General features: G+C 46.9%; 61 protein-coding genes, 2 tRNA genes and 1 rRNA gene (1 of these 64 cut by a window edge). 25 read left to right on the plus strand and 39 right to left on the minus strand.

Annotation, left to right across the window (positions count from 1 at the left end; translation table 11 throughout):
- A protein-coding gene (locus ACI49J_RS02510; protein WP_275691944.1) for a hypothetical protein crosses the window boundary here: on the plus strand, positions 1-75 show its 3' portion. Its footprint begins 60 nt before the window's first position; 75 of the gene's 135 nt are visible here — the last part of the coding sequence; its start codon lies beyond the left edge, outside the window; its stop codon occupies positions 73-75.
- Between the two features lie 31 nt (positions 76-106).
- Here the strand turns inward: ACI49J_RS02510 and ACI49J_RS02515 are convergent.
- The 4 genes from ACI49J_RS02515 to ACI49J_RS02530 all read right to left on the minus strand — a co-directional run bounded on the left by ACI49J_RS02515 (position 107) and on the right by ACI49J_RS02530 (position 4,038).
- A 16S ribosomal RNA gene (locus ACI49J_RS02515) occupies positions 107-1,603 on the minus strand.
- A gap of 711 nt (positions 1,604-2,314) precedes the next feature.
- Entirely contained in the window at positions 2,315-2,533 is a 219-nt protein-coding gene (locus tag ACI49J_RS02520) for a hypothetical protein (protein ID WP_240254601.1), read from the minus strand.
- A gap of 357 nt (positions 2,534-2,890) precedes the next feature.
- The gene (locus ACI49J_RS02525) at positions 2,891-3,325 is read right to left on the minus strand and encodes a hypothetical protein (protein WP_318552112.1); all 435 of its coding nucleotides are present in this window, start codon (positions 3,323-3,325) and stop codon (positions 2,891-2,893) included.
- Positions 3,326-3,501: 176 nt separating this feature from the next.
- Positions 3,502-4,038, minus strand: a complete 537-nt coding sequence (locus ACI49J_RS02530) for a hypothetical protein (protein ID WP_240254597.1) — start codon at positions 4,036-4,038, stop codon at positions 3,502-3,504.
- Positions 4,039-4,137: 99 nt separating this feature from the next.
- Here ACI49J_RS02530 and ACI49J_RS02535 point away from each other — a divergent pair, with 99 nt between their 5' ends.
- The 4 genes from ACI49J_RS02535 (at position 4,138) to ACI49J_RS02550 (ending at position 5,493) form a co-directional block, all read left to right on the plus strand.
- Complete coding sequence (locus tag ACI49J_RS02535; protein WP_240254594.1) at positions 4,138-4,359, plus strand: hypothetical protein; 222 nt, start codon at positions 4,138-4,140, stop codon at positions 4,357-4,359.
- 172 nt (positions 4,360-4,531) lie between these two features.
- Positions 4,532-4,897 carry a PaREP1 family protein gene (locus ACI49J_RS02540; RefSeq protein ID WP_240254592.1) on the plus strand — a complete coding sequence of 122 codons (366 nt, stop codon included), beginning with the start codon at positions 4,532-4,534 and terminating at the stop codon, positions 4,895-4,897.
- Positions 4,854-5,216 (plus strand): PaREP1 family protein, encoded by a 363-nt coding sequence (locus ACI49J_RS02545; RefSeq protein ID WP_240254590.1) that lies wholly within the window; start codon positions 4,854-4,856, stop codon positions 5,214-5,216. The genes ACI49J_RS02540 and ACI49J_RS02545 overlap by 44 nt, the downstream gene beginning before the upstream one ends.
- Positions 5,217-5,397: 181 nt before the next feature.
- Positions 5,398-5,493, plus strand: a tRNA-Leu gene (locus tag ACI49J_RS02550).
- Between the two features lie 51 nt (positions 5,494-5,544).
- Here the strand turns inward: ACI49J_RS02550 and lysS are convergent.
- The 15 genes from lysS to ACI49J_RS02625 form a co-directional block, all read right to left on the minus strand.
- On the minus strand, positions 5,545-6,927 hold the full coding sequence (lysS, locus tag ACI49J_RS02555) for a homocitrate synthase (RefSeq protein WP_240254588.1): 1,383 nt from the start codon (positions 6,925-6,927) through the stop codon (positions 5,545-5,547).
- 74 nt (positions 6,928-7,001) lie between these two features.
- Positions 7,002-7,274 carry a hypothetical protein gene (locus ACI49J_RS02560; RefSeq protein ID WP_240254586.1) on the minus strand — a complete coding sequence of 91 codons (273 nt, stop codon included), beginning with the start codon at positions 7,272-7,274 and terminating at the stop codon, positions 7,002-7,004.
- Positions 7,275-7,276: 2 nt separating this feature from the next.
- Positions 7,277-7,951 (minus strand): UMP kinase, encoded by a 675-nt coding sequence (gene pyrH / locus ACI49J_RS02565; RefSeq protein WP_240254584.1) that lies wholly within the window; start codon positions 7,949-7,951, stop codon positions 7,277-7,279.
- A gap of 30 nt (positions 7,952-7,981) precedes the next feature.
- Positions 7,982-8,161: a chromatin protein Cren7 gene (locus ACI49J_RS02570; protein WP_012021704.1), complete on the minus strand. Its 180-nt coding sequence runs from the start codon at positions 8,159-8,161 to the stop codon at positions 7,982-7,984.
- 103 nt (positions 8,162-8,264) lie between these two features.
- The gene (locus ACI49J_RS02575; protein ID WP_240254654.1) at positions 8,265-9,065 is read right to left on the minus strand and encodes an SDR family oxidoreductase; all 801 of its coding nucleotides are present in this window, start codon (positions 9,063-9,065) and stop codon (positions 8,265-8,267) included.
- A 54-nt stretch (positions 9,066-9,119) separates the two neighbouring features.
- Positions 9,120-10,169 carry a glycosylation protein Agl16 gene (gene agl16 / locus ACI49J_RS02580; protein WP_240254582.1) on the minus strand — a complete coding sequence of 350 codons (1,050 nt, stop codon included), beginning with the start codon at positions 10,167-10,169 and terminating at the stop codon, positions 9,120-9,122.
- 8 nt (positions 10,170-10,177) lie between these two features.
- Positions 10,178-11,047 (minus strand): NAD(P)-dependent oxidoreductase, encoded by an 870-nt coding sequence (locus tag ACI49J_RS02585; protein ID WP_240254580.1) that lies wholly within the window; start codon positions 11,045-11,047, stop codon positions 10,178-10,180.
- Positions 11,048-11,054: 7 nt separating this feature from the next.
- Positions 11,055-12,134 carry a pseudouridylate synthase gene (locus ACI49J_RS02590; protein WP_240254578.1) on the minus strand — a complete coding sequence of 360 codons (1,080 nt, stop codon included), beginning with the start codon at positions 12,132-12,134 and terminating at the stop codon, positions 11,055-11,057.
- On the minus strand, positions 12,100-13,440 hold the full coding sequence (locus ACI49J_RS02595; protein WP_240254577.1) for a signal recognition particle protein Srp54: 1,341 nt from the start codon (positions 13,438-13,440) through the stop codon (positions 12,100-12,102). The genes ACI49J_RS02590 and ACI49J_RS02595 overlap by 35 nt, the downstream gene beginning before the upstream one ends.
- Before the next feature lie 18 nt (positions 13,441-13,458).
- On the minus strand, positions 13,459-13,854 hold the full coding sequence (locus ACI49J_RS02600; RefSeq protein WP_238026064.1) for a translation initiation factor IF-5A: 396 nt from the start codon (positions 13,852-13,854) through the stop codon (positions 13,459-13,461).
- Between the two features lie 363 nt (positions 13,855-14,217).
- Positions 14,218-15,378: a DNA topoisomerase IV subunit A gene (locus ACI49J_RS02605; protein ID WP_240254576.1), complete on the minus strand. Its 1,161-nt coding sequence runs from the start codon at positions 15,376-15,378 to the stop codon at positions 14,218-14,220.
- Positions 15,375-16,970, minus strand: coding sequence for a DNA topoisomerase VI subunit B (locus ACI49J_RS02610; RefSeq protein ID WP_240254575.1), 1,596 nt, complete (start codon positions 16,968-16,970; stop codon positions 15,375-15,377). Before ACI49J_RS02610 ends, ACI49J_RS02605 begins: the two co-directional genes overlap by 4 nt.
- Positions 16,971-17,004: 34 nt before the next feature.
- A complete protein-coding gene (locus ACI49J_RS02615; RefSeq protein WP_240254574.1) occupies positions 17,005-17,937 on the minus strand; it encodes a deoxyhypusine synthase in 933 nt (310 codons plus the stop codon).
- Positions 17,934-19,376: an RtcB family protein gene (locus tag ACI49J_RS02620; protein WP_048060137.1), complete on the minus strand. Its 1,443-nt coding sequence runs from the start codon at positions 19,374-19,376 to the stop codon at positions 17,934-17,936. The genes ACI49J_RS02615 and ACI49J_RS02620 overlap by 4 nt, the downstream gene beginning before the upstream one ends.
- A 102-nt stretch (positions 19,377-19,478) precedes the next feature.
- A complete protein-coding gene (locus ACI49J_RS02625) occupies positions 19,479-19,718 on the minus strand; it encodes a hypothetical protein (RefSeq protein WP_048060136.1) in 240 nt (79 codons plus the stop codon).
- Between the two features lie 78 nt (positions 19,719-19,796).
- Here ACI49J_RS02625 and ACI49J_RS02630 point away from each other — a divergent pair, with 78 nt between their 5' ends.
- On the plus strand, positions 19,797-22,592 hold the full coding sequence (locus ACI49J_RS02630; RefSeq protein ID WP_240254573.1) for a DEAD/DEAH box helicase: 2,796 nt from the start codon (positions 19,797-19,799) through the stop codon (positions 22,590-22,592).
- Positions 22,593-22,695: 103 nt separating this feature from the next.
- On the plus strand, positions 22,696-22,974 hold the full coding sequence (locus ACI49J_RS02635; RefSeq protein ID WP_342780745.1) for a DNA-binding protein: 279 nt from the start codon (positions 22,696-22,698) through the stop codon (positions 22,972-22,974).
- On the opposite strand, the gene rgy is transcribed toward ACI49J_RS02635, so the two are convergent.
- Positions 22,939-26,388 (minus strand): reverse gyrase, encoded by a 3,450-nt coding sequence (gene rgy, locus ACI49J_RS02640; protein ID WP_240254572.1) that lies wholly within the window; start codon positions 26,386-26,388, stop codon positions 22,939-22,941. The genes ACI49J_RS02635 and rgy overlap by 36 nt on opposite strands.
- A 273-nt stretch (positions 26,389-26,661) precedes the next feature.
- On the opposite strand from rgy, the gene albA reads away from it, so the two are divergent.
- Positions 26,662-26,958, plus strand: a complete 297-nt coding sequence (albA, locus tag ACI49J_RS02645; RefSeq protein ID WP_012021689.1) for a DNA-binding protein Alba — start codon at positions 26,662-26,664, stop codon at positions 26,956-26,958.
- A gap of 109 nt (positions 26,959-27,067) precedes the next feature.
- Complete coding sequence (locus ACI49J_RS02650) at positions 27,068-27,388, plus strand: hypothetical protein (RefSeq protein WP_012021688.1); 321 nt, start codon at positions 27,068-27,070, stop codon at positions 27,386-27,388.
- On the opposite strand, the gene ACI49J_RS02655 is transcribed toward ACI49J_RS02650, so the two are convergent.
- On the minus strand, positions 27,354-27,635 hold the full coding sequence (locus tag ACI49J_RS02655; RefSeq protein ID WP_240254571.1) for a hypothetical protein: 282 nt from the start codon (positions 27,633-27,635) through the stop codon (positions 27,354-27,356). The two genes, ACI49J_RS02650 and ACI49J_RS02655, sit on opposite strands and share 35 nt — an antisense overlap.
- A 191-nt stretch (positions 27,636-27,826) precedes the next feature.
- Between ACI49J_RS02655 and ACI49J_RS02660 the strand changes: the two genes are divergently transcribed.
- The gene (locus ACI49J_RS02660) at positions 27,827-28,291 is read left to right on the plus strand and encodes a hypothetical protein (RefSeq protein WP_240254570.1); all 465 of its coding nucleotides are present in this window, start codon (positions 27,827-27,829) and stop codon (positions 28,289-28,291) included.
- Here the strand turns inward: ACI49J_RS02660 and ACI49J_RS02665 are convergent.
- Positions 28,267-29,883 (minus strand): DEAD/DEAH box helicase, encoded by a 1,617-nt coding sequence (locus ACI49J_RS02665; RefSeq protein ID WP_240254568.1) that lies wholly within the window; start codon positions 29,881-29,883, stop codon positions 28,267-28,269. The genes ACI49J_RS02660 and ACI49J_RS02665 overlap by 25 nt on opposite strands.
- The gene (locus tag ACI49J_RS02670; RefSeq protein ID WP_240254567.1) at positions 29,843-30,205 is read right to left on the minus strand and encodes a hypothetical protein; all 363 of its coding nucleotides are present in this window, start codon (positions 30,203-30,205) and stop codon (positions 29,843-29,845) included. Before ACI49J_RS02670 ends, ACI49J_RS02665 begins: the two co-directional genes overlap by 41 nt.
- A 35-nt stretch (positions 30,206-30,240) precedes the next feature.
- Between ACI49J_RS02670 and cutA the strand changes: the two genes are divergently transcribed.
- The 5 genes from cutA to ACI49J_RS02695 all read left to right on the plus strand — a co-directional run bounded on the left by cutA (position 30,241) and on the right by ACI49J_RS02695 (position 34,076).
- Positions 30,241-30,564, plus strand: coding sequence for a divalent-cation tolerance protein CutA (gene cutA, locus ACI49J_RS02675; protein ID WP_012021683.1), 324 nt, complete (start codon positions 30,241-30,243; stop codon positions 30,562-30,564).
- Positions 30,561-30,854, plus strand: a complete 294-nt coding sequence (gatC, locus tag ACI49J_RS02680; RefSeq protein ID WP_240254566.1) for an Asp-tRNA(Asn) amidotransferase subunit GatC — start codon at positions 30,561-30,563, stop codon at positions 30,852-30,854. The genes cutA and gatC overlap by 4 nt, the downstream gene beginning before the upstream one ends.
- Position 30,855: 1 nt before the next feature.
- Positions 30,856-32,271, plus strand: coding sequence for an Asp-tRNA(Asn)/Glu-tRNA(Gln) amidotransferase subunit GatA (gene gatA, locus ACI49J_RS02685; RefSeq protein ID WP_240254565.1), 1,416 nt, complete (start codon positions 30,856-30,858; stop codon positions 32,269-32,271).
- A 60-nt stretch (positions 32,272-32,331) separates the two neighbouring features.
- On the plus strand, positions 32,332-33,426 hold the full coding sequence (gene twy1, locus ACI49J_RS02690) for a 4-demethylwyosine synthase TYW1 (RefSeq protein WP_240254564.1): 1,095 nt from the start codon (positions 32,332-32,334) through the stop codon (positions 33,424-33,426).
- A gap of 86 nt (positions 33,427-33,512) precedes the next feature.
- Positions 33,513-34,076, plus strand: a complete 564-nt coding sequence (locus ACI49J_RS02695) for a DUF120 domain-containing protein (protein WP_048060346.1) — start codon at positions 33,513-33,515, stop codon at positions 34,074-34,076.
- Here ACI49J_RS02695 and ACI49J_RS02700 read toward each other — a convergent pair.
- Positions 34,067-34,723, minus strand: coding sequence for a cytidylyltransferase family protein (locus ACI49J_RS02700; RefSeq protein ID WP_240254650.1), 657 nt, complete (start codon positions 34,721-34,723; stop codon positions 34,067-34,069). The two genes, ACI49J_RS02695 and ACI49J_RS02700, sit on opposite strands and share 10 nt — an antisense overlap.
- Complete coding sequence (gene dph5 / locus ACI49J_RS02705) at positions 34,705-35,469, minus strand: diphthine synthase (RefSeq protein WP_240254563.1); 765 nt, start codon at positions 35,467-35,469, stop codon at positions 34,705-34,707. Before dph5 ends, ACI49J_RS02700 begins: the two co-directional genes overlap by 19 nt.
- 42 nt (positions 35,470-35,511) lie before the next feature.
- On the opposite strand from dph5, the gene ACI49J_RS02710 reads away from it, so the two are divergent.
- Entirely contained in the window at positions 35,512-36,261 is a 750-nt protein-coding gene (locus ACI49J_RS02710; protein ID WP_012021676.1) for a metallophosphoesterase, read from the plus strand.
- Positions 36,262-36,287: 26 nt separating this feature from the next.
- Here the strand turns inward: ACI49J_RS02710 and ACI49J_RS02715 are convergent, their stop codons facing one another.
- A complete protein-coding gene (locus tag ACI49J_RS02715; RefSeq protein ID WP_240254562.1) occupies positions 36,288-37,172 on the minus strand; it encodes a transcription initiation factor IIB family protein in 885 nt (294 codons plus the stop codon).
- A 6-nt stretch (positions 37,173-37,178) separates the two neighbouring features.
- Positions 37,179-37,457, minus strand: coding sequence for a Gar1/Naf1 family protein (locus ACI49J_RS02720; protein WP_012021674.1), 279 nt, complete (start codon positions 37,455-37,457; stop codon positions 37,179-37,181).
- A 471-nt stretch (positions 37,458-37,928) separates the two neighbouring features.
- Between ACI49J_RS02720 and ACI49J_RS02725 the strand changes: the two genes are divergently transcribed.
- Positions 37,929-38,837: a coiled-coil protein gene (locus ACI49J_RS02725; RefSeq protein ID WP_240254561.1), complete on the plus strand. Its 909-nt coding sequence runs from the start codon at positions 37,929-37,931 to the stop codon at positions 38,835-38,837.
- A complete protein-coding gene (locus tag ACI49J_RS02730; RefSeq protein WP_240254559.1) occupies positions 38,812-39,858 on the plus strand; it encodes a DUF373 family protein in 1,047 nt (348 codons plus the stop codon). Before ACI49J_RS02725 ends, ACI49J_RS02730 begins: the two co-directional genes overlap by 26 nt.
- Here the strand turns inward: ACI49J_RS02730 and ACI49J_RS02735 are convergent, their stop codons facing one another.
- Positions 39,859-40,068, minus strand: coding sequence for a DUF5622 domain-containing protein (locus ACI49J_RS02735; protein WP_012021671.1), 210 nt, complete (start codon positions 40,066-40,068; stop codon positions 39,859-39,861).
- Positions 40,069-40,091: 23 nt separating this feature from the next.
- Positions 40,092-40,640: a TATA-box-binding protein gene (locus ACI49J_RS02740; RefSeq protein WP_230842426.1), complete on the minus strand. Its 549-nt coding sequence runs from the start codon at positions 40,638-40,640 to the stop codon at positions 40,092-40,094.
- Between the two features lie 342 nt (positions 40,641-40,982).
- On the opposite strand from ACI49J_RS02740, the gene ACI49J_RS02745 reads away from it, so the two are divergent.
- Complete coding sequence (locus tag ACI49J_RS02745; protein WP_012021669.1) at positions 40,983-41,357, plus strand: winged helix-turn-helix domain-containing protein; 375 nt, start codon at positions 40,983-40,985, stop codon at positions 41,355-41,357.
- 44 nt (positions 41,358-41,401) lie between these two features.
- Here the strand turns inward: ACI49J_RS02745 and ACI49J_RS02750 are convergent, their stop codons facing one another.
- Genes ACI49J_RS02750 through ACI49J_RS02770 form a run of 5 tightly spaced genes read right to left on the minus strand, consistent with a single transcriptional unit; the run spans position 41,402 to position 45,789 of the window.
- On the minus strand, positions 41,402-42,550 hold the full coding sequence (locus ACI49J_RS02750) for a tRNA (guanine(26)-N(2))-dimethyltransferase (RefSeq protein ID WP_240254557.1): 1,149 nt from the start codon (positions 42,548-42,550) through the stop codon (positions 41,402-41,404).
- Positions 42,528-43,427: a helix-turn-helix domain-containing protein gene (locus ACI49J_RS02755; protein ID WP_240254555.1), complete on the minus strand. Its 900-nt coding sequence runs from the start codon at positions 43,425-43,427 to the stop codon at positions 42,528-42,530. Before ACI49J_RS02755 ends, ACI49J_RS02750 begins: the two co-directional genes overlap by 23 nt.
- Position 43,428: 1 nt before the next feature.
- Entirely contained in the window at positions 43,429-43,842 is a 414-nt protein-coding gene (locus ACI49J_RS02760) for a DUF61 family protein (protein WP_240254553.1), read from the minus strand.
- A gap of 4 nt (positions 43,843-43,846) precedes the next feature.
- Positions 43,847-44,548: a fibrillarin-like rRNA/tRNA 2'-O-methyltransferase gene (locus ACI49J_RS02765; protein WP_240254551.1), complete on the minus strand. Its 702-nt coding sequence runs from the start codon at positions 44,546-44,548 to the stop codon at positions 43,847-43,849.
- 11 nt (positions 44,549-44,559) lie between these two features.
- Entirely contained in the window at positions 44,560-45,789 is a 1,230-nt protein-coding gene (locus ACI49J_RS02770; protein ID WP_012021664.1) for a hypothetical protein, read from the minus strand.
- A gap of 71 nt (positions 45,790-45,860) precedes the next feature.
- Here ACI49J_RS02770 and ACI49J_RS02775 point away from each other — a divergent pair, with 71 nt between their 5' ends.
- From ACI49J_RS02775 to ACI49J_RS02790, 4 genes are read left to right on the plus strand one after another with little or no spacing between them, the layout of a single operon-like run.
- Positions 45,861-46,034, plus strand: coding sequence for a 30S ribosomal protein S30e (locus ACI49J_RS02775; protein ID WP_012021663.1), 174 nt, complete (start codon positions 45,861-45,863; stop codon positions 46,032-46,034).
- 34 nt (positions 46,035-46,068) lie between these two features.
- Positions 46,069-47,388 (plus strand): Glu-tRNA(Gln) amidotransferase subunit GatD, encoded by a 1,320-nt coding sequence (gene gatD / locus ACI49J_RS02780; protein WP_240254549.1) that lies wholly within the window; start codon positions 46,069-46,071, stop codon positions 47,386-47,388.
- Positions 47,381-49,273 carry a Glu-tRNA(Gln) amidotransferase subunit GatE gene (gatE, locus tag ACI49J_RS02785; RefSeq protein ID WP_240254547.1) on the plus strand — a complete coding sequence of 631 codons (1,893 nt, stop codon included), beginning with the start codon at positions 47,381-47,383 and terminating at the stop codon, positions 49,271-49,273. Before gatD ends, gatE begins: the two co-directional genes overlap by 8 nt.
- Positions 49,274-49,318: 45 nt before the next feature.
- Entirely contained in the window at positions 49,319-50,338 is a 1,020-nt protein-coding gene (locus ACI49J_RS02790) for a hypothetical protein (RefSeq protein WP_240254544.1), read from the plus strand.
- Here the strand turns inward: ACI49J_RS02790 and ACI49J_RS02795 are convergent.
- The 4 genes from ACI49J_RS02795 to ACI49J_RS02810 form a co-directional block, all read right to left on the minus strand.
- Positions 50,325-50,699 (minus strand): transcriptional regulator, encoded by a 375-nt coding sequence (locus ACI49J_RS02795; RefSeq protein ID WP_048060343.1) that lies wholly within the window; start codon positions 50,697-50,699, stop codon positions 50,325-50,327. The genes ACI49J_RS02790 and ACI49J_RS02795 overlap by 14 nt on opposite strands.
- Before the next feature lie 138 nt (positions 50,700-50,837).
- On the minus strand, positions 50,838-53,309 hold the full coding sequence (locus ACI49J_RS02800) for an adenosylcobalamin-dependent ribonucleoside-diphosphate reductase (protein ID WP_240254542.1): 2,472 nt from the start codon (positions 53,307-53,309) through the stop codon (positions 50,838-50,840).
- Positions 53,310-53,602: 293 nt separating this feature from the next.
- A tRNA-Arg gene (locus ACI49J_RS02805) sits at positions 53,603-53,677 on the minus strand.
- Between the two features lie 10 nt (positions 53,678-53,687).
- Positions 53,688-55,547, minus strand: coding sequence for an arginine--tRNA ligase (locus ACI49J_RS02810; RefSeq protein ID WP_240254540.1), 1,860 nt, complete (start codon positions 55,545-55,547; stop codon positions 53,688-53,690).
- A 45-nt stretch (positions 55,548-55,592) separates the two neighbouring features.
- On the opposite strand from ACI49J_RS02810, the gene ACI49J_RS02815 reads away from it, so the two are divergent.
- Positions 55,593-55,790, plus strand: a complete 198-nt coding sequence (locus ACI49J_RS02815) for a hypothetical protein (RefSeq protein ID WP_012021656.1) — start codon at positions 55,593-55,595, stop codon at positions 55,788-55,790.
- A complete protein-coding gene (locus tag ACI49J_RS02820) occupies positions 55,777-56,148 on the plus strand; it encodes a hypothetical protein (RefSeq protein WP_240254539.1) in 372 nt (123 codons plus the stop codon). The genes ACI49J_RS02815 and ACI49J_RS02820 overlap by 14 nt, the downstream gene beginning before the upstream one ends.
- On the opposite strand, the gene ACI49J_RS02825 is transcribed toward ACI49J_RS02820, so the two are convergent.
- Positions 56,145-56,447 carry a hypothetical protein gene (locus ACI49J_RS02825; RefSeq protein WP_012021654.1) on the minus strand — a complete coding sequence of 101 codons (303 nt, stop codon included), beginning with the start codon at positions 56,445-56,447 and terminating at the stop codon, positions 56,145-56,147. The two genes, ACI49J_RS02820 and ACI49J_RS02825, sit on opposite strands and share 4 nt — an antisense overlap.
- Positions 56,448-56,515: the final 68 nt, after the last annotated feature.

A 56,515-nucleotide genomic window follows, 5' to 3' on the forward strand; every position in this document is an offset into this window, starting at 1 on the left:
CTGGATGATCCTAGGCAACTTCACTCCCCTCCCGGAAGAGGAGAGCTGCATGATCAGAGGAACCGAGAGTTTTAGTGAGGTAGCTGCCCTTGTGGGGAGCACAAATGTGAGGTGATCCAGCCGCAGGTTCCCCTACGGCTACCTTGTTACGACTTCTCCCCCCTCGCGGAGGAGAAGCTCGACCTCCCACCCCGAGGGGCAAGAGGCCTCACTTCCCCTCCACTCGGGTGGAGCGACGGGCGGTGTGTGCAAGGAGCAGGGACGTATTCACCGCGGGTTGTTGACCCGCGGTTACTAGGGATTCCTCGTTCACGAGGGCGAGTTTCAGCCCTCGATCCCAACTGAGGCAGGGTTTGTGGGATTGCCTTCCCCTCTCGGGGTCGGATCCCGCTGTCCCTGCCATTGTAACCCGCGTGCGGCCCGGAAGTTTCGGGGCATGCTGACCTGCCGTGGCCCCCTCCTTCCTCCGGTTTAACACCGGCAGTCCTTCTAGTGTGGACCGTCTCCGGAGAGACGGTTACCAACTAGAAGTGGGGGTCTCGCTCGTTGCCGGACTTAACCGGACATTTCACAACACGAGCTGGCGACGGCCATGCACCTCCTCTCCGCGAGTCTGGCAAGGTCGTTAGCCTGGCCGTCATCCTGCGGTCTCCCCCGGTGAGATTCCAGGCGTTGACTCCAATTGAGCCGCAGGTTCCACCCCTTGTGGTGCTCCCCCGCCAATTCCTTTAAGTTTCAGCCTTGCGGCCGTACTCCCCAGGCGGCGGGCTTACCAGTTTTCCTGCGGCACCGCGCAGGCACAAAGCCTACGCGACACCTAGCCTGCATCGTTTACAGCCGGGACTACTAGGGTATCTAATCCTATTTGCTACCCCGGCTTTCGCCCCTCACCGTCGGGCGCGTTCTAGCCGGACGCTTTCGCCACTGGTGGTCCTCCCGGGATCTGAGGATTTCGCCCCTACTCCGGGAGTACCTCCGACCTCTCCCGCCCCCTAGCCTGTAAGTATCACCGCCGTTCCCCGAGTTGAGCCCGGGTCTTTAAACGGTGACTTTACAGGCCGGCTACGGGCGCTTTAAGCCCAATAAACGTCCCGATCACTCGCGGGGCTGGTATTACCGCGGCGGCTGACACCAGTCTTGCCCCCCGCTTATTCCTCCACCTTTCTGGAGTGGAGAAAAGCCCTCTTGCGAGGGCACTAGGGGTAACGCCCTCACGGTTTCCCGCATTGGGGACGTTCCGCGCCTGGTGCGCCCCGTAGGGCCTGGGCCCTTGTCTCAGTGCCCAACTGGGGGCTCCCGCTCCCACGGCCCCTACCCGTTATCGGTTTGGGGGACCTTTACTCCCCCAACAGCCTGATGGGCCGCAGCCCCATCCTTGGGCGCCTCTCGACGGGATCAGCCGAGAGGCCTTTAGGCAAGAGATCATTCCAGATTCCCTTGCCTGCTCCGGATTAGCCCCAGTTTCCCGGGGTTATCCAGATCCCAAGGGCAGGTTAGCCACGTGTTACTCAGCCGTCCGCCACGCCCTCTTCCCGAGAGCGTACGACTCCCATGGCTTAGCCCTACCCCTATAGCGATCGGGTCCGGCAGGATCAACCGGAATTAGGGCAGCTAACCTTTCACCACCCTCGGTTCCCCTGTCGGAGATGAGAGACCCGGGGTTATTAGCCCCGGGGAACTCAACTCCCCATAAGCGTAACCCCGTGCGGGTGTTTTCCCCGCCGGGGGCATCGCGCAAGATAACTATTAACTTGAAACCTAATATAAAGCTTACGTCCTTATGTGAAGGTGGTTCTGCCTATTCCGGGAGGGAGTTAATAGTTGGTGACCAGGAAGAGAAATCTAAAAAATAGTTTTCAGTGAGAGGTCTTACTAAGTGGAAGATGACGTATAAATTCCCGGTAAGAGAGAAAAGGATTTAGATAAGAAGGGGGAGGAATGAGAAAGTTTATGGAAAATTTCTAGAATAATTCTAGAGCTAGGGGGTTTTTTGAAGTGAAATTGATGAACTAGAGTTAAGTAGAGAAGAGGGTAGAATGATAGGTTTTGGGGTGGAGTTGGCTGGGTCTAGATGTTGGTCTAGAGGGGTCTGTCCTGTGATGTAGCAGGATATGGTGGGTTGAGAGGATGCGATTGAGTAGAGGAGTAGAGATAGGTTTCGTGAAGATTGTTAAATGAAGTGTTGCCTGACTCGGATGAGAGATATTGAGCCTGGGCGGAGTTGTGGATTGTGGGATGCTGAATGGATAAGACATTCCGTAAGTGGGAGTTTGTGGGTTTTGGCATAGCTCACATCAAGCTGACTTGGGTGTGGTTACTTCCCGAGGGTGAGCAGGATCTTTGGGTGATGCAGTTTCGTCTCACGTGAAGTAACTCGTAAGTCAACACTTCCTAGAGCCTTCTCCGTCAATTTCTTGAGATGTGGGTTTTCCAAGCCCTGGGAGTGGGTTATTCCCATGACGAGAAGGATGATCGATCCCAACTCAAGAGAGCCATGGGTTGAGGTGGAAAGCGAATTAGATCCTGCGAACAACCCTTCCCCGTGACGTGGTAAACTATACGGAGTGTCTCGGTACTCGGAAAGGAGGCGGGAATGGTAAAAAGAGTGTAGTTTAGGGGATGTTAAATATGTTTTATGGGGGTGAAGAGATGACCCTGAGACATCAAATGTGGTTTAGACCTGGTGATTTTCCTGTTACCTTGTAGATGGGGGGAGACTCGGAGGTTCTAGGGATGGGGGAGATACCAAAATCCGTGAGTGTAAGGAGCGCGTTCCATAGGGTTGAATCTTAGAGAAAAGTGATACCTTGGGGGGATCCTGATCCAAGGTTTAGTGAAATCTAGACTTGCCTGTGAAGGTGGATCTCCTGTTGAGGTGTTGCGATGGGAGTTAGCAGTGTCCGAACCTGTAGCAGAGGTAGGCGTCGTGGAGCTCTTGGCCTAGCTCGTCCGTATGAGTGTGATCCTCGCGTTTTATCTCATCGTTAATCATCTTGGCCACGTCCTTAGCGTCATGCTGGAAGAGCGAGCCGAGCCATGAGACCGAGTTGATAAGCTTCGTGGCGATTTCCTGTTCAACTCCAAGAGAGGTTAGGATAACCTCGGCCTCAGCGGCTTTCAGGGTAGCATTGAATGAGGTCATGAACTGGTCGTATATGCCCAGCTGGCGGGCGTAGTCCTCAAGGTCCTGGGTTGCCCAGCTCCTCGGGGTTGGGTAGAGGACGGAGGCCGAGTACTGGGGGAGGTCTGAGTAGGTGGATGAGGGTGGGGTAATGAAGCCTGCTACGTTGAGACTAGAACACTCCCCCGTACATAGGCCTCCCATGAGGACTGGGGCTCCCTGAATCATGGGATTCTGGGTCTTGAGGTAGAGGTCTGGATCGGTGAAGATTTGCTTTATGAGATTTATGTCTGACCTTCCGCAGAGCCCGGAGATTGCGCCGAGGTTGGGGTATACCGCGACTGTGGGCAAGTCCATCAAGCTTATGTCGGGCATCCCGATCAGGTGGGAAGGAAGGTGGGTGACAAGTCGGATATCCGAATGAGGCTTAGTCTCACAGAATTTACTATGAAGTACCTGTTCCTGTTGAGGGCCTCCCTTTGGTAAACTTGAGTGGTGTAGTTTAATGTACGCGAATACGCATCATACAGTATCTCGGGCACGTAGGTGGGTATCATACCAGCGCCGGCCCACGACAGGTGGTTGATCGCCTGCTGAACCATCCCGATTCCCCTCAGGACTGGCCCGCTCAACCTGTTCACGAGCTTCTGCTCCGCCGAGACCTCGCAGGATGGGTTGTAAGGCTGGACGAAGTTCTTCGCGCTACCCTTCACGGGCAATATCATGAGGGGGTAGTCCTTCACCGTGAGGGATGAGGCGAAGCCCTTGCTACCTGTGGCCACGAACTCTGCCCCACCCTGGAAGACCGTGAGCCTGTCGGCCCCGCCAAGCCAAGAGCTGGACGTGCCCCCTATGAAGACGTAGACACAACTACCTCCAACGCAGGAGTCGGTCTTAACCAGGACCCCGTGTCTCACGAAGTCGAACACGTCCGGGGGAGGCTGGGTTGAGATCGTCCTGACCCCGCGCTGGACGTCGGTTGGTGCCCATCTAGTGGGGCCACGAGGGCTGGATTCATGGCGTACCTCTGGGGATTTAACGGATTACTACAACTTCCCTGGAGTTGTAGCGCCTCGCACTCTGTCTCCGTGGTCACCGACTCCACGGTCATGACTATCCCTAGTGCTGCAGCAATCTTCTGGAGGAGCTGTTCTCCCGTTATGGTAGCTACTTCACGGACTTCGTTCTGGATTAGGACTTCCCCCATTTCCTATTACCTCAAATATTCTCTGCTCTAGTACTACTCTCCCTAAATCGAAAATATTAACCTTCTCAGAATATTACGGAAACCAGGTGAAGTCGCGTCATACGTCGCTGAAGTTAGTGAAAGTTCCACAGTATCTTCTTGTCCTAAAGCACTTAGCCAGCAACAACGAAAGTTGTTAAATATCTAGAAGGAGAACATAACTTGTGATAGTTCAAACTGCTGCCGACGTGTACCTAGAGGAGGCTGATCAACTCCTGGAGAAGGGAGACGTAGTTCAGGCTAGCGAGAAGTACTATAAGGCTGCGGAGGAGGCAGTTAAGCTTCTGGCCGTGTCGAGGAACCTTGGGATAGTTAAGGAAGTGGAAAGAAAGGGGAAGTGGAGTCTCGACGATTTGCAGGAGGCTGTGAGAGAACTAGAGAAGGAGATGGAGGGAATTGAGGATCTCTGGAAATCTGCCATAATAGTTTTGAGTACAACACTTCAACCCCACATCCTTGAAAAGGAGGTTCGGAAAGTGAAAGAACTTGTCAGGATCTCAGATAAAGCGTCTAATACTTTCTTGGATTGAGGAGGCTGATCAACTCCTGGAGAAGGGAGACGTAGTTCAGGCTAGCGAGAAGTACTATAAGGCTGCGGAGGAGGCAGTTAAGCTTCTAGCAAAGAGTAGGGGTCTCAGGGTTGTGAGGGAGGTTGAGGCTAGGAGATTGTGGGATACTAGGTTACTGTTTGAGGCTGCAAACACGATCTCCGAGAGAGTGTATAGGGTGTGGAGGGATGCGTGGTATCTCCACGTAATGGGTTTCCACGAAATGAAGCTCAATTTAGACGAGGTTAGGCGAAGTTCCATCTCAATACACGAGCTTGTTGAGATCCTGGGCTCTGATTAGCTCCTTAATCCAGGTAGGCTAGGATGATGCTCTTCTGCTCTAGCCTGTAGTGCTGGCGAGCTGTAAAAGTTTCTTGTTGTCCATTAACAATAAGAGACTCTAATCTCCACTTTGGCTCAGTCAACTGTGCTCCCCGACTCGCGCAACATATTTTTAACCTTGAAGGAACTCGTATAATTGTGCGGGGATGCCCGAGCTGGTCCAAGGGGGCGGACTCAAGACCGCCAGGGTGATCCGCTGGCGCAGGCCATCCGGGGTTCAAATCCCCGTCCCCGCATAACATGAGAGAACCTGGAGAGGAAGGAGATTTCTAAAAATCGTGTTCCTGTTACATCTTCTTTAGAACCAGCGAGGTCAGGGTTGACTCGACTCCCTTCACTGACCTGATGCTCTCCACAATGTTGTTGAGCTCCGCTGAGTCCCTTGCCTCCACCTTCACGAGTATGTCGTAATCCCCTGAAATTTCCATGACCTCCTTTACCCCGGGGATCACGGCTAGCCTCCTGGTCACGGAGGTGGTATAAACGTTGGAGCCACACTTCACCGAGACCACGGCCTCAATCCTCTCTGGAGGTCTAGGCTTGAGCACCTTACCCGTGACCTCCTCCGCTATCTCCAGGAGGTCCACGTCCCTGAAGTATCTGGTTCCCTCGCTGGACTTGATCCTCGCCAACACCTGCTCCAGTTCCCTGTCGTCCAGCTTTACCCCAAGTCTTTCAAATCTATCCTTGACTGCGTGCTTACCGGTGTACTTGTCTATGACGTAATCCCTGGATCTACCAAAGACCTCGGGTGGCATGAATTCGTAGGTTCTTGGGTCGTTGAGTATCCCAGCAACGTGGACTCCAGCCTTATGCACGAAGGCGTAATCTCCCGTGATTGGGAAGTTGGGGGGCATGGTGATCCCGCTATACTTCTCCACGAGCGAGGCTACACTCGAGAGCCTGTCAAGCTTAACCACGTCAACGTTGAAGTGGTACTTGAGGGCTGCTGCCACAGCCTGCAGGGGAACAATTCCCACTCTCTCACCGAGGCCATTCACGGTCGCGTGAATTATGGTTGCTCCTCCCTCAACTGCTGCCAGGGCATTGGCCACTGCCATACCCAGGTCGTTGTGAGCGTGGATGTCGAACTCGACCCCGGGGACCTCCCTCACCAGGTAGGAGAAGAGTTCCCTAGTCTTCACGGGGTAGAGGATTCCCACGGTGTCAGCTATGCTTACCCTGTCAGCGCCGGCGTCCCTAGCCGTTCTGGCGACCTTAACCAGGTAGTCCAGGTCAGTCCTGGTTGCGTCCTCTGCCGTGAACCTGACCTTAACCCCGTGGGCCTTGGCGTACTGAACCACGTCCGCAATGATGTTGAGCGCCTCCTCCCTGGTGGTCTTTGTCTTGGCCTTAAGGTGAATGTCGCTTACCCCGTAGAAGATGGCTATCCTATCTACCTCGAGCTCGCTGGCAATTTCCACGTCCCTCTTTACAGCCCTGCTGTGACCCAGGATCTCGGAGGTAATCTCGCCCTCCCTCTTGAGCTTCACGATCCTCTTTATTCCCTCGTAAATGTCCGGTGAAACTGCCGGGTGACCGGCCTCAATCATGGAAACTCCCAGATCGGATAGGGCCTTGGCTATCTCGACTCTCTGCTCAGTGGTGAACACAACTCCAGGAGTCTGTTCGCCTTCCCTCAAAGTTGAATCTAGTATACCTACTTTCATCTATCGCACCTAGAAGTTCTAGATTGGTAAGAAACTTATTAATATCTACGTAAAAGACCAGTGAAAAGTTCGAACTAAGAAAGGGAGTTTAATATGAGTTCTTTAACGCCTTCAACCCCGATCTTGGGGGAGTATTTCTCGAGGATTGCCCCAATCAAGTTGTAGAATGCCCTGTTTCTGGTCACAGCTTCGACGTGATTTGCGTAAACGAAGATTAGGGCTGTCTTTATAGCGTTCTTCCTTGCCTCCATTTCCAGCTCGGAAAGAATTGCCTCAATCTCCTTGGGATCCACCTTGGATCTGTACTTCCTTAGCTCCACGAACTCCTCTTGATCTAGGACCGACATAATTACACCGGCTCAACTATACTAGCAGTTTCTTCTCCCTTAATAATTCTTGTAAGCTTACCTATCTTGTCCACGCTGGTTACTATTACCTTGATTCTGGACCTCTCCACGATTTTCATGGCCATGGGATCTAGAAGCTCGTAAGTTCCTGCCTTGACTGACTGCGTGTTTTCCAAGATTGATTTCAACTCGGTGGTAGTAACGCGTGGAAGGAACTTCGCGTTGGGGTTCTTCTTGGGATCGCTATCAAAGACTCCCTCGACCGTGGTCACCATTACAAGGTAGTCTGCCGAGATTGCCTCAGCGACTAGGGCTGAAACGGCTGCCGTGGATTGACCGGGTTGGAATCCCCCAACCACGACGACTTTGCCGTGACCCCAGTACTCTAGGAACTGCTCCAGGCTCTCTGGGATCCTGGAGTAGGCCAGGTCTGGCATCGACAAGGCCATGAGGAAGGCGTTGAGTCTAGCTACCCAGATCCCCAGTAGGTCAAGACTTGCTTCATTCAGGTTAAGTGACCTGCCTAGTGAGATGTACTTCCTGGCAGTAGTGCCTCCTCCCGTTACTAGGGCAACACGATGGCCCTCCTGGACCAGAGACCTAATAGCAGAAGAGAGGGTAGTCTTATCTCCTTGATCATCAAAAAACTTCCCTGTTACCTTGATTACTAACTTCATCAAGGTTGAATCGAGAAGTCGATAAAAAGTTTAAACTGGATAGTCGTCGGGTAGCTTGTGCCTGAAGTACTTTCCGGATTCGGGGTCCTTGAATAGACCTATCTTTACGCCCTTCCTTCCCTTGGGGGCCAGGGTCCATGCCTTTTCTGGAGCCAGCTCAGCTTCCTTTCCTCCAGGTGTCTTGATCTTAACTGCCTTCTTGTATGTCATGTTAATCAAGTTAATGTTGTAGGACTCATATTATAAACCTTTCCATGAGTATCGCAATTGATAATACCATGAGTTTATCAATGACTGACGTTGAAGGATTACCTTAACCCACGGATGACGTTGTTCCCCCGTCCACTAGGATGCTTGTGCCCGTGATGTAACTTCCCATATCTGTGGAGAGAAAGAGAAGGAGGGAGCCCAGGTCCCTCTTCACGTCGCCTAGCCTACCAACGGAGATGGGATCGAGGACCCTCTCCTTCCAAACTTGTTCGAAGGGGAGGCCCTTGGATTCGGCGTATCGCGATAGGGTTTTTTTCGCGCCTTCGGTGGGGAAGCTACCCATGAGGATCGTGTTGACGGTGATTCCGTGTTTGCCGTAGTCCCTTGAGAGGATCTTGGTCAACTGGAGGAGCGGGGAACGGGAAACGTCAGCGAGGACTAGGATGCTCTGGGGCTCCCTCACGGTCCAGGAGGAGAGGAAGAATATCCTGCCCCATCGCCTGGAAATCATGTCGGGGATAACCAGCTTAGAAAGGGAGACGGCGCTGAGCAGGTAGAGCTTGGTCGCGTATTCCCAGTCCTGAATGTCAGCCTCTGAGAAGGTGATGGGTTCCCTGGGTGGATTCCCGGAGTTCACTACTAGGATATCTATTCCTCCCATAACGTGAAGAGCGTATGAGACTAGGGAGTTCAACGAGTCTAGATCGGTCATGTCTGACTGGGTTCCGTAAACTGCTGGGCTAATCTTCCTTAGATCGTGAAGTGCCCGGTGCAGCTTCTCCCCAGATCTCGAGGTGATTGTGACCACGGCGCCGTGAGAGGCAAAGGTCTCTGCCACTCCCCTACCTATTCCCTCTGTGGATGAGGTGACCAGTACCCTTTTTCCCTGGATAGGAAACATCAGGTAAAGAGAGGGTTATACGTTAAAAATGTTGGGAAAGGATGTGGTCTTGACGCGTCATACAAGACTCTTGTAGAGTTCAAGGACCCTTAGGGATACTTCTCTCCATCTCCAGTTCTTGGAGATCTCCCTGTTTCTTTCCCATATCTCCTTCCTTAGGTTGGGGTCTCTCAGGGATTCCACAGCTTGTTTCAGTTGTTCACAGTTAGAGACCACAAACCCGTTGACGCGATCCTTCACCAACGTGGGAAGAACCTTAGCCCTATCCCCAACTATCACTGGAACTCCCCTGACCATGGCCTCCTTGATCACCAATGGATCTGCTTCAACTTCCGAGGTCAAGATGGTTGCCAGTGAACCGTCCATCAAGGCGTACTTTTCCTCGTCTGTCACCTGCCCCAGATACTTTACCCTGTTCTCAAGACCAAGTTCCTTCACGGTGCTCATGAGAAGTTGAAAATATTCTCGGTCCCTTACCTGACCTGCCAGTATTAGCTTGATGTCTATGTCCTTTATGCATCTTATGGCAAATAACTGGTTCTTTTCAGGGCTAATTCTTGCGAGGTAGAACAGATAGTCATGTGTTCCTTCTCTTGTTGGATACTCAAATACCCTGTCCTCTACGCCATTGGGTATGGTTACAATCTTGCTCCCCTGGAAACCTTTTCTTATCATCTCTTCTCTCTCCCATTCGCTTACTGCGATTATGCGATGAACTCTATTTCCCATGTACTTCTGCAACGCGTTTAGAATGGCTCCCCTGTTTACCACGAAAATGTCATGTGGGGTCATAACCATGGGAATGTCGTGAAACCTTGACTCAAGTAGGGTGAACCAAAAGGTGTAAAGGTTCCATGCACTGAATTTCCTCCCCAGATTGTGGAAGTGAAGCAGGTCAGGTTCCTTGTTGAACTTCCAAGTCCTTGGATACCTTATCACCCTTATTCCGTCTATAATCTCGAAGGGTTTGAGGACTCCCCTTTCCTCATAGGTATCCCTGGTTGTGTGTACCTCAACGTCAACTGAAAGCTTGAGGAGCTCCTTACTTAGGTTGTAAACATGGACTTCTGTTCCTCCCTTGACGGGTAGAAAAAGGGGTGTGAGCATCCATGTCCTTATGATCGGACACCCCTGCTCATGAACACCTCTAGGACAGCGATATAGTCGTCCTCGGAGAAGCCCCAGGATTCTGCCATCCTATACAGTTGAAGCGCAAGGGAGGACATGGGATTAATTACGCCTAACTTCTGGGCCTCCCTATCAATTATCTCGAGGTCCTTTCTCATGTGTTTTGTGGCAAACTGGGTCGAGTAGTCCCTTGTTGCCATCTTCCCTGCCTTGATCTCAGAGGTGGGAGATCTGGCACTGCTGTACTTGGCGAGGAACTCGGCAACTAGCTTGGGATCCAGACCGCTCTTGACCCCTAGGTTGTATGCCTCAGCCATGGAGGCCACGTAAGCTCCTATGAGCAGATTATTCACTAGTTTGGCGTACAGGCCCATCCCGTTCTTACCCATGTATAGCACGGTGGAGGCGGTATGTGAAAGAAGGTCCCTTATTTCCGGAAATCCCTCCTCTGGTCCTCCCACAAGGACTGTCAACTTCTTCTGCTCCACCATGATTGATGTCCCAACCACAGGAGCGTCGTACATCCTTCCTCCAGCATTGAAAACTTGAGTTGCCAACTCCATGCTCACCGAGGGCGAAATGGTGGACATGTCTACTATGGTCTTGCCCTTCACTACTGGTAGAATATCCGAGACCACTCCCTTCACTGCAGAGTCATCAGATAACATGAGGATGATTACGTCAGATTCCTGGGCAAGTTCCCTGACGCTTTTCGCTATTTTAACTTGGTATTTCCTTGAGAATTCCTCTGCCTTGGACGGGGTTCTGTTATACACCACGTCCAATTTTCCTGCGTTCCTTAGATTCACACCTATTCTCCATCCCATTACACCCAGACCAGCTAATCCCACGCGCATAACTAGATTACTCGACCCTGGTTAAAAGGGCTCTTATTCTCCTATGTTTTCCCTCGGTCCTGATCAAGTCTACGGAAATGATCTCCACGTTCATGGACTTTACCTTCTCTATGAGCTCGTCGTAGTTCCTAGCTTCAATCATGGTGTCCTGTATGCCGTCATATATCTCGTGCCCCTTCCTCTCCTTGGAGTAGAAGATCACGCGATAGGTCCTAGAGAAGGGCTTGTTTTCCATGAGTAGGTTGAACTCGCTCTTGCCCAATGTGGAGGTCCTAACCAGGGAGTAGCCCATGACCTCTTTCCTCTCCTCGTGGTAGTCCTCAATCACCAACGGATAGGGTTCCAGGATGCGGACGTCAGATGGCTCAGTGAAGGGGATGATGATCTTGTTTCCTATCTCCCTGTCTAGCGAGTCCCCTCCCTTAGAGTACCAAGAGGATATGGGGACTCCCCTCGAGAGCCTGGTGTATAGGTAGAGCGTCTTTTGACTCTTCCTTATCACCTCAACATTTCTAGAATCCATATCATATACGAGCTCTCCCTCAGGGTTATCGATTTCAGGCTCAAAACCCAGCTGTGATAACCTCTTCCCCACTTCCCTCCTTATCTCCGCCTTCATGCTCTCGTAGTACACGAGACCATTCGTAACTGCGAAGCTTGTCTCAAGTTCCTGCATTCTGGGGGATAGCCTAACACCCAGGACATACTTCATGGGCGAAGTTCTCAGGAGGGATAGGGCCTTCGTGGCAAAGTCCTCCTTTACCTGGGGGAGGACATCATTACACAGGTAGCACGATCTCCTCTGAAATCCTGTTCCGAAATAGTGGGAGAAAAGTGATTCCCCGACCTCTCCCATGTTAAATAGTATCTCCTTCATCTCCCCTAGATCTGGGAGCTCGTGTTCCTTGACTCTCCTATCAATTTCAAGGAGCAGGGAGAGCTTTATGGCCCTTCCCCTTTCACTGTTAAGGTGACCGTAACCGAGCTTGGCGAAGCATCTTCCTAAACAGGAATCGCAAAGGGGATATCTTTCAAGTAAAGCTAAGGCCTGTTCAGCCACCCATTTGGCCGAAGAGTTTTTCGACATCCTTTTTCCTTCTCTTGAGCATCTTAAGAGTTCTCTGTACCGTATTGAAATGCTCTATGAGTTCCCTTACCTCTTCAACCTCCGTCCCAGATCCCATGGCTATCCTCCTCATTCTCTGTTTATCAATAATTGAGGGATTGTCCAGTTCTTGATAGGTCATTGAGTTCATGATGGAAAGCCACCTCTGCATTTTCTGTTCTCCCACCTTAACCTGGTCCTCAGGGATATCCCCCATCATGTTCATTCCAGGTATCAACTGCAGGATCTTGGAGAGTGGACCCATTTTCCTCACGGCAACTATCTGCTTGTACATGTCCCTCAGGGTGAGCTTAGACTTCCCTGTCATGACCTCCTCCATTTTCTTCTGTATCCCCTCGTAATCCTCCATGGCCTTCATCTTCTCTATGATAGCCTCCAGGTCTCCCATTCCGAGGATCCTGGCCACAAACCTCCTGGGATTGAAGACCTCCAGTTCGTCTATCTTCTCGCCCACACCGATGAATTTTATTGGGGCACCTGTTGCCGCTACGGCAGAGAGAGCACCCCCTCCCTTCGCGGTACCGTCCATCTTGGTGATGATGATGGAACCAACGTTGCTGGCCTCGTGGAACCTCTTGGCCAGATCGTAGGCCTTCTGTCCCAGGGAGGCATCTATAACTAGGATAACCTCGTTGGGCTTGATCTTTTCGTAGATGTCCTTCATTTCCTCCAGGAGTTTAACCTCCTCGCCGTATCCGTGTCTTCCTGCTGTATCCACGATTACTAGTTCGTACCTCTCTGAAAGGAACTTCTCCACGCCTCTCTTGGCTATTCCAACTGCGTCCTGACTTCCCGGTTCCCCGTAAACGGGAACGTTTATCTGTTTCCCTATCTGCTGAAGTTGCTCCAGTGCAGCTGGCCTATATACGTCTGCCCCAACCAAGGCCACCTTATAACCTCTCTTCTTGTAGAAGTACGCTAGTTTGCCTGCGGTTGTGGTCTTTCCAGTGCCCTGGACTCCCACTAGCATGATAACCCATGGGATTGACTTGGGGTTAACCTCTGGTTCCTTATCCCCTCCAAATAGGGCTGAAAGCTCGTCATAAACTATCTTAATGAACCACTCTCTCCTCTCTAGGTTTGAGGGAGGAGTTTCCTTCTTGAGTCTCTCCTTAATCTTGTTGGTGAGGGAGAAAACAAGTTTAACCTGAACGTCTGACGAAATAAGGGCCTTCTGAATGTCCTTAATGAACTCCTCTACAGCTACCTCGTAGGAGGTGTTTCCTCCTAAAAATTTCCTTACTGCGTCCCTTATTCCGTCTAACAAGCTACTTTACCCTGAAAGTTACTTTACTCTAACTATCTTTTTCCTTCCCATTACTTCCCAATACTCCACCTCGGCGTCCTTCTTTATCTTGCTGGCCACATCTTCCTCAGTGGGCATGTCTATCTCAAAGGTTTCATACGTCTCAAGATCCATGATCTGAACCTTGTCTCCAACATTGGAGATGACCTGTCCCATGCGTTTCTCAATGATGGGCACTTCCACTGTTGAGTCCACTGGAGCCATGAGGGTCTTTTTAGCCCCAGTGAAGATACTGACTGCGACTATGTTAGCCTTGGCGCTTCCATGCTTTCCAGTCTTGGCCTTGGTGACCTCTACTACTCTGCAAGGCTCGCCATCTATAACTATGTAGCTACCTTCTTTCATTTCACCAACTGTGGAGTAATTTATCCCCATTATTATCCAGTTCACCACTTCTACACTAGGCTTAAAACTCTTGCTCTGAGCTTTGGCCCTTCATCATGGATCAGACCAGATTCCTCTTCACAGCAGATTTATTTTGAACCCGTACCCCTAAATAAGTATGCCTTGGAAAATCAGGTGTACTGAGTGCGGTACAGAGCTATCTCTGAACGTGAGCTTTGATATAAGTAAGCAGAAGTCAATTTACCACTACTGCAAGGTCTGTAAGAAGAACACTTTTAATGAGATATTAGGATATGTAGAGTTGGATGAAGAGCCCAATTCAGTTTGATCGATGAAATAACCTGTCTCGCCTGATCTTTGATTGATCCCGCGAGGTTCTCATGGGAAAAGTTTCTACCCTATGAAATCCTTGGTCTGAATTTTTTCAGGGATGTATTGGAAGGCGAGGAACTTGAGACCCTTGCTTGCCATGGCCTCTATCTCTAGCTTAGCCTTCTTCTGCAGGAACATGTTTATCTCCTCTTCCCAGCTCTTGGTCTTAAACCAGCTGTAGTTTTTGATCTCCAGTGCTCTCTTTATGTCGGTCTCCTTGGCCTTTATTATGAAACTTGACCTCTCCCTCTCGCTGAGGTAGGCCTTCTTCTTGGGAGTTCCGAAGATGTCGCCCATGGAGACGCCCAAGAACTTGGCATCTGGAGTGGCGAGCCTCTCGCTCTCGTAGGAGAGAGAGATAGAGCCTATCCTGAAAACGCTGTATATATACCATCCATATGGATCAGCGTCGGTCAAAATGTAAACGGGTAACTTCAATTCCTCGTTTAGCCTTCTCAGAAATCTCCTGGTTGCCCTATCAGGCTGTCCTGCACTGGTGATCAGAATGCACTTATACTTCCTCCAGAAGCCTGCCCTATGCAATTGCTGAAATACAGCGTCCTTCTCTACCACAAGGACGTAATCAGCGTTAACCTCAACGAAATCTATCAGGTCTGGGGTAGGCTCAATGGAGTAAGCTCCGTGTCCCATCTTGCTTAAGTCTATTATGTCGTTACCGCTCCTTAACCTCATATCCCCAACCACTTTCCCTTTCTCCTTGCTCAGGATCAGCATCTCCTCACGAAGGAGCGAGGTGAAGACCTCAATGTCTATTATGACGCTGTCAGATTCCTTTTGCTCGTCCCAGGTGTTCTCCTCGTGGGTCTTTCCCTTGGGATCCCTGAGAATTATGGAGTGCTTTCCCCTGTAATACAAGTCACGTATAGTGGGATACTCGTCGTTAACGAGAGCGTCGTATATTATGCTTCCCATGAGCACGGTCTGCATAAACCTTCTGGCCTCGTTCATATCTAGGAAGCTTCTCTTCATCTTCTCCTCTCCCAAGAGGAGGAGTTTCCTCTTTTCGTCGTACACGGTGTTAGCCAGGGTACGCTTGGGGATTTCCATGACCAGGGGTTCTCCCCTATTTAGCTGATCCAAGAGTGTGAGGAAGTTCTTCTTTAAAGTCTCGGCTGCCCTACTCCTTGCCTCCTTGTCAACCTTAGATACGAACTCGCTCATAGTGTCTCAACCCTATATGACTTAAATAATTCCAGATCCTTGTCTTTAATATTAAGCTTAGTCACCACTAGGTCTATCATCTTGTTTTGTATTTCCTCCTGGACCTTCGGGGCTAGCTCCTTTTTCCCATCCGTCACGAAGATGGAGAGCGACCTGGCAAGCTCTGGGATGTACTTGAGGTAGGTTAGAAGCCTCTTCCTAGCCTCCTCCTCCTTCCTCTTCTCTGTCATAAAGGTCTTAAGCGACCTTGAAGCCTCCATTATTCCGTTCCTTATCTCCTTCTCTATTTCCTCTACATCAGCTATACTCTCCTTACCTGCGCTCTTGTACGGCACCTTGGTACTGCAGAGGTGAACCATAACCACTAGGGGTAGCTGTTCATCCTCTATTCCATACCTTTTCCAGTCAATTTCCTCGACAACTTTCCATACAACGTCTGATTTCTCATCATATATAAGGGGGATCTTGTTAGCGTATCTCAGGACCGTGGGCTCCTCGGAGGGCTGAATATCCCCACCATAGGCTAGCCCAACCTCCACAATGAAGGGGTGACCTTGATAGGCCTTAGGTCTCCTCGTCACTGCGCCGACGTACTCTGGGTTAAAGGTCTGCTTCAGGCCAAGTTCTATTAAGTCGGCCCCAATTGTGGAAAGGGCCTCGGGTGAAGGGGGTCTAAAGTCAGGGAAGTTCTTCATGGCGTCTACCAGCTTAGAAAGCTGATCGTCGGTGAGCTTCTGGACCTTCTTATCAGGATCCAATCCGGCCATTTCAATTACGCTAAGGGCCGTTTTCTCTCCAACGCTCTGGAACTCCTTCACCAGGAAGTCCTTTACCGTTGTGTCCTCCTTCTGTCTCGAGATCATGTTCTTGAGTAACTCTATATCAACGCCGTAGGGATGGGGCTTTACTTCCTTGGGAGGGACTGGCATCTTGTTGGTTAGCCTAGGATACAGGACCACGTTGCCCTCTGGGTCCTTAAAGTAAAACTCGGCATAGGGGGTGATAATGTAGGTCCTCTTTATATACTCGTAGACCCTGCTCTTAGCCCTTATCCAGTCCCCTAGAATGTACATGGAGACTGAAGTACCATGATAGCCAGTGTCGTTATTCACTGAGCCTCTCTCGTAGATGATGGGCTCGTTCTTTGTTACATCTATCTTTAACTTGAAGCTGTAGATCCTCTTGGAGTTGAGCGGGGCAGTGGTTATTTCAATGGGCTTGTCCTGATACATCTGGCTGTAGAGGACGGCTGCCTTGACACCAAGCCCATACATTCCCCTGGTCTGCCTCAGTACATATTTTGAGCTGTAGAGCACCCTTCCAAATGCGTCAGGAACTACATGTGGTGGGATACCTATTCCGTTGTCCTCCACAGTGAGCCTATAAATCTCTTTTTCCTGGCTGGTTCTCTCAATGATTATCTTAATTGACGGAAGAATCTCGTGGACGTCTGTTGCATCCAGCGCGTTCTCAACCAATTCCCTTAGAGCTTGATACATAGCCCTAGCCGGATTCGAGAAACCTGCTAGCTCTGGGTTCCTCTTGAAGAACTCCGCCGGCGAGATGCTAGTAAATTTCTCTTTAGCTGACACTTAAATCACCATGATAGACATATTATTATGCGACTTAGCTTATTAAGGATGTGGCCAAGATCGGGAGGGCTAGGGTGGCGTCGGCGTAGATAACCGCCTGTTCCGCGTTCTCCCTTATCTTGTTCCAGGAAATTGCCTCCCTGGGCCTAGCTCCGCTAAGACTTCCGTCGAATTCTTGGGCAGTGGTGAGGTAGACTGCGTAATCTAGTCCATCCCTGAATTGGTTCCACCATATGGTGTGATGTTTGCTAATACCGCCACCTATGAGAAGGGCTCCGGCCATTTTACTTGAAAATACCCTGTCCTTGATGAGTCTCATATCCTCAAATAGGTTTATTCTCAACCCAGTGAACTGCGACTGAATGAACAGGTTTGTCCCGAAGCTTCCGTCCACCACCCCAGGGACTATGATGGGAGTATTGGTCTCGTACGCTGCCCTCAAGATAGAGTGCTTGTCCTCGATCCTTTTCCCAAATTCCCACAGGAGTTCATAAACTGGCCACTCCCTCTTCTCCTTGACCAGTGGAGGAAGAATCCTGTTGACAGCGTTCTCAACCATCCCTCCATAGTCCTCAAAGGGAATAAGTATGTTACCCAGCCTATGCACGTTTATCTTTCTAAGTTCCTCGTCGCTGAACTCAAACGACCCCTTATAATACTTCCCTCCGAAACTTCGGGCGATATCATGATCTATTGTGCCTCCCGTGGTTACTACCATGTTGAAGTATCCCCTTCTGATCATGTCAGCGAAGAGACCCCTTAGCCCAGTTGAGACTAGATTGGCAGTGAAGGAAATGAACCTGAGATCACACTCGGAAACTATCCTTTTGAGGATCCTTGATCCCCTGTAAATACTCTCTGCACTAAATCCGTAGACCTTGTTGTAAACCTCAAGAAGGCTGGATCCCCTAAGGTCGTCCAGCGTTATGTCCTGAACCTCCTCCACTAGTATGTCCTCCCTTCTCAACCCTTGGTCACCCCTATGGGTCTAAGCCTCATAACTAGCTTAGCTATCTTAACCTCGTGAGCCACCCTCGCAACCCTATCTACGTCTTTGTATGCACCGGGTGCCTCCTCAGCTATAACCCTACGTGTGGCAGCCCTCACTATTATCCCCCTCTCCTCAAGGGATCCCACAACTGAGTTGGCAGGGTAGTTTCTCACTGCAGCCTCCCTCGACATCCATCTTCCCGCACCGTGCGGGGCAGTGAACCAGGTCCTTCTACCCTCAGGTATTCCAGCCATTACGTAACTCGCTGTTCCCATGCTTCCTGGAATAAGAACTACTTGCCCTATTTCCCTGTGTTCCTGTGGGATTTCAGGGCTTCCTGGTGGGAATGCCCTGGTCGCACCCTTCCTGTGAACCAAGACTTTCTTCCTCTTCCCGCCTATGTCGTACTCCTCTATCTTGGCTATGTTATGGGCCACATCATACACAATGTGAAGGTCCAATTTCTCAGGATCTACCTTAAACACCTTACCGAAGCTCTCCCTCACCCAGTTAGTAATAAGTTGCCTATTACTCCAGGCAAAGTTAGCTCCAGACACCATCGCCCTGAAATAGTCCTGTCCCTCCCTGCTCTCAAAGGGAATTGCTGCTAGTTCCCTATCTGGTACCTCTATTCCATATTTCTTCATGGCTCTTTCCATTATTTGCAGGTAATCACTGGCTATCTGATGGCCTAAACCCCTAGATCCCGTGTGAACCATGACAGTAACTTGCCCTTCCCTTGTTATTCCGAGGGCCCTAGCTATCCTCTCGTCATATATCTTATCCACGACCTGGACTTCAAGGAAGTGATTTCCAGCCCCTAGAGTTCCCAGCTGTGCGGCTCCCCTCTGTTTTGCCACTTGACTTACCTTACTAGGATCAGCTAGTTCCCAACTACCCCTTTGTTCAATGTTATTCATATCCTCACTCCATCCGTAACCCTTGTCCACTGCCCACTTAACGCCCTCCTGTAGGAGGTTGTCCAGCTCCTGAGGGGTGAGCTTTATCCTGCCCTCGCTTCCTACCCCGCTGGGGACGCTCCTGTGAAGCTCTTCCACAATATCAACTAGTTTCGGTTTAATGTCAGAGTAATCTAGGTTAGTCCTTAACAACCTAACTCCACAGTTTATATCATATCCTATTCCGCCTGGGCTGACCACTCCTCCCTCATCTATGGACGTAGCGGCAATTCCTCCTATGGGGAATCCGTATCCCTGGTGACCATCGGGAAGCACGTAAACAGATTCCTGGACTCCTGGAAGACAGGCTACGTTAGTTGCCTGTCTCAGCGTCATGTCCTGTTTCATTTTCTCGATGAGTACGTCATCTGCGAACACAGTTGCTGGTACCTTCATGCAACCGTTCCTTTCTATCCTCCACTCAAAGGAGTCCACACGCTTTAGAGAAATATCCATGGAAGATTCAAATCATGTCAATCCTTTTTAAGTAATAAAACTGTTCTCATTGTGCTGATGAGTGTGGCGGACCCTGAATTGTGATGAACAAATCTACTCTGACTAAATCTTCTTTTCCGCCCTCTTCTTCATCTCCTCAAGTGCCTCTTGACGCTTTTCATAGACGTCCCTTAGGGGAGATGAAACGCAGTCCTCGGATATTGAGAATACCAGGTCCTTCAGAAAGGAATACGCACATGCCTTGCTGTGAAACTCGAGTGTTCTCCCTGCTAATGTCAGGATTATTCCCTGCCCCTCAGGAAAGGGCCTACCGCATGTGAGGCATACATGAGATTGTGACATATTGACGAGGATAGATTTTATATTTTTAAAAATAACCATAGCTGGTACTGCCCCGCCAAACGATATATGGTGAAATAGATGAGTGACTCGCTCAGCAAGAAGATATCGAGCCTAATGAAGGAGAGAAACTGGACCAAAATGACCCAGATCCAGGAAATGGCCATGGAACCCATCTTAAGGGGAAATAACACGCTAATCATAGCACCGACCGGATTTGGGAAAACTGAGGCTGCACTTCTCCCTATTCTTAGCCTGATGTCAGAGGGAGAGCAAAAACCTGTGTCCCTGATTTACGTTACTCCACTTAAGGCACTGATAAATGACATCACGATCAGGATAGATTGGTGGGCCTCGAAGCTGGGGTTTGTGGTGAACAGAAAGCATGGTGAGGTGCCCCAGAAGGAGAAAAACATGAGGCTGAGGAAGGCTCCCCACATCCTGGTTACTACCCCAGAGGGCCTTGAAATAGACATGGATTGGGCCTCGAAGTTTAGGGACAACTACAGGAACGTGAACTGGGTGATAATTGATGAAATACACGAGCTCATGGGGTCCAAGAGGGGAGCTCAGCTTTTCGTTCTCCTGGAAAGGTTGAAGGATTTCTCAGGAAAGGACTTCCAAAGAATTGGTTTGTCAGCTACTATCAGTAACGAGGAGCTTGTGGCAAATACCCTCTTCGGATCTTCCAGTAGGCCCAAGACCATCGTAAAAAGTGAGGCGGGGAAGGAGTTCAGACTGAAGATAAGATCCATTAAGGATTCTGGGGATGTTTGGGTAGCGTCGGCCAAGATCATCAAGGAGTCCTTGGAGCCACCTACCCTGGTATTTACCAATTCCAGGTTCCTCACGGAAAGGTTACACGAGGAACTGGAAAAGCTCGGAGAGAAGGGGATATTCGTTCACCACTCCTCCATCTCCAGGGATTCAAAGAGCAATGCTGAGGAGAACCTCAGGAGCGGTAAGGCTGGGGCGGTCCTTTGTACCAAAACCCTGGAGCTCGGTATAGATGTGGGAAAGGTTAAGAAAATAATAATGTATAGGCCTCCTCCATCAGTGGCGTCGTTCCTTCAGCGATTGGGGAGGAGCGGTCATTGCGTTGGTGGTATACCCTACGGTGAGATCATATGTGTGCAGGACTTTGATTGCCTCGAAGCGTTGGCAATACATTCCCTTTCTAGAAAGGGGAAGCTCGAACCTCCGAGAAAGATTCGACCATTAGATGTGGTAGCCAGGGAGATACTTGGAATGCTACTCCAGTACTCCTCTATAAAGTTGGAGCGCGTCTTCTCTATTATTACTGCCTCTCAGGTATATAGGGACTTAACGAGAGAGGAATTCCAGAACCTCATCTCCTACCTCCAAAGGAATAACCTAGTGGTGGTAGAGGGAGACGAACTTAAGCTAGGGAAATCGTTCTTCAAGATCTGGACCTTTAATAGGTCCAATAACTTCGTATGGGCCAAGAACTTCTCAGAGTTCTTCTCCTTGATAAGTAATGACGACGCCTTCACCCTGAGGAGCGGAGAGAAGATAATAGGTGAGATAGACGCAATCTACGTGTATAAACATATTCGTCCTGGTGACCTGATTAGGATTAGTGGTAAACTATGGAAGGTTGCCAGAATACACAACGGAATGATGATGGTAGACCTAACGCCAGCAGACCGTGGAGAGGGAGAAATCCCCATCTGGAGGGGAGAGGGAGTACCAAAGTCGCAACTAATTCCTAGGGAAATCCAAGAACTCTTCAAGATTGGTGATAAAATACTAGAAAGCGAGATTTTGGATGATAGTGCTAAGGCAAGCCTAAAGGCTCTGATGGAGAAATACGCAAGGAGTAAGTTACCTTTACCTTCCTCAAGTACAATTTACATGACAGTGACAGATAAGGAAACCGTTTATTCCACATTGATTGACGAAAGGGTAGCTAACACCATTGCTCACATGTTGATGTACTTGGCGAGTTCCAAGTACACCCTAAACGTGTATACTAGGGCTTCTATATATGGATTCTCCATTAACATAACCGACAGGGACCTTCTCAGGGAATTGGTCCAAATGAAGGAGGAGAGAATAAGGAAAATACTTTTCAGATCGATTCTGAGATCTCCGCTCTTCATGTCCGTGGAAAAGGAGATTCAGGCCAGCTTTGGTAAGATAGGTAAGATAAACCCGAAGGAGGATAAAGTGATAATCAAGGAAGGTCTAAGGCAGACCGTAAAGCGTTACTTTAACATAAAGGGAACCCTCACCACGCTGAAAAGGATAAGGGAGGGGAAGATAAGGATAGTTAGATCAGAGCTGACGCCCTTAGGTGAGGCAGTACTTTCTCACGCTCCCATCAAACCTTGGATTTCTGGGATAAACATCCTGATTTACGATGCCTTGAAGGGTGGAGCCTATACTGTTCACGAAATCTCCGAAATGTTATCTATTCCTCCAAGGAGCCTAGAAGTGAAACTTAAGCAGATGAGAAAAACGAGCACAAAGTATAGGGTAACCAGCTTTGTGGACGTGGATAGTAAGGAGATAAGGTGGTGTACAGTGGATGAACTTAAACAACTTGTGAACTCAGACGAGTTCTATACCTCCTTCGCTCCCATTAACGAGGATGAGACTTTCATTGCGGAGATGAGGTCCATTGAAGGCTCCAGCAACACGGAGTTAATATTTAAGCCGAAACAGATATTAGAAAATCCAGAGGAGTTCGCCAAGAGGATCCCCATGGATGAAGTTGGGGAGCTTAGGATCCACGATCCCGTGGATCCCATGATATGTAACATGTCCCCAAGGTACTATTTCGTGAGGAGGGATATAGTTCCCTATCTACTCTTAAACGCGTCGGCGTACATTCAAAACCTCAAATATACGTGATGAGAGCCCAAAATATGACTTGATGATACTGGCCCGTGTTACTGATGCAGGAATTGAATGTACGATCAATAGATTTATTTTTCAATCGCGGTTCATGAATGTAGTGAAAGTCCTAATGGAAAGAGGTAATCAGTTCGTAGTAAGCAGAAATAAGCCCATAGAGGAACAGGTATTAGACATAATCTCCTCATTTAATCAGGGGGTTAAGGATGTGGAACTCAAGGGTTACGGCAGGGAGATAGATAGGACAGTGGATGTATATAATGTCCTGAAGGAGAAACTTGGTGATGGCGTAGTTCTTGTTGATGTTAGCATAGGTAGCGAGTTTAAGGATAAGAGAAGGATATCATATCTCCTGTTCAGACTTAGGAAGAGTTTCTAGACCCTGTAGCTCACGGAGAACCGGGAGTAGGACTGTGGTTGGCTCCAAGCTCCCCGAAGATATTGCATCCATCTTGGAGAGTAAATCTGCGGTAACCTCCTCTGAGGTAAGATCTGGGAACTTAGACAGGAACTCATAGGCGTTTATCCCCTTCTTTGTTGCCACGAGGACTGCTTTCCTCTTACTTTCTATTACATATCCATGTCTTAGAAGCGACTGGATAGTCTTGGCATAGGTGCTGGGCCTTCCTATCCTCTTCTCCTTCATGTCCTTAATTACGTCGGCATAGGTCAACAGCTTCACATCTGATCCCCTAACTACGTTGATCTCAGCGTTCACCTTTCCCACAGGTACGTCGTATAACCTGTAGGTGTAGAGGTTAGAGAAACCGCCACTCATCCTCACCAATAGCTCCACTTCCCAGGTACCTTCCCCTAACTTCATCCTGAATTTCCGTATAGTTCCCTTCGACTCACGCATTTGACTGGCCATAAATCTCCTGAATATCATGTCATAAAGCGCAAAGTGGGCCCAGGTGAACTTCACTGAAAGCATGGTTGGGTTCTCGGCAATCTCCCTCTTAAGTGAGTCCAGATCTAAGGGCCGGGTCGGCCTTATGGCCTCATGCGTTCCCTCATTGCCCCATCCCCTAGGCTGATACTCTTGAGATAAGTTCACCTTCTCTAGGTATTCCTTGGCTATTTCCATTCCCTTGCCAGACACGTGATGGCTATCGGTTCTGTGATAGGTGATAAGACCGCTTTCGAAGAGATCCTGGGCCAGCCTCATGACCCTCTCCGCTGGGATCCTGTACCACCTATACGCATCTATTAACAAATCGTCCGTGGAGAAAGGAGGAGGTGGCAGTAATGTCTCCTCCCTTTCCTCCAATACCTCAACCTCCACGGTACTATCCAGAATATTGGGCTTCTCCCTGTGAAATTCCCTGTATACATAGTTCCCTATCTTAACGTTAAGTATCCATCCCATTCTCTGCTTATACTCCGTGGTCCTTTTCACTATCCAACCTAGGACTGGAGTTTGCACCCTACCTGCACCGTGATTCCTGTCTCCGAACCGAAGCTTTAGCAATTTACTTAGTTCGAATCCTATCCATCTATCCTCTATCCTTCTAACTATCTGGCTGTTAACGGTGTTCATGTCCAGGGTGGAACCTGACCTCAATGCCTCCACTATACCGCTCCTGGTTACCTCGTGATACTTTATCCTCGTGATATTGGGGTTATATGGGGATACATTAACTGCAACGTCATAGGCGATTTTCTCGCCTTCGGTATCCGGATCGGTAGCAATGAATATCTGGTCTACTTCTAGGGCTAGCTTTCTCATGGCGTTGATGGTTGAGAGAGAGGACGAGATCAGGTTGGATCCGCAATACGGGCAAGTCTCCACTTCCTTGCTAACCGATCTTTTACAACTGGTACACCTATAGATGTGGGAGTAGAGAGGGCTGATCCTGTCTCCCTTGATTTCGACTCCATAGTATCCCTTCTCCTCCAGCGTGAGGTCAGTCATGTGGCCCTTAGTGGCCATAACATCTAGGATATACACCTTGTTCCCTTCTACTATCACTGTTTCGTATACCGGAACTCCTCCCACGCTTCTGCGGGCTGGGAACCCAAAGAGTCTGGAGATAGTCTTAGCTTTTGTGGGAGACTCGACCACGAGAAGCCCCGTTTTAATCTCAACCTTGTTTCCTCCTTCCCTTCTGGTCCTTTCAATCTCCTCCTTTACCTTGTCCAACTCAAGTGCTTCGAAGTTCACTGGGGCGAATCCAGGGATTAGGAAGTTCATTTTCCTCTTGAATAGTTCAAATATAACTTGATCATCCACCAAGATAACGCTTAAGCCTTGCGTTAAACCTCCATTTAGAAGCCTGCTACTCCTTCCAGACCCCTGGAGGTAAGTTATTATATCGGGATACTCTATGAAAACTTCCCTTCCCTTCCTAGAGATCTGAAAAGTCTCTCCTGTAATGGTTCCATTTACCTTTCTAAGAGCTTCCTGTGCCTCCTCTACAAGAACCTTCATTTTCTCTAGGAGTGCGCCCAGCCTTCCCTCCAAAGGCTGACCAGTGATCATCGCAATCTTTATGGCCTGAGCCTCGGCAGGGGACAGGCCTAATATTTCCTCCTCTGGAACCTGGATTCCCAGGAGTCTGGAGACCCTCAAGAGAGTGAAGGGGTTCTTTACGGATTCCTCTGCCCTAGTCCTAGATTTCGGTACTCCGTAAAATAGGACATATTTCAGCCTTTTCGGTTCATCTATCCCCCTCACAGCCACGCCGTAATACGATGCCGAACCCACTAGGATGTCCGTCTTTCCATCCGAGAAATCCTGAAGGAATTTCCTACCACTTACCGCCAACTCTACCCTAAAGTTCAGGGAGGTGAGTGACTCCTTGATCTCCTTCATTTTCTCCTTTCCGTACTCCCTGGAAACCAAGATGAGACCTCCGGGTCCAAGCTTCTGTACCACTTCCTCTAGGCTCGAGAAGGTGAACGAGTCCACTATATTTCTGGCATACGTCTGAGCTGTGGAAATGTCGAAGCCTGAGATATGTCTCAATGCCTTCTGTTTCACTCCCTTAGGTCTAAGCGTTGCACTGGCAACAACTAACTGAGCAATAATGCCCGTGAAACTCTGTATCTTTCTCTCTAGAAGTGCTATCTTCTCCACTATCTCATCCTTGTTATCCTTCAGGTAAAGCATGCGTCTAAGTCTTACCAGCCTCATTGCGTCCTCATACACGTCTTTGGGAATTCCCATTAGCTCCACTAGTTTATCTGTGGTCTTTCCGCTCTTGATTATGGCATCCGCATCGTCAACTGCTATGAAATTTGGCCTATAATCTTTCATGTGTTCATAGTTCTTGTTGACGTAACTTACGGTAAGTACTGAAATGGTGTTTGGGTCAACTTTCCCACAGGAAACGCTTGAGATTGCCCCAATCTTGGAACATATCTGCTCCTGTAGGGACTTGGTGGGAACGATGTAAAGAACTCCCTTTGAAAGGTAAGTCGAATAGGTGATCAGGGTAGTGGTCTTCCCCATCCCCGTGGGTGCAGATAGCGAGAAGTTTTCCCTTTCCCCCAATCGCCTCAACCAAAGCCTCTGCAACGACCAAGGTTCGTTCCCTGTAACTTGTTTAAAATAATTGATAATCTCATTATACATCTCCGTGGTGTAGTAGAGCTCCCAATACTTCCCCAGTTTTCCGTTATTAACTAGGATATTGTACACTACCTTTATCTTTTCCTCCTGAGGCAAATCCTTGAACGAATCCACACTTCCGGGCATACACGAAGTACAAGGTAAGCCTGCCAGAGCTCTGTAATCTTCGAGAGGTCCTTGACAATTGGGACAAGAGCTATGGAACACTGAAGTTATCATTAATTCCTACCTTGGAAAGGGAAGGGATTTATAAGATAGGACACCAGATGTTACCAAAACGCGGACTGGCAGTTTCCAACTAGAGTGGCGCTGAAGTACTTGAGCGAATGATACTGAGGTCAATTCCCCTAGAAATCTACCCTGTCATGACTCTAATTTAGAAAATCTTTGTAAAAGGATTTTATATTGTGTTATAATAAAATCCTCAAGACGTGCGTCCGATTAACTTTTTAAACTTACGATAAGGTTATGATTCGCACATAGGTGAATAAAATGAGCGGAACATCTCCTACTCCAAGTAACGTAGTCCTTGTAGGTAAAAAGCCAGTAATGAACTACGTCCTAGCTGCCTTAACTCTGCTGAACCAAGGCGTTCCAGAGATCATAATAAAGGCTAGAGGAAGGGCAATAAGCAAAGCTGTGGATACTGTGGAAATAGTCAGGAACAGATTCCTTCCAGACAAGATCGAGATCAGAGCCATAGGCGTAGGCAGCCAAGTGGTAACAAGCCAGGACGGTAGGCAATCTAGGGTATCTACTATCGAGATAAGCATAAAGAAAAAGGCATAAACGGTTAGATGGCGCTTTTTTACACCGTTCCAGAGATTCTATTTTAGCCGACGAGCATATGTTGGCATATATTTAATAGACCAGTAATGATCTTACTATTAGGATAAACATGAGTCAACCTACACATAGAGTTGAATTTGAAGCAAAGGCGAAGATCGGTGAAGTAATGGGAAACCTGGCCTCAATACAGCTCAGGCCGGAAGACCTTTCCAGTCCAATAGCATTTCAGATGGCGATCTCCAGGATATACTCAGAGCTCATGAACATGATGAGCAGTGGTCCCTCAAAGCATTACGTTGCAGAAGTTAGATTTAACGACTCCATGGGAAATCCTGTGGCCATAGGAGTTGACTTCGGCGATAAGATTCCTCCTCTATCAAAGCAGGAAGTCAAGGTCAAGGTGATCCTTGAATTCTATGACGAAGAGTAGCCCTCCTCTTCAGATACGGCAAAGAAATCAACTCTAGATATTCCTCCAATGGTAGTAGGTACATTTGGTTTTCCTTGGTTATTAGGAGGCCAACCCTAGACATGTATCTTATAGTGGACTTTGTTATTTTCTTGGAGAAATAAGGATCTAGATAAGAGTAGGCCTCGAGGAGGGTGAATCCCGTATTCCTGAATTTCTTCCATAACAAAAAATAGATTACTGCATCCCTCTTCTTTAACCATCTCATGGTTCCGTGATGTACGTAAGGAATTAAATGTTAAACTAATTCGCTAATTCATGTACTTCGTCCTCTTGTCCTTTACTTCTATGCCCTGTTGAGTTAGATACTAAATAAGGCTCAAAGCCTGGTTGCTCATCACTGTCAGGCCTTACAAGTTATATCATTGCCGTTTTATTTACCCACTTGAGGTTTTATGTATGCCATACATTCTCGAAGGGAAGATATGCAGACCCCACGAGGTAAACCTACTGCGTACCGGGGACCTGATAGTGGTTAAACCCGTTACCGTATTTGTTAGAGGGAGATCTCAGGTGTTCTCACCTCTTTCTGTGATCTCTGACGAGTGTACCCATACAATAACAACCCCTATCTGGGTAGATGCTGTGAGAGTGGGAGATAACGTCAGAATGGTGGAGCCCGTAGTTGAGGTGGAAGGCGAACTGGAGATCCTTAGCCACGAGTTTCTGCCAGGCTTTACTGCAAGGGAACTCCTTAGTAAATCCAGGTTTAAGGTGGCCTTCTCTCCCGGAGTTCCCATAGTAACTGTGCGGGGATACCCCTTAATCTCCTCGAGGGGAAAGGAGATTTACCTAAGCGATGATAGAACTCTACTACTGGCACTAGCCCACTCTCTTACCTATTTCTTGTCTTCTAGTGAGTAAAATAGGTCCTCCAAGGACGTAGACCTCCTCTTCTTGGATTGATATTCCTCTGATGTTCCCTTAGCAATGAGTTCGTATAACGTTGCTACCTTATTCCCAGAATTATTCCTGAGAAGTCTACCCAGCCTCTGTATGTACTGCCTCTTGGAGGAAGTCCCAGCTACCACAATTCCCACACTTGCATCGGGAATATCTAACCCTTCATCTCCCACAGTCGTCAAAACCAGAACGCCTGAGTTGCTCTGCTTGAACTTCTCTAAAACTAGCTCTCTTTCCCTTTTGGGCATCTGACCGGTGAGTATGTACCCCCCAATTAACTTCGATATAAGCTCTGCATGTTCCACGTACTGGGTGAATATTACAACCTTTCTACCCTTTTCTTTTTCAACGATCTCCCTAATCTTGGACAACTTCCCCTTCGTTAGACCTATTAGGTACCTTATCCTGCTGTATACCTTTAGAGCCTCCATGGCCTTTACGTCTCCCTCCTTTGCCCTCTTCACTATCTCTAGGACTGGCCTTCCCTCAGATAGTGACCTGAACTTTCTTGTTAGGTTATCATATTCCGCCTTCTCCTCAAGGGTAAGGGGTATCTTGATCCTCAGAACCCTGAACTGAGCAAGGTAGCCCTGCGCAACAAGTTCCTCAACTCCTCTCTGATAAACCAGGCCCCCCATCAGCCTGAACAGTTCCACATGCTTACCATCTGACCTATACGGCGTTGCCGAGAGGGCCATTCTGTAAGGGGCGACGCAGGATAAGGCTATCTCCCTGAACTTCTCCGCTGGAAGATGGTGAGCCTCGTCTATTATTAGGAATAGAAAAGATGAGAGTTCATCCATATGCTTGATTGCGGTCTGATATGTGGTGATTGTGATGGGGGCAAGATGCTTTTTTCGGCTATAGTATAGGCCAACCTCTACATCTCCCTTTGTGAACCTCTTTATAGTCTCCTCCCATTGCCTTAACTGCTCGTTAGTAAACGTTACAATTAGGGTGGGCAGGCCCAGTATAGTGATCCCCTGTACACCTATGAGAGTTTTTCCAGCACCCGTGGGAAGGGCAATAACGCCCCTGTAGCCGTTATCTTTCCAGGCTCTAACTGCCTCAAGCTGATACTCTCTCAGATTAACCGACAAGCTCAGGGAAAAGCGTTCCCTGATTAAGTCCAGTCTCTTAACCCTTAATCCCTCATTCTCCAAGATTCTCCTGAGCAAGTGATAGTAGAACGGCTTAGTCCTGTAAACCCTCTCCGCAGGATCATAGGGTATGCTTATCCTGTATTTTCTCAAGATCTCCGATATCCTAGTCCTGGCCCTGATCACTAATTTGCTACCCTTTAGCTCGAAAACTACGTCATAACCTCCCATTTCGGTCTCCAGGAAATTGAGGGTCTCCGGGTCAAGCTCCACTCCAAGCTCCCCTAGAACCTTCTTCATCTGTTCTAGGGTTACAGCGTTCAACCTGGCTCTCTCTGGGTCGATTTCAAACTTCCCGCCTTCCTCATCCTCACCTAGAAATCTGGAAAACGAAATCAGCCTCTCCAGTATCTCATTGCTGTAGGGCTTCACGTAGAAAGTCTTCGAGGGCACCAGATATCACTTCCACAAAGACCACTTTCCTGTTAACTCCAATTACCTCGTTGAGCTTTTCAGGTTTATCGGCAACGTATACATTGTATGCCTTCCCGTCAAATCTCACGAATATACCCAAGAGAGGTAATGGCAGTTCTCCCTCACTCATGACTAAGATCTTCGTAATATTTTCGTCAGGACTTACCCTTAATATCAAGCCTACGCCGTTGTCCAACGTTAATCCAACGAATTCTGCCCCAAGGTAAGTGGCCTCAGATATTCCAAGATTTACTGCGTCCATAATTCCTTCAGCTTGAAAGGGCACCTCGGCTGGTCTCATTACATTTATTTCTGAAATCTAACTAATATTTTGCCATGACCGGAAAGTATGTCCTTGTGATCAGTACATTACCAGGCATGGAGGAAGGAAAAAGAATTGCCAGGACCTTGGTTGAGGAAAAGTTAGCAGCATGCGTTAACCTAGTTCCAGGCTTAGTCTCCATTTACAGATGGGAGGGGAAGGTTACAGAGGATAGCGAGGTTCTGGCACTAATAAAGACCAACTCTGACAGACTAGACGAGCTAATGAATAGACTCAAGGAACTTCACCCCTATAAAGTTCCGGAGATTCTAGCCTTGGATATAAAGAATGGTTTTAAGTTATATCTGGACTGGATAGATGAGAGTGTTTCCAAGTGAAGGTTCAAGTTGACGAAGAACTTATGAGGAAACTTGAGAAGCTGGCCTTGATCTCCCTAACAGACCAGGAAAGGCAGGAATTCATGAGGGATTTGGCTAAGATCCTTGATTTCTTCAACAAGATAGATGAACTAACCCTTGAGGGCGTGGAGCCCATGTTCCATCCGCTCTCCACAGGTAAACTGAGACCGGATGAGCCGGCCCAACCCCTCTCCAGGGACGACGCCCTAGCTAATGTGCCCAAGAAAAAGGACGGTTACATTATAGGTCCTAGCACCATCGGTGGGTAACATGATAATGGAGATGGTAAATGACCTGAGGAATGGAAATCTATCCCCAGACGAGTACGTGGGTAGAACCTTTGATAGGATTAGAAGGGTAGAGGAGAAAGTTAGGGCATTCGTCACGCTCAGGGATGAGAAAGATGTGCTAGAGGAGGTAAAGAAAGCCATAAAGGGAGGAGGTAGGCTTTCCGGATTACTGGTAGCGGTGAAGGACAATATCTCAACTAGGGGGATAAGAACCACCTGCTCATCCAAGATGCTTGAGAATTACATCCCCCCATACGACGCCACTATAATCTCAAAGCTGAAAAGAGAGGGGGCTGTGATACTAGGTAAAACCAACATGGATGAGTTCGCCATGGGCTCAACTACAGAGACAAGTTATTTTGGCCCAACTAGAAATCCTTGGGATTTGTCCAGGACACCTGGAGGGTCCTCCGGAGGAAGTGGGAGCGCATTAGCTTCAGGTTATGTGGATGTTGCCCTAGGATCTGATACCGGCGGTTCCATAAGGACTCCAGCCTCTTTCACTTCCACGTACGGATTAAAGCCTTCTTACGGAACAGTGAGCAGGTATGGGCTAGTGGCATATGCTAACAGCCTGGAGCAGATAGGTCCCATGGCGAGAAATTCGACTGATTTGGCGTTACTCTTCTCGATCATAGCTGGCAGTGATCAGAAAGATGCTACAACCATAGATTACTCTCCTCCCTCCTCTATTAACCCCATAGCGGTCAAGGGGATAAAGGTTGGAGTGCTTAAGGACGTAATGGAGGCCTCGGATCCAGGTGTTGTTGGAGTGGTGAAGGATTTCCTTAATAAGATGTCATCTGAGGGGGCAGTCATAGAGGAAACCAATCTAGGAATGGTGAATTACGTACTTCCCACCTACTACATAATTGCTATGTCAGAGGCTAGCTCTAACCTAGCTAGATATGACGGTGTTAGATATGGTTACTCGTCTAATGCTGAGGGAAATTGGAGGGATGTGTATAGCAGGAACAGGGGTGAGGGATTTGGAAAAGAGGTCAAGCGAAGAATATTGCTGGGATCCTTTATTCTGAGCGCTGGATATTACGAACAATTTTACATTAGGGCATTGAAAACTAGGAGGTTAATAAGAGATTCGCTGGAGAAATTGTTCAGTAGATATGACATACTGATTTCGCCAACCTCCCCAATACTTCCACCAAAGATTGGAGAGGTAATAGATGACCCAGTGAAAATGTACGCGATGGATGTGGCTACCGTGACGGCGAACCTGGCTGCCATACCTGCACTATCAATACCCGCTGGATTCTATAACGGGTTGCCAGTGGGTATCCAGCTCATGGGGAGATATCTCTCTGATACCTTCCTAATGGGAGTCTCGCTTTACATGGAAAATATAACCAAATTGAAAGATCTAACTGCACCTATCTAGGGTTCGCGTCCCATAGCTAAGCATTTTAAACTTGTCGAGTAAACTGTTTTGGTATAATTAATGGCGGTTAAAGGCAGTTTCAGGATTGACACGCTCTCTAAAATACGTGAGGAGATGGAGAAAGAGAGATATCATCTCATTGGTGGCCATAGTGCCTATAAGAAGTGTCATTGGACCCATGAGGCACTTACCAGTGGAAGATATTGCTACAAGGGTAAGTTTTACGGAATAGAGAGTCACAGATGCGTTCAGATGACCCCAGTAAGCATGTGGTGCTGGTTCAGGTGTATACATTGCTGGAGATTGGAACCAGAGGATGTGGGATTAGACTGGGACGAAACTAAGATGCCTTACATGGATGATCCAGAGTACATTGTAGAGAGGTCCATTGAGGAGCACAGGAGATCGGTTTCTGGGTATCTTGGAAGGGAAGGAGTTGAGAACAGTAAGGCATTGGAGGCGATGAAACCTTCTCATGTGGCAATAAGCTTGACCGGCGAACCCACGCTATACGAGAGGATCGGGGAGCTCATTAGGGAATACCATAAACGCGGGATAACCACATTCCTTGTAACTAGTGGTGTTAGGCCTGACGTGTTGGCTTCTCTCGAGGAGGAGCCATCTCAGCTTTTTGTATCACTACAGGCTCCCAACGAGGAGAAGCACAGACTAATTAACAGGCCCGTTGTAGCGAACTCGTGGAACCTTGTAATGAAAACCCTTGAGATATTGCCCAGCTTCAGCTCACCTACGGTGATCAGAATGACGATGATGAAAGAGGTGAACATGAGTGAAGATGATGCAAGGGAATTCGCTAAGTTAATGAGGATAGCAATGCCAACCTACATTGAGGTCAAGGCGTACATGCACGTGGGTCCATCAACCTATAGGCTTACTAAGGATGCAATGCCAAGGCACTCAGAGGTTAGGTCCTTTGCGGAGAAACTGGCGGAGCTCACTAGCTATAAGATAATCTCAGAGCATGCGCCTAGCAGGATTGTTCTCCTGAGTACCATAGATAGACCCATGCAGATAGGGAATGCGTGGACAGAAAAGTGGGACTGGAGAACACAAGATACGCAGGATGATGTTAACGGGGAGTATAGGGAAGCTGAAATGGGGTGCACTGAAGAGGGAGATGGTCCGAAACCATGAGTGATGAGTGTTTAATTGCGAAAATAGTTTACCTGTCACTGCAACAGAAAGAAGTCACGCAACAAATGATTGCTGACGAGCTTAAAATGTCCCAGCAATCTGTATCAAGAAAGCTCAAGGAGCTAGAGGAAAGGAACCTGGTTAGAAGATCCCTTTCAAAGGAAGGAGAAATTATTAGGGTTACTGAAAATGGAGAGAAATTGCTGGAGGATTGCCTCTCCATGATGAGGGCAACAATTATTTCGTCCCACGTCCTAGAAATAAGGGGAAGGGCTACTTCAGGTTTAGGTGAAGGAAGAATCTTCCTGTCCATGCCGTACTATATGGAATCTTTCAAGAAGTTTCTTGGTTTTGAGCCCTATCCTGGAACCCTTAACCTCGTGATTTATGATAGGATATCTCTGGAGAACAGACTCGTTCTAGATATCTCTAAGGCAATAAATATTCCAGAGCACAAGGAGGAGAATAGGGTCCTTGGAGCCGTTAGGGCATTTCCCGCATCCGTGAACGATCTAAAACCTGCTGCCGTGGTCTTTCCGCTCAGGAGTGTTCACCCTAAGAGCGTTATTGAAGTGATATCGCCATATCATCTTAGGAAGGAACTCAACATCAAGGATGGGGATGAGGTAGTTATTCAGGCCTATGCATGATTACAATATCTCTCCGTTATCTCCTTTATGATAGCTGAAGTGCTACTGTGACCCCACGTGTTTATCCTGTGTTCCAACCTCACCACTTCCACTAAAATACCGCGCCTTGCGAGTTCCTCCTTTAGGGCCTTCTCATCGACTTTTTGATCTGGCCCAAGAAAGATTATGTCTGGTTTTACTCTCTCTACGCTTTTCAGAAAGTCATTTTCATCGCCTAGGAAAGCCTCATACACATACCTGATGCTTTTAACGACTTCCAACCTTTGGTTTTCGTCATTAACAGGTTTCCTGCCCTTCACCTTCTCTGCGTTCTTGTCCCTAGAGACGGCAACGTAAACCCTGCCCAGGGAGGCAGCCCTCCTAAGGAACTCTATATGTCCCGGATGAATTATGTCGAAGGTACCTCCCACGAAGACCTTCTTAGATCCCTCACCCTCCACTATCTTAAGGGCGTCAACTAAACCCTCAGCGTAGACCACGTCTACCAACGCCGTTTCAAGATCTCCCCTTTCCAGGTAATACTTTGCATCGTTAACGTATTGTTTTGCGAGACTAATTACCCTCTCGTCTCCTTTTACCTGTTTTAGCGTCTCCTCCATTCCGTTAATGTATTTTATTACCCTATCCCTCAGCTCAGGCATTTCAATCCCTCTACCTCCATCTCATATAGGTTTCTGGATGGAACTATTATAATGTGTGGAGGAGCCCCAAATTTTTGATTTAGGGCATCCACAACTTTCATAGCTCTCACCCTCTCATCCGGGCATCCAAGCCTCTCGCCGATCACCACAAGATCATCATCTAGGATAACCTTGTCCCCAATATCGCTTTCCATTTTCTTGAGGTAGTTAAGTGCAAGATCGGCTGTCATTATCCCGGTCTCCTTCAAATCTAGGTATACCATTGTGTGAAGGCCGAGCTCCCTGTTGGCCTTTATCACCCTATAGGGTGTGTAATCAAGCTTATCAAGTACAGGGAAAGTAACCGTAACTGACTTCCCAAACTTATAGGAAGACAGCATTGACCTAGATATCATGTAACAGTGAACTGAGACCCCCGGAATAACGTTAACCCTGTGTCCCCTGACCCTGGCACCTGTGGCTAAGCTAACGTGAGTTGTGGCAATCATGGGGTCTCCGACCACAGCTATGGCAACGTTTTTCCCTGAGTCAAGTAGTTTATATATCTCTTTTTCCTTTGTCTCTAAAACCTCTCGAGTTGCAGGGATAATCTCCTTATCTGTAATCTCCCTAAGTGTTTTTTCATTTATGTCACAACTAATTGAAGTGTAAATGTCTGCGTAAATTACGTCTGAACTTTTGAGAACCTCCAGGGAGGCATTAGTAAGAAACCTTTTTGACAGCCCAAGTCCTACAAAGTATATATCTGCCATTTAGTTTTGCATGATGAGAGCTGGAATAAGGGTGTATCGGATTTGGTCAGCATACTCAGGGACCTGGAAGTAGAGGAGGATTTACCGGTGATTTACTCCAGGCGTCTTGACTCTATCATTCTGTCAGATGTTCACATTGGATACGAGGAGGAGATGGCGTCAAAGGGAATATTCTTGCCTAGGATACAGAAGAAAAGATTTCTATCCATTTACAGAAGGGCGCTGGACGTATTCAAGACAAATAAGGTAATTATTAACGGTGATATGAAGCATAGATTCAACGGACTTGGTAGACAGGAAAAAGAAGATCTCACAGAGATATTCAAGGACATGAAAGAGAACGGGACTATCGTGAAATTGATAAGGGGTAATCACGATAATTATATTTCTCTTGTTACAGAAAAATTCGACAATATAGAGCTCCTAGACGAGATAGAGAGCGAGGATCTGTTTATTTTTCACGGACATAGGGAGATAGAACCCAAGGACGGCAAAATTTACGTGATAGGACATGAACATCCCAGGATTTCAATAAGGGACAAGCTTGGGTTTGCCAAGAAGTTCCAGTGCTTCCTTGTCTCGCCTATTGCGGGAAACTCCTATGTTATAGCCCTACCTGCGCTGGGAGGTTATCAATCGGGTAATGACATCTCCCTAGTTCATTCAGGCTACATGAGCCCGTTGATGAAAAGACATGCCATCTTAGAAAAAGCAAAACCCTTCGTAATAGTGGAGAATGAAGGGATAATGGAGTTTCCGGAGCTTAACCTCTTAAAAAATATCATCCTATAGGGAAAAAGGATTATTCTGCTATGTTGTCACAGTTTGACCTCGACGTCAAGTGAGTTTACTATCTCCTTGTATCTATTTCTTATGGTAACCTCGGTGATGTTCAGAACCTCTGCAAGTTCTTTCTGGGTCTTCTTGTGATCCAATATGGTGCTGGCCAAGTAGACTGCCGCCGCGGCAACAGATAAGTGGCCCTTCCCGCTGGTTATTGCGTTCTTTATTAGGATCGACGCTATTTCTGCGGCCATGGTTTCCACATGCGGAGGTAACTTAGCCCTGTTAACAATATCTGGTATGTGTTCCAGTGGAGAAGGTCCTCCAAAGTTAGACATGAACGTACTCTTCTGTATAACGTTCTGGACTCTGGTTGAGGCTTTCCAGAAGGCGCTTGAGTCTATGTTGAAAAGCTTCTTTATCTCATTCAACTGGAGTGGGATCTTGTACAGTCTGCTAACATAGAATAACGTCGCTGCAATTAGTGCGTACGTATCAATCCTCCTCGCGAGACCCGATTCGATCAACTTCTTTATGACCCCGGCAGCCGTCTCCTTAACGTATCCAGGTAGTCCCAACTTCGATGCCTCGCTGTTGAGTATCGATAGATACGTAACTAGTTTCTTGTCCTTTGATGTAACCCTTGACTTATTTTGAAGTCTCTGAAGCCTTATTGCCTTCATTTTATCCTTTACTCTTCCACCTCCAATAATGGTGGAAAATCCTTTGTCATGTACCCTATCCGTGATCCCAGCTCCTACCCTTCTCTTCTTGTTCCTATCGCCTGCATCGAACTCTCTCCACTCAGGGCCAGGATCTGGCACGTTTTCTTCAATTACAGTTCCATCCCTGGCACAAACGTAGTTACCATGCTCGGCATCATATATTATCTCAGTACCCCCGCAAATGGGGCATATCATTTCATATTACCTCCTGTTTTTCCTAGAGTGTTTGCGCTGTGGGATTTCAAGAAATATTTTTCCTGAGGGTATCGAAGCCATGGGTTCTGCTAACAGGTATGGTTTACTGACGTTTCCTAGAACGTCTAGCACCTTGGCAACTCTCCTCTGGTTTTTATCAAGTAAAACTAGTCCTGAAGGATCATTCTTGGCGTAATCGAAATTTGAATCTGCCCTTATGAGCCACTTGTCACCTAGTACAAGTGACTCAAATTCTCCTATGGGAATTGTTTTTGTGCTCCTCACAAGCTAAGATAGATGCAAATCTTAGACTTATATGTAGTAGTTGATAATACCGCCTTATTTTGACGCTGGGATAATACCTGCTTGGGATGAGGATTACAAGCTTTTTTGTATATAAACGTTCCAGTAGGGTACCATAATTGAAGTATATATCAAATAATATTGTCTTTCAATTAATATATATAATCATATCTAGATTAAATAGTTTTAATAGAATATTTTCATTTTAATAAACGCCAATCCGTGTGCTTATTACCACCTCTCGTTGATCTCACCGAACTTCAAGTTTAGGTTTCAAAAACTAAAAACGTGAGGTCTAAAACCACAAGCAGACTAAACATTTTCATCTCGATGGGATCATTACGAATCATGCGCTCCTTCCATTTAAGATCATTTCCGGTATTGACCAAACAGATATCGCATCAAAACAATTCTAGGAAAAGTTATTAACGGAGTACTCTTTATGTAACCCTGATGAGCAATCCGCCAGCAGAGGCCACAGAGGAAAGCATTTACAAGAAAATATCTGACGTGAGAAATGAAATCTCAAGCCTTAAGGAAAAAAGGTACGCTTCAATTGAGGAGATAAGAAAACTAAGACAGAAGAAGAGTGAGAAGATAGAGAGGCTTAAGGCTGTAAGATTACAACTTAAAACTGTTTTTGAGGAATATACCTCAAGGATAAATGAATTAAAAGAGTTAAAGCAGAAAAAAGAGCAATTATTTGAAGTCATTAAAGAAATGAGGAAAGAGTTTGAGGAACTTAGGAATCTCATGAAGAAAACTCAAGGATTGAACCCAGATATCTTGGAAAAGAGGATAAGGAGCCTCGAATGGAGAATACAGACCTCCTCCTTGACGCTTGAGGAAGAAAAGAAGTTGATCCAAAGGATAGCTGATATGGAGAGAAGGCTAAATGAAGCCAAAAAGATCCTAAAGGTAAAGGAGAAAGGGAACGAGGAGAGAGCGGAATTCCTTGCAAAAAGAATAGAGTTAGCTACAATTAGGCAGAAAATTTCATCATTGATTTCAGAGATAAGTGAGAAAAGGAAGACGCTTAAGAGTTTAAGGGACGAAAGGGATAAGTTAACCAAGGAACTTGACGAGTTAACCTCACAAATTGAGGCAAAGAGCAAAGAAATTGATGAACTAGGGAAACAAATTGAGGCAAAGAGCAAGGAGCTCGACGAACTCATAAAGGCTAGAAAGGCCATGGAACAGGGAGTTACTACCTCCAGGGCAAATATTGCCGAGATCATGGAGAAAAGGAAGAAGGTTGCAGAGGAGAAACTGAAGAAAGGAGAAAGGCTGTCATTCGACGAAATATATGCCCTTTACGGGGATCATCGGGGTAATAATGAAGACGGCGATAATATACATTGATATAGATGACGATTTGAGTAAGGCCGGTGTTTCTACCCCAGTTATAGGAGAGGCGAAAGCTAGGGAAGCCATAGAGAAATCCTCGCGATTTTTGGCCCTAGACTCAGACTTCAATACCATGGTAACTGCGTTCAACATTTATCTTGACATGAAAGCAAACGGAGAAGATGTGGAGATCGTATTTGTTGCCGGGTCACAAAGAGGTGGTCTCGATTCTCAAATGGTCCTCTCTAAGCAAGTTGATGAGGTTATTAGAGCTATTAAGCCTGATCAGGCAATCCTAGTTTATGATAGCCCTGAGGACGCAAAGGCTATCCCGGTCATCGAAAGTAGGCTGAAAATAGTGGGAATAGAGAGAGTTATAGTGGAACAGCATAGAGGGGTGGAGGAGACATATATCTTGCTTGGGAAATATCTCAAGAGACTAGTAACGGAAAGCAGGTACTCGAGACTGTTTCTAGGGGTTCCTGGAATAATTCTTTTCGTTTCAAGTATATTGGCAATTGCTGGCCTAACGGCTTACGTCCTTCCCTCCATACTTTTGGTTCTAGGAGGAGCCATGTTAGTTAGGGGATTTGGAATAGATGATGCCATAGAGAGATGGTGGGAGAACTCAACTATCATGGTTATTGTGGCAATTCTATCCTCCATTTCCCTGGTACTTGCTATAATTAACGGATATCTAGTTGCTTCCACAGCTGGACCGCTTTCCATAAGGTCTGCCTCATCGACTTTACTAGCCATATTACCGTATCTCACGTTTTCTATTATCATTTTATACTCAGGTAAGCTCTTGTCTAGAGCTCTATCAAAGGACATAAGGATTTGGCACGATCTATTAAAGATACTTGCATCCATACTTGCCTACTTCGTGCTTACTGGGCTACTTAGAAATCTTGAGAGCGGTGCTTACATAATTCAGATTCAATCATTCTACCTTCTTCTACTTTCCTCGTTCATTTTAATTGCCACATACTTCGTTCTTTCCAATTTCGAGAAAAACAGATTAAGATCACAATGATTAAGAAATTGCCTTTAACTTTTCCCTGACTTCAAGTGGGAGGTCGTCTGTCTTTAGAACTTTCACGTGCCTGCTCTTCTTGGGAACTAACTTGTTAAGGACTATGTATCTTTCCGGGCTGTTTTCATCCCTGTTCTTGAGAACCCTTAACTTAGCGTATCTAGATTTCCCAAGTTCAACGTACACGTATTTTTCGTGTTTAAGTGCCATGATCTCACTTAGGTCTTGCTATTTTAAATTTCTAATTCCTCTTCCTCTTCCACTGCCTTAATGCAGTCTAGTTCCTCTAACTTATCAAAGATTTTTTTCACTGCCTTATAGACTTCGTCCTCCCTCTTGGCCCCTGTTATTACCATCTTTCCACTGCTGAAAATTAGAAGGACCACCCTAGGCTCATCCATTCTAAATATGAGCCCCGGGAACTGCTCTGGTTCATACATGTTATTCTCAAGAAGGAAAGCAGCCTTATCCAGATTTACATGAACGTGCATGTTGGCAGAGGCGACTATGTTCTGAATCTGTATCTTAGGTTTCCCACCTATCCTTATCCCATACCTTCTTAGGCTCTTTATTATCCTCTTAACAGCCTTGATCAGTTCCTCCGTGCTCTTGGCACCAGTGACAACCATTTTACCGGACTTGAAGATCAGGGAGGTTACCTTGGGGCTCTCGAGCCTGAATATGAGGCCCGGGAACTGATCCGGATCATACTCGACATTTGGAACGCTCCTCTCCATGGCGTAAAGATCCAAGGTTTGTTCCAACGTTACCGTTGCTACAATATTTTCAATACTTATTATTGGCTTATAAGCCGGCGAGTTGGAAATACAGAGTCACCAGTAATATAGTTTTTATACTGCTTTATAAACTCCAGCTTTTTATTGCCCTCGTAATTACTAGGGATACCATGTTTGGCTTTATAGGGACGGGCCTATACATATCATGTAACCCCAGATTAATTTAAAATGCGTACTATTTCTTCCCTTAGCGAGAATACTAGAATTTCCGTAGCTCGAATATGATTAAACATGCATATGGGCTTTAGACCTCAGGGATAAACGGTAGTAAAGTAAATAAGCCGGTGATCACATATTATAAAATTAGCCAACGCAGGTGTTAGTGCTTTGGAATCAAAAGTTTCAATGGAAAAAGAAGAGTTAATTCACAAGAAAATTCTTGAGAGTGGCGAGGACGGAATATCACAACAGGAACTGGCGAAGAAGTTAGGCCTCTCCACAAGGGAACTTGCCACAGTTATAAAGAAGTTAATTGATAAAAAGATGATAGCTAAGAAAGCAATAAAGGAGAACGGAAAGAGCGTAATCAAACTCTTTGCAATTAGGACAGTTGAGGAATCCAACATTTACGTAAACCTCGAGAGCATAGAGGAGATCCCCTGCTTCTCTTGTAAGCTTTTGTTTAAGTGTGATAACGGGGCACACGTAAATCCCAGCTCTTGTACTAAGCTTTCTTCCTGGATATTGTCCATGGATCTATGATAAACTTTTGATCTAAAATTCCCTTTGGACCAACCAACTCATCATTATCTACCACTTGTTTCATAAGTCGCGGAGGATCCCTTCACACATTCCAATATTTCAGAGAATTCCCTGAAAGACTTAAATCCCCTAGGATCAAAGTGCGTCCTGACAGCGTCGCCTAAACACCCTAGGAGTGAGTTCATGGGGGGCATGTTTACCTTGAGCCTTGATGCTAAAACGTCTACCCTGTAATAGGGGCCAAATCTATTTTCACGCTCTAGGTATTCCAAGAGTTCAGATATTTTTACTGAGTTTGAGAGATACGAAAACTCAGTAAGTCTATTTTTCATTTCCTTTAAAAATTCTAGATCATTGAATTCTCCAATCCAGGCTGGACCATAATACTTAAGCTCTCCACCACAGACCGGGCATTTCCTTTCGCATTCATCTGAACTCATGAAGGAATAGCCACATCTATCACATTCGTAAAGAGTTCCGAGACTTTCCAGGCTTCTATCAGCCCTCTTGGCTCCATCCTCCATCTTAACGAATAGCCTGTAATAGTAGTCGTGATAAAAGCCCATGAGGGGCCTTATTCCCTTTTCTTGGACTGATGCCTCTTTAACTATCTTACCCAATAGAACCCTCAACCCAGCCTCCTTGGAATAACTCAATCTACTCCCTTGAACTCCATATTTCCTTCTGGAGGAGGTTCTAGACTTTCCCTCAAGTGCTGATAGGTCAGTAGCAGTAACTCCCAGTACCCCTTTCCTTCTCAAGGATGAAATGGCTGAGAAAAGATATGGGGCAGGAGATCCAAAGGGATCCAGGTCTGTGTAGCCTACTTTTACCTGATGCATTAAGGAGTTAGCGTCCGATCTAAGTACCTTACCTGTAATCCCGTTTAGCTCTAAATTCTTCGAGATCAACTCCACGGACACTGGATTCTTATCATTGAAGAGAACTTCTCCCTTAACCCCACTCTCCTTCACGTACCTGATTCCCCTAACCCCAGTGGCTGACATGGCATCCAATACCGAGGGAGGAGATATAACTGAGACAGCCAAAACACTGACGTCCCTATTAAACACCATTCTGGGGTTATAGAATACTGGAGACCAGGCAGGATCGAACTTTCCCTCTCTGGAGAATTCAGAAGGGTCTGGAATAAGTAGTCTTGCCTTTCCCTCAATCACTTCTGTTAATTTCATCGCTGAGGCTGTCGATGCTTTCTGAGGTCAGGATTTTAAACCCATCCTTATCCAGCCTCTTCGCCATAGAGGCGCTCTTGACCACTATCACAAGTTCGGACATTAACTCGTTGGCTATTTTAGAAGCTTCTCTTAGTTTCTTTTCTAGTTGATCTTGATTCTTAGGCTCCACCGTAACCAAGACTTTTTTTGAACCCCTTGAGGCGACAACATCTACCGCCGTGAACCTAATGGGAGCTGAGGCGAATCCGGCGTCAGTTAGATTCTTGGCTATCCTCGAACTAATCGTATCTGTTGGTTGGGAATCTGGCTCTAGCTTAGGAAGCGCATCATCGCATACATCGCCTATGACCTCATCCCCAAAGAGATCAATTAGCTTCTCAGCAACCTCTATGGACACATCTGACTCTCCATTTTCATAATCATAAATCGTTTTCCTGGTCACGCCTAGAATCTTAGATAGGTCTCCCATGCTGTAGTTCATTTCTGTCCTTTTCCTTCGGAGAACGTCTGACCTAATCTTGATGAATATTCCTCCCCGAGTCCTATAGATGAAAATCTTCTCTCCCCTTAAGGCCTTCGCCAGGCCCTCCACCGATAACCCAATTACGTTGTCCTTACCTATTGCTATATCCTCCTCTGTATCATCGGTTACCATTACGGGCATACTTCCCACCACTGCTGAGAAGTTCTTGAGATCTCTGGTCTCTTCCTTAGAGGGCCTATCGTTGGATATCTTTATCACGAACCTTCTCTGCTTCCCTCTCGCGATTATATCTATGGACTTCCTGTTCTTCTCTGGATACTCTATTAGGGTGTAACTTATACCCTCTCTCTCTAAAACGTCTAATACCTCGTCCAACATTCCAGGTATCATTTTAGATACCTTCCTTGTCTTCGTTCACTACAGAAATACTATCATAACCAAGGGTAATAAATATTAATGATTTAAATTCCCTTAAAAGGGATTCCATTTGTCCAACAGAAATTACTTTCCCTGAAATATTGAGGAGAGTAGAGATGGCCTTAATGTCCCATTCAGATCCATTAATAGAGTACTCACCGGGCGTGGAGAGCTTCACCACAATGAAGGGAATCCTTACCAGGGACCAAAGATAAAGTGGGACTGCATTGGAGAGCTTCCTAACCTCCTCCGGATCAAATTTGTGTTTAAAACCGTTATTTAAGCTAATTTCCAGTTTTCCATCCATGGCCTCCTTTAGGGTAACGTATTCTGAGGGCATGGAATCTAGTATATCCCTTAATCCCAGTTGGAAGATTTTATCGAACAAGGATCTAGCCCTTGAACTTAGCTAGCACCATTGCGTGATCCTTGTCATAAGGATTCAGGTTGATGATCTGCATTATATCGAATCCCTCATTCCTCAGCTTTTCCGCCTCCGCCTTGAATACCTCTGTGGGATCCTTTGTGACGTCAATGCTCCTAGCCTTTATCGCTAGAAGAAGATGTCCGTTATCCTTAAGGAAGTATCTTGCGTTATATATTGCGATATCGGTCTGATCTGGTTGGGCAATATCCACATAAAGTACGTCAGCGTCTTCAACCAATGACGAATAATTCTGTGGAAACCTAGCGTCAGCCAGAATTGGGAACAGATTCGGCCTGTGCTGGGCTACTAGAATTAACTCCCTTACTACCCTAGGGGAAAATTCCACGCCATAGACCTTTCCCTCACTCTCAACTATATCTGAGATGTGACTTGGAGTTGTACCTGAGGCTGCCCCGAGGTAGAGAACCTTCGAGCCTTTCTTCACAGGGTTTTCCTTTAATCCCTTAAGAATGGCTCCTGCTAACTTGCTCCTAAAGGCGTTCCATTCCCTGTACTCTACCCCGTCGTAGTTTACTGTTCTCTCTCCATACACAGTAAATCCCTTGGCTAGGTTCTTGGTACAGAGCCTCACTGTACCGTCGACATAAACGCACTCGTAGACGTTCTCCATCTCGGTTTTTCTAACTGTATCCAGAAGTTCTGACATTCTCACTCAACCTACCTTCTCTTTCCCTTTTTCCCCTTTTTATGCTCTCTTTTATCAAATCTCTTCCCCTCTTCCTTAGCTGGTTGTTGTTTTTTGGGTGGTGGCTGGGCATATTTCGTTTTTATCTCCTCGATTCTCTTATTCACCTGTTCCACAAGCTGTGTTCCCACAAATCTTCCGCTATAGGCGTCTATCCTTGATGCTATTGCTAGCTTGGCAGCTAGGGCCCTGGCAATCTTCCCTCTCTGCCATCTGGGAGAGACGTGAATTGCTGGATACTGGAAAATGATTCCATGTTTGGGTGGTCTGCTTCCGCTCTTAAGTGCCCTAAAGAGGGCTTTCTCAGCCCCTAACACTTGAATCGTACTAGCTGGCATCTTAGAAAGTTCCTCAAGGCTCCCTGCCAGACTTAACAGTCTAGCACCAAGGGTGGGACCCACTAGTTCAGTCACGTTGGGAGCTACTTCCCTCATAATTGAGTCCAAGTAGTCGTAAAGCGAGTTCCTTAGCTTGAAAAGAGACAAAATCGTGTTAGCCAGATCCCTGATGGAGTTGATATCCGCATCTGAGATGTCTGCTCCTATACTCTTCTTGGCAGCATCGGCTAGCTTCTTAGCCCTTTGCTCATTAAGTCCTATCTCGGTTAACGTCTCCACCGTTACATTATCCCTATAACCAGCCAGGGAAACTATTTTGGCGTATTGTTCATGGTCCTCAACCAGTTTATCGGCTTCGGGGAAGTGTATACTATACCACTCCCTTAATCTTTCGGAGAAAAGGTTAATGGTCTTATCAATATCGTCGATAGCCCTTATGGCCTGTATGGCGAGAAGGTCCCTTTTCTGGGCGGCCTTTCTCAGCTTTCTTCTCGTATATTCTAGAGATACTTGATAAAGGAAATTGTACACTTCGCTCGGATTTTCAGCGAATTTTGTTTTTACTGCTAGTTCAGCGAGAGAACCCCTCAAAGCCCTGGCTCCCACATGATGGGGCTTGGATACAACCTTGATCCCTAAGGTCTGCATCCTTGAGCTCTCCGTTTCGCTTTCCACAACTACTTCCGACGGTTTCAGTTTCTGAATTAATTCCATGGTAGAGGGCATTGGTTCACCTTTCTCGGCGTTTATTAGAATATCAACTACCTTGCCCAGTTCCTTTGGATTAAGAACGTAATCCAAAAGGTTCCCTGACTCATCAAAGGCAAAGGAGCCTATTGTGTGCTCAGCCAAATAAATTTTCATTGAGTAAAGCCCGAATCTAGGTAAAGCTCTAAGTTTAAATGTCTTGTTTTACCACATATACACGATAGCAAATGCCATCTCACGGTTCGTTAACAAAGGCCGGGAAGGTTAGGGGACAAACCCCAAAGATCCAAGCTAAGGAGAGACACAAGGAAGTTCCTAGGGTCAGGAATAGAATAGAGTATGAGAAGAGAGTACTCAAGCAAACGGCTCAGAAGCAACAACGTGCACCAAGAAGGATGTAAGGTTTTTTAAATATTTTCTCTTATACCCTGTAAAATGTTAGAAGGTTATAGGGGAAAAGCTCTAGAGTTACTTTCTTCCTTAGGAGCTGAGATAGGTGACGTGTTACAGGTTTATAACGATAAAGTTAGCGTGAGAGGAATCCTTATGCCCTCCTATTCACGTGATGACTCAGTAATAGTCCTTAAGCTCGACAATGGATATAACGCTGGGTTCTCAGTAAACAAGGTTAAGGTAAGCCTACTTGAAAAGGGGAATAGACCGCAAGAAAGAAGTGAACATCGAGAGTTACTTCCTGGAAAAGTTAAGATAATCAGCACGGGAGGCACAATTGTAAGCAAGGTAGAGTACGAAACAGGTGCAGTTAGACCTGCACTCAGTACAGAGGAGATCATTAGGTTCGTTCCGGAAATCCAGGAAATTACCTCAATCTCAGCTGAGATTCTTTTCAGCATCCTCAGTGAGAACATGAAACCAGAGTTCTGGGTTAAGATAGCTGAGGCTGTCAAGAGGGCCTTTGATGAGGGAAGCGAGGGGGTCGTCGTGGCTCACGGAACTGATACCATGAGCTACACCGCCGCCGCCTTAGCTTTCTCCATACAGCGTTTGCCTGGGCCCGTGGTACTTGTGGGTTCGCAGAGGAGTAGTGATAGACCCAGCAGCGACTCTGGGATCAACTTGGTTTCATCGGTTCTCTTAGCGAAGGAAGCTCCCTTCGGCGAAGTTGTAGTGAACATGCACGGAGAAAGTTCAGATACTTACACGCTAGCCCATAGGGGAGTAAAGGTTAGGAAAATGCATACTAGCAGGAGGGATGCGTTTCAGAGCATTAACGATCATCCCTTAGCGAAAGTGCTTTGGAAGGAGAGGACTGTGAAAGTGTTGAGGAATGATTATTTGAGAAGGTCCGATGGAGTGGAACTCAATCCAAAATTCGAAAACAGGGTATTCCTCTTGAAATTCTATCCAGGACTCAAACCCGACATCGTGGATATTCTCATGTCCTCTGGTTACAGGGGCATAATAGTTGAGGGAACTGGCCTGGGCCATACTTCCTCCGACTTTCAAGAAGTTTTCAAGAGGGTAGTCAAGGAAGGGGTATTTGTAGGAATGACTTCCCAGTGCCTCTTCGGGAGGGTAAACATGAACGTTTATCAGACTGGAAGGCTATTACAGCAGTCTGGAGTAGTTCCGCTTGGGGATATGTTGCCTGAAGTTGCCCTCGTTAAACTAATGTGGGCTTTGGGTCAGACCTCGGATCTAGACGAGGTTAAGCGTATCATGTTAACTAACCTAGTAGGTGAGTTTAATCCAAGGCATTCCTTGGATCATTTCCCGAGGTGGAAGCATGAGTGAATACGAAAAAATGGGACTGAAGGTAGGACTAGAGATTCACCAACAAATCAATACATCACATAAGCTCTTCTGCGAATGCCCCACAACAATGGACGAGGAGAGTCAAGGAGAGCTAGAGAGATATCTAAGGCCTGTGGCCAGTGAACTGGGGCAAATAGATGTTGCAGCGTTCTTTGAGTGGGAGAAAGGCAAAAAGGTGGTCTATGAAGTTCCTAGGAGGTCCAGCTGTCTTGTGGAGTGTGATGAAGAACCACCCCATCCCATGAACTTAGACGCAATTAAGCTAGGTCTTGCCATGACCCTTGCGTTTAATGGAGAACCCTTGGATGAAATCTTCGTAATGAGAAAAACAGTCATAGATGGTTCTAACACCTCAGGTTTTCAGCGTACGGCGATAGTCGGCCTTGGGGGATACATTAAGGATGCGGATGGCGTGATAACTATCCAGACCATTGCCATAGAAGAAGACGCTGCGAGAAAGCTAGAGGAAACCCCTACCTCTGTTAAATATAACCTGGATAGACTGGGTATCCCGCTCATAGAGATCTCCACGGGTCCTGATATTAGGAGCCCCGAGCAGGCAAAGAGAGTCGCCCTACTCATTGGCCAGATGCTCAGGCTCACAGGAAAAGTGAAGAGAGGTCTAGGAACCATAAGGCAAGATCTCAACGTTTCCATTGTGGGTGGGGTCAAAACGGAGATCAAGGGGGTACAAGACCTAGACATGATACCAAAGATCATTGAGAATGAAGCCAACAGGCAGAGGGAGTTACTCAGGATCAGGGACGAACTGAGAGCTAGGATTACTAGGGAGGATTTCATCAAAAAAGTTGTGGAGAAAGACCTAACAGAGCTCTTCACCTCGTCCAGGAGTAGGCTTATTCAATCTGAACTTAAGAAGGGAGGTAAGGTTCTGGGATTGCTGGCGCCCGGATTTAAGGGGCTTCTAGGAAGACAGGTGATGCCTGGGAGAAGATTTGGGACAGAGGTATCAGACTACGTTAAGGCCTTGGCTGGGCTAGGTGGGATATTTCACTCCGATGAGCTCCCCAACTATGGTATAGTGGAGGAAGAGGTTCAAAGGGTGGCCAAGGAACTGGGAGTAGGTGAACTAGACGCTTTCATTCTGGTGGTTGGTCCAGAAGAGAAGGTGAAGAAAGCAATACAGGTGATTAAGGAGAGGCTATCTCAGGCGTTTGAAGGCGTACCCAAGGAGACTAGAGCAGCCAATGAGGACGGTACCAGCAAATTCATGAGACCGCAACCTGGTTCAGCTAGAATGTACCCAGAAACGGATATTCCATCCATTCTTTCCAGGGAGTTGCTTGAAGACGCTAAGAAAATGGTGCCACCAACTCCAGAGCAGAAACTTAAGGAGCTAATGAAAATGGGTCTAAACGAGGAACTGGCCAAACAGGTATTGAACAGCCCGAGGTTAGATCAATTTGAGTATTTGACGAGAAAGTACGTCAATGTTTCCCCGACCGTCATAGCGACAACCCTAGAGAACACGTTAAAGTACGTTAAGTCTCAAGGTGGCAATATAGACAAGATATCCGACGGAGATATTGAAGCCGTGATTGCGAGCGTGAGTCAAGGAAAGATAACCAAGGACTCCATTCCGCAGATACTCCTTGAGTACTCCGCACCGAACTCCAACGTTGGGATAAAGAGCGTCATTTCCAGGTATACCGGAATTTCCGAGGAGGAATTGATCAATCTGATCAAGGAGATAGTGGCCCAGAATAGCGAGGAGGTGAAATCCAAGGGAGAAAAGGCGTTTAGCCTCCTCATGGGCAAAGTAATGGAGAGAGTGAGGGGTAGGGCTGAGGGGAAGAAAGTAGCAGAACTAATAAGGAAAGTAATGAAAGATGAGACTGGATGAAGAGTTACCCCCGAACCTGAATGGTGAAGAAAAGGCATTTGTCTGATGGTGCACATAATGCTAGAGGAACTAGGTTTCAGGCAAGGCCAATCTTTGTTTCTAGATACAAAGTCACTAGCACTCGAGCAACTTCCTCTCATCTCTAGGGTATTGAACCTATCATTGGAGTGGGATAAAGCCCTTTCTCTTCATGGACCAGACGGAACGGTCGTGAGTGTTGTGGGGAAAGGGGAAACGCAGGAAGCAATTACGCCATTGAGGGAGGACTCCATTCCCTGGAACTTCAAAAGAATAGATCAGGATTCGCTTAGATCCATGGTAAGGGATCTCCTACCCTGCGAGGAAGGGGAAGGATACCTTAACCCTTCTCCCTGGGAAAGAACACTCTCAGGTAGATCCGTTAAACTAGCCCCAGGGGAAGTGGGTCCTGGTAAGGTTCAGGAGGAGCTGGAGATGACTGAAATAGTACAAACTGGATTCTATAACGCCTTTTTTCATCATCTTAACCCCTTGTACATCTCGTCCATTGGATTGAGATCCTCTATTTCCATTAGGACTTTCATGGTTTCGATCCAGGGAAGTTCATCTTCTTACACGCTATTTTCCAATAGATCATTTGCCGTGGAGTTCGAAAATGGCAGAGCAAGAATAGATGGAGGCGCATTAGTGAAGAGATCTACCACATGGAGGGAAGCCAAACCCCACAGAATGGTTTGGGATGCTGTTAACCAAATTATTGACCTGGATTGCAGGCCTAAGTACAAGGTATCACTGTTGAGAATAGAGCCTTCCTCTGTTGTACCCCTTCGCTTGAGGTATGAAAACGGGAAAGTGAAGATTGACTTGTTGAACCTAGATGATAAGCCTGTGGTGTCAACCCTTTATCTTCCCGCAAGGATAACATCTGCGTTTGTTACGGATCCTAGAGATATGTCGGGTGAGAGTATAGATCCGGAATTCGACAGGGTGAAGGTCCCCATGAGAAGATGGGGACTTCTTTCAGTATCCCTTGAGGTCAAGAGGTTACTTGAGGCCCTACTAAAGAAAAAGATTATTTCAGCATGAGATTAGTTTCGTAAAGGCAAGAGGGGAGAGAGATCCCGTTTCTCTTCAGTGCCTTCTTCCCTTCGGCACAAAGTATACAGTAATAGCTTGAGAGCTGGGTGCTACCCCCAGAGGAACTTATCTTATCAACTAGATCACCAATCATCTCCATGAGCCTGGGATCCTTCTCAATGATGCTTTTCACTGCTGTGCCCCTTTTACCATTCATATAATTGGCAACTGCCGCTGGAGTAATTCCCATAAGTAAAGCTGCCCTGTACAGTGGATATCCCTTATCCTTCACAAGCTTAGTTGCAATAATTGAACGCATTGCTGGCAATAGCTCCTTCACAGAGTATTCGCAAGGTGGAACTAATGACATCGTCTTTACCATTAATCTATTATGAATACATGTATAAAAACATGAATATAGAACTAGCATTGCAATTTGACTATAGATACAAGTTATCTATTTGCTCCAAGACATGGTATCTAATACTATAACTAAAAATAAAAAAGCTTAGAGTTCACAAGTCTTGCATCCACCAGCGAAGTTCTCGCTTACTTCCACGAACTTCTTTTCCATTCTAAGGGATGATGGCAAAGCCTTCGACTTCTCCTCCCTCTCCTTCTTCAGTCCGAAGTATATGACCTGCTGCGACTTGGACTTGTCCCTATATACTGTAATTCCCTTTATTCCCAGCTTCCAAGCGGTCATATAGACCTTCTCTACGGTATCTGCAGGCTCCTCACTTCTCAGATTTATTGTCTTCGATGTCCCTGAGTCGTTCCACTGCTGCCACGCCGCCTGATGCAGGACGTGATACATTGGCTCTACTTCGTGGGCTGTTCTGAACAGCCTTCTTATAGTCTTGGGCACAAACGGATTATCTCCAACCTCTCCAGTTTCAGCTATTTTCTTTACTACATCTGGTGTATCTAACTCATACTTTCTTAGGTACTCCAGGAAGAGAGGGTCAATCTCCATGAACTTCCCCACAGCAACATTCCTGATGAACGCCAATGCGAACAGAGGCTCAATTGACGAGGAGGTCCCAGCAATTATGGATATGGTACCCGTTGGGGCTACAGATACCACAGTGGCATTTCGTAAACCGTATTTAAGTCTCATGTCCTTAAGCACGGTGACGTCTAATTTCTCGGCCTCTGACATCAACTTCTTTGCGTAATCTGAGGGTTTACCCCTGATCCCGGCAATGGTCAATATCTCGTCTAGTTCCCTAGCTGATTCCCATACGTCCTTGTACCTAACAGGATCGTATGCGGGGAACGATCCCTTCTCCTTGGCCAGCTCAATTGAGGTCTTCATGGCGTGGTAGTAAATGAACTTAGCCAGATAGTACGATACGTAAACTGCATCCACGCTGTCATAGGGGATGCCTAGCTTTATCAATGCCCTAGCCAGCCCCATCACGCCTAGCCCAACCTTTCTTGTCCTCTTGGTTGCCTGCTCTATTTGAGGTAGAGGATACCTGTTAGCATCTACCACGTTATCAAGGAACCTGACCGCATATCTTATGGTATTTGCCAAGTCGTCCCAATCTATGTATGGGGTTCCGTCCCTTTCCTTGACGAACTTCTCTAGATTAAGGGAGCCTAGGTTGCACGACTCCCAGGGGAGTAGTGGTTCTTCTCCACACGGGTTGGTAGCCTGGATCTTCCCCAAGTACCATGTGGGATGCCTCCTGTTAATCTCATCTATGAACAGAAGGCCTGGATCACCTGAGTCCCATGCTCCCTTTACTATTTGCTCGAACAGAGTCCTCGCGTTAACCCACCTTATTACTGCGCCCTCCTTCTCTGCAATAGCCAGAGCCTCATCCACTGTAATTATCTTGCTCTCATCGAGGTAAACTGAGCCCTTTTCCTCTAACTCCCTGAGTATCTCCTCCTGAACCCACTCCTCGCGCATGTAATTCCTTGCCTTTACAATGTAGTATTCGTGGTCTGTACCAGGTATCTTGGTTTTCCTCGGGGTTATCAGGGGAACCTGCTCCTCTCTCATTACGGCCTCCATGAAGTAATCGTAAACGCCCACAGAGATGTTGAAGTTCTGGAGTTGAACGTCCTTTAGCTCACCAGTTTTAGCGTGAATGAAGTCCTCAATATCTGCGTGCCACGCATGCATGACACCCATGTTCGCACCACGTCTCTTACCGCCCTGTTTCACAACGTCGGTTGAAACATCAAAGATCTTCATGAAGGAGACAGGACCAGACGCAACTCCCGCAGTAGATGCTACAACGTCTCCCTTAGGTCTAAGTTCAGAGAAGTCGAATCCCGTGCCTCCTCCCTGTTGATGAACCAGGGCCATTGCCCTGAGCGTGTCGTATATACCGTCACCTGAGGGGGAAGTCATGGAATCCCTAACTGGTAGAACGAAACATGCTGAGAGTATACCAAGCCTAGTTCCAGAGTTCATAAGGGCAGGGGTGTTGGGTACGAACTTGAGAGAGGACATTATCTCATAGAATTTCTGCGTAGCGTCCTGCTGAACGTTCTTATCCTGCTCAACCTTAGCTAGATACGAGGCGACTCTCTTGAACATCATCTGAGGCGTCTCAATGTACCTAAGAGTTTCAGGATCCTTCAACAGATACCTGGCCTCTAACACCTTAAGAGCGTTATAGCTAATGAGTAGATCCTTAGGATCAAACTCGCTCCATTTACCCTTTCCAAATACGTGATTGTAGATTCTGGCCAGAACGTACTTTTTGGCCAGATCCATGAGCTCTGGGTGTTCCAAGGAACCCTCAATGAGGTTCCTCTCCACGATATCAGCTAATGATCTAGTATTTATCACGTTATCAGTAGAGTTTTGAACCACATCCTTTGCAATACCGTCCACTATCTCGTCATGTAGTGGACCGAGTTTTGAGAGGATCTTTTCTAGTTTAAATTCTTCCCTCCTACCGTCACGCTTTATGACTGATATCTTAGAGAGAGATAATATACTGATGTCACTTTGCATGAGAATCTATATACTCTCTACCTTTTTTCATTTAACTATTTTCTTGCCATCTGGATGGTATTATCCAGGTCTAACCTTCCGAGGACTACACCGCATAAATTGGTAGGAGTAAAGTGTAGCAAGTTTTGTCTTTTCTTTTAACTAGTGATGTAGGAAACCAAAACAGACTTTTCAGCTTTTTCATGGTACAAAATAGCGAATAACTACGATGCAAAATGGAGATTCGTGTTTTGATGGTTATTAGGACCTGGTATGACCAAGCTTAATTGCAAGGATCACAGTGGAGAGTGAAGCGGACCCGCCGGGATTCGGACCCGGGACCACAGGCTCCGAAGGCCTGCGCTCTATCCTGGCTGAGCTACGGGTCCAAGGGAAGATTTACATTTTAGTTAATGAACTTATTCCTAGAACCCTTAGACCGTTTCTCATCACGACCTCTACTCCCTTCACCAGGTTTAATCTGGTCATCCTCTTTTTCTCATCCTGTTCCTGGAGAACTCTCTCCTTATCGTACCATGCGTTGAAAGTATCAGCTAGGTATCTGAGATAGGAAACCAAGAGCTCGGGCTCTAGGCTGTCCGCAGAGTTCTTGAAGGTTTCTGGGAACTTAGCAATAGTAAGAAGTAACCTTCTTTTCTCCCCTACCAGGTCACCGTAATCAACGTCTAGGTTTATTTCGCCCGTAAACTTTGAAAGGATATTGTAGGCCCTCACGTAGGTATACTGGAGATATGGCCCACTATTTTGTTCAAAGTTTGTGACCTTCCCCACATTGAACGTAATGGGCTTGTCGGCGGAGACAGAGAGTAGCGCATATCTTATGGCCGAGTTAACTATCTCGGGTATGTTAACCTGGTTACCCCTGTCCTTAGTCTTCTCCTCCACTGCTTGCTTCACTTTTTCGTAAACTTCATCAAGGGAGATGTAACGTCCTAGCCTCCCGCTCATGGTCATTCCTGGAAGGGTAACCATACTATATGAGTAATGAATCAGATTTTTCGCCATCTCAGGATAACCAAGAAGGTAGAGGGCAGCTCGAAGCTGTATCTGTGGTACAGTCTGTTGCTCAGCTATTACGTTAATTACCTGTTCTGCCTTACTCGTCAGGAACTTCCTTATGGTGTAGGCAATATCTCTTACCGTGTAAAGGGTTGTCCCGTCAGATCTAGTCAACACTAAGGGAGGTATCTCCAACCCTGCCGGAATCCTTAGCTCTTTCCTGACCTCGTCGTCTAGATACTTGTCTAGGTCCAGGGCCTCCGTTCCCTTATATTCTATTCTAGCTCTGGAGCTCAATGCAGATCTTAACACGGACTTCACTTCGCCAGACCATAGCAAGTCACTCTCGTAATCAAACTCGTCAAACTCGATGTTCAGTCTACCTAAACTCTCCCTGAACCCCTCCAAGACGTGGTTCACGTATTTTCTAACAATTTCCTTCATCTGTGGATCTCCGGCCTCATACCTCCTAATGATATCCGCAATCTTTCCCTCAGGGTCCGGATCATCCCTTATGGATTCAGCCAACCTATCGAAATATTCCTGGTTTCTGGACCTTATCTCGGAAGCTAATCCCACAAGTTCATCTCTCTTGGTTACCTTCTCTCTGTACTCGGCATCCTGTGCAGTCTTAAGCTCGTCAGTTATTGCCCTGATTTCGAGGATGATATTGGTCATGGCATACACGGTTCCTGCCCATAGATCCTTCTTAGCTCCGTCTGGGGGTTCCGGATAACCAAGTTTGGAGAGACCATAAATCAGAATTGCAACCTGCCTACCGCTGTCATTAACGTAAAATCTAGAGATTACCTCATGGCCCCTTGCCCTAGAGAGCCTGACTAGGGCGTCGCCAATTATGGAATTCCTAAGATGTCCTATGTGAAGTGGGTGAATCGGGTTGGCGCTTGTGTGCTCTATCACTATCCTCTTGGGCTTCTCTACCTTCTCTATTCCATAGTCCTGATCCATCGACGAAAAGACTTCCATGAAGAGTTGGGTCTCATCCAACCTCAGGTTGAGGAAGGGACCAGAGAGTGAGAGCGACCTAACAAACTTGGATTTGATCTCGAGATTTTGCGGTTTCTTTCCTAACGCGGGAAAGGGAATGGCCAGATCTCCCATTTCCTCGCGTGGCGGATACTCGATCGCCTTATAAACTAACTCTTGGCTTACTCCAAGTTCCTGACCCACCTGAGAGGATATCTCCTGTTTTATCTTCGCTAGAACATCCGCTGGCATAGTCCGCTGTTACCCTTTTAACTCTTTAAAGTTAAGACTCTTATCATGAAGAAAATAGCCGAAGTCCTAGTCGTGGAGGATTTTACGGGTAAGGGGAGCCCTAGGGAAAGATTGCAGGAAGTGTTAAGCGAATTGAAGGACGTTGACGCAATAAATGTGGTAACCGTGCATATCCCGGAATGGAACGAGGAGCTTGACTTGACAGGGGTACATGTAATAGTGAGGGAAGTTGCAGAGACGTGATATTTGCCCCTACTATAAGTCAGGTTTTTGTACCTCGCCCATGTTAGATACTCCCTCAGATAGTGTAACCAGTCCCAATAGGTGTTTCAAGTCCTATAGGGGTTGCAGGTACTATCAGGACACGGGGGAAGAAAAGCAAGGTTTAGAACTTTACCAAGGTGTGGATCAAGAGGTCAAGTTCTATCCCAAGGTTAACGTGATGGAGACCCCCCTCGACAGTCAATGTGAACATTATAGGCCGGTTAGAACCCAGAGAGGATACGTGGCCTACTGCAACGTGCTCGCCAGAGTTCTTACCGTAAGCAATGCTTCCATGTGTAACAAACACTGGCAAATCTGCCCAATTAGAACTAGCTAATCTGTTCCTAACTTAGCGTATCTTCCGTCCTCCAACAAGGTAACCTGCCTATTTTCTGACAGGCTAGCTAGAGCCCTTCTAATCTTGTCCTCGCTTGCAATCCCAGAAAGTTTGCTGTGAAGTTCCTTAAGGTTCATGGGCTTCTCCGTGAGTAGGTCTAGAAGTATTTGCTTAAGCTCCTCCTCGTTGGGCGCAGTCATTACCACTACGTCTTTATCCGAATAAACTACCTTAAGCTTACTCTCGACCTCGCCCTCACTTTCTTTCGTCTTTCTAGATTTTTTACTTTTGACACTCAACGCAGTTCACTAGTATACTACTCGGTTAATCCTCTTTTAAATATTGTGAATACGCTTCTAACATACTC

It is taken from the genome of Metallosphaera sp. D4-4, assembly GCF_046245145.1.
GTDB lineage: Archaea > Thermoproteota > Thermoprotei_A > Sulfolobales > Sulfolobaceae > Metallosphaera > Metallosphaera sedula.

Bases quoted from the DNA above. Each gene is read 5' to 3' on its own strand.
- gatE (WP_240254547.1), top strand. From the start codon at position 47,381: ATGAGTGAATACGAAAAAATGGGACTGAAGGTAGGACTAGAGATTCAC.
- ACI49J_RS02715 (WP_240254562.1), bottom strand. From the start codon at position 37,172: ATGATATGCCCCATTTGCGGGGGTACTGAGATAATATATGATGCCGAG.
- ACI49J_RS02590 (WP_240254578.1), bottom strand. From the start codon at position 12,134: ATGTCGAAAAACTCTTCGGCCAAATGGGTGGCTGAACAGGCCTTAGCT.
- pyrH (WP_240254584.1), bottom strand. From the start codon at position 7,951: ATGAAGTTAGTAATCAAGGTAACAGGGAAGTTTTTTGATGATCAAGGA.
- ACI49J_RS02605 (WP_240254576.1), bottom strand. From the start codon at position 15,378: ATGAGCGAGTTCGTATCTAAGGTTGACAAGGAGGCAAGGAGTAGGGCA.
- gatA (WP_240254565.1), top strand. From the start codon at position 30,856: ATGATAATGGAGATGGTAAATGACCTGAGGAATGGAAATCTATCCCCA.
- ACI49J_RS02770 (WP_012021664.1), bottom strand. From the start codon at position 45,789: ATGAAAATTTATTTGGCTGAGCACACAATAGGCTCCTTTGCCTTTGAT.
- twy1 (WP_240254564.1), top strand. From the start codon at position 32,332: ATGGCGGTTAAAGGCAGTTTCAGGATTGACACGCTCTCTAAAATACGT.
- gatD (WP_240254549.1), top strand. From the start codon at position 46,069: ATGTTAGAAGGTTATAGGGGAAAAGCTCTAGAGTTACTTTCTTCCTTA.
- ACI49J_RS02800 (WP_240254542.1), bottom strand. From the start codon at position 53,309: ATGCAAAGTGACATCAGTATATTATCTCTCTCTAAGATATCAGTCATA.
- ACI49J_RS02750 (WP_240254557.1), bottom strand. From the start codon at position 42,550: ATGAAATTAACAGAAGTGATTGAGGGAAAGGCAAGACTACTTATTCCA.
- ACI49J_RS02670 (WP_240254567.1), bottom strand. From the start codon at position 30,205: ATGAGACCAGCCGAGGTGCCCTTTCAAGCTGAAGGAATTATGGACGCA.
- ACI49J_RS02765 (WP_240254551.1), bottom strand. From the start codon at position 44,548: ATGTCAGAACTTCTGGATACAGTTAGAAAAACCGAGATGGAGAACGTC.
- ACI49J_RS02730 (WP_240254559.1), top strand. From the start codon at position 38,812: ATGAAGACGGCGATAATATACATTGATATAGATGACGATTTGAGTAAG.
- ACI49J_RS02535 (WP_240254594.1), top strand. From the start codon at position 4,138: ATGGCGTACCTCTGGGGATTTAACGGATTACTACAACTTCCCTGGAGT.
- dph5 (WP_240254563.1), bottom strand. From the start codon at position 35,469: ATGGCAGATATATACTTTGTAGGACTTGGGCTGTCAAAAAGGTTTCTT.
- agl16 (WP_240254582.1), bottom strand. From the start codon at position 10,169: ATGCTCACACCCCTTTTTCTACCCGTCAAGGGAGGAACAGAAGTCCAT.
- ACI49J_RS02790 (WP_240254544.1), top strand. From the start codon at position 49,319: ATGGTGCACATAATGCTAGAGGAACTAGGTTTCAGGCAAGGCCAATCT.
- ACI49J_RS02585 (WP_240254580.1), bottom strand. From the start codon at position 11,047: ATGCGCGTGGGATTAGCTGGTCTGGGTGTAATGGGATGGAGAATAGGT.
- ACI49J_RS02735 (WP_012021671.1), bottom strand. From the start codon at position 40,068: ATGGCACTTAAACACGAAAAATACGTGTACGTTGAACTTGGGAAATCT.
- ACI49J_RS02810 (WP_240254540.1), bottom strand. From the start codon at position 55,547: ATGCCAGCGGATGTTCTAGCGAAGATAAAACAGGAGATATCCTCTCAG.
- ACI49J_RS02815 (WP_012021656.1), top strand. From the start codon at position 55,593: ATGAAGAAAATAGCCGAAGTCCTAGTCGTGGAGGATTTTACGGGTAAG.
- ACI49J_RS02755 (WP_240254555.1), bottom strand. From the start codon at position 43,427: ATGATACCTGGAATGTTGGACGAGGTATTAGACGTTTTAGAGAGAGAG.
- ACI49J_RS02560 (WP_240254586.1), bottom strand. From the start codon at position 7,274: ATGTCGGTCCTAGATCAAGAGGAGTTCGTGGAGCTAAGGAAGTACAGA.
- ACI49J_RS02525 (WP_318552112.1), bottom strand. From the start codon at position 3,325: ATGGGAGGCCTATGTACGGGGGAGTGTTCTAGTCTCAACGTAGCAGGC.
- ACI49J_RS02620 (WP_048060137.1), bottom strand. From the start codon at position 19,376: ATGGATATTTCTCTAAAGCGTGTGGACTCCTTTGAGTGGAGGATAGAA.
- ACI49J_RS02660 (WP_240254570.1), top strand. From the start codon at position 27,827: ATGCCATACATTCTCGAAGGGAAGATATGCAGACCCCACGAGGTAAAC.
- lysS (WP_240254588.1), bottom strand. From the start codon at position 6,927: ATGAAAGTAGGTATACTAGATTCAACTTTGAGGGAAGGCGAACAGACT.
- ACI49J_RS02570 (WP_012021704.1), bottom strand. From the start codon at position 8,161: ATGACATACAAGAAGGCAGTTAAGATCAAGACACCTGGAGGAAAGGAA.
- ACI49J_RS02775 (WP_012021663.1), top strand. From the start codon at position 45,861: ATGCCATCTCACGGTTCGTTAACAAAGGCCGGGAAGGTTAGGGGACAA.
- albA (WP_012021689.1), top strand. From the start codon at position 26,662: ATGAGCGGAACATCTCCTACTCCAAGTAACGTAGTCCTTGTAGGTAAA.
- ACI49J_RS02630 (WP_240254573.1), top strand. From the start codon at position 19,797: ATGAGTGACTCGCTCAGCAAGAAGATATCGAGCCTAATGAAGGAGAGA.
- ACI49J_RS02600 (WP_238026064.1), bottom strand. From the start codon at position 13,854: ATGGGGATAAATTACTCCACAGTTGGTGAAATGAAAGAAGGTAGCTAC.
- ACI49J_RS02650 (WP_012021688.1), top strand. From the start codon at position 27,068: ATGAGTCAACCTACACATAGAGTTGAATTTGAAGCAAAGGCGAAGATC.
- ACI49J_RS02795 (WP_048060343.1), bottom strand. From the start codon at position 50,699: ATGTCATTAGTTCCACCTTGCGAATACTCTGTGAAGGAGCTATTGCCA.
- ACI49J_RS02695 (WP_048060346.1), top strand. From the start codon at position 33,513: ATGTCCCAGCAATCTGTATCAAGAAAGCTCAAGGAGCTAGAGGAAAGG.
- ACI49J_RS02725 (WP_240254561.1), top strand. From the start codon at position 37,929: ATGAGCAATCCGCCAGCAGAGGCCACAGAGGAAAGCATTTACAAGAAA.
- rgy (WP_240254572.1), bottom strand. From the start codon at position 26,388: ATGATAACTTCAGTGTTCCATAGCTCTTGTCCCAATTGTCAAGGACCT.
- ACI49J_RS02625 (WP_048060136.1), bottom strand. From the start codon at position 19,718: ATGTCACAATCTCATGTATGCCTCACATGCGGTAGGCCCTTTCCTGAG.
- ACI49J_RS02655 (WP_240254571.1), bottom strand. From the start codon at position 27,635: ATGAGATGGTTAAAGAAGAGGGATGCAGTAATCTATTTTTTGTTATGG.
- cutA (WP_012021683.1), top strand. From the start codon at position 30,241: ATGACCGGAAAGTATGTCCTTGTGATCAGTACATTACCAGGCATGGAG.